The sequence below is a fragment of the Methanohalophilus halophilus genome (assembly GCF_001889405.1).
Classification (GTDB): Archaea; Halobacteriota; Methanosarcinia; order Methanosarcinales; family Methanosarcinaceae; genus Methanohalophilus; species Methanohalophilus halophilus.
On sequence record NZ_CP017921.1, the window covers coordinates 1 to 57,671 of the forward strand.

Annotated in this window: 57 protein-coding genes, 1 tRNA gene, 1 other RNA gene and 1 other annotated feature (1 of these 60 running past the window's edge); of the genes, 24 read left to right on the plus strand and 35 right to left on the minus strand. The window is 42.2% G+C overall.

The genetic code is table 11. The features are described 5' to 3' along the window. Positions 1 to 731: a sequence feature (16S ribosomal RNA rRNA prediction is too short), on the minus strand. Positions 732 to 921: 190 nt separating this feature from the next. Further along, a complete protein-coding gene (locus BHR79_RS00005) occupies positions 922 to 1,176 on the minus strand; it encodes a hypothetical protein (protein WP_072560108.1) in 255 nt (84 codons plus the stop codon). A gap of 231 nt (positions 1,177 to 1,407) precedes the next feature. Here BHR79_RS00005 and BHR79_RS00010 point away from each other — a divergent pair, with 231 nt between their 5' ends. From BHR79_RS00010 to BHR79_RS00040, 7 genes are all read left to right on the plus strand, one after another. Next, a complete protein-coding gene (locus BHR79_RS00010) occupies positions 1,408 to 2,199 on the plus strand; it encodes a serine protein kinase RIO (RefSeq protein WP_072560110.1) in 792 nt (263 codons plus the stop codon). A gap of 16 nt (positions 2,200 to 2,215) precedes the next feature. Next, on the plus strand, positions 2,216 to 2,752 hold the full coding sequence (locus BHR79_RS00015; RefSeq protein ID WP_072560111.1) for a KH domain-containing protein: 537 nt from the start codon (positions 2,216 to 2,218) through the stop codon (positions 2,750 to 2,752). A 28-nt stretch (positions 2,753 to 2,780) separates the two neighbouring features. Further along, a complete protein-coding gene (locus BHR79_RS00020) occupies positions 2,781 to 3,188 on the plus strand; it encodes a fasciclin domain-containing protein (RefSeq protein WP_072560113.1) in 408 nt (135 codons plus the stop codon). Between the two features lie 42 nt (positions 3,189 to 3,230). Then, a complete protein-coding gene (locus BHR79_RS00025; protein ID WP_072560115.1) occupies positions 3,231 to 3,647 on the plus strand; it encodes a DUF1284 domain-containing protein in 417 nt (138 codons plus the stop codon). Between the two features lie 100 nt (positions 3,648 to 3,747). After that, entirely contained in the window at positions 3,748 to 4,545 is a 798-nt protein-coding gene (locus BHR79_RS00030) for a mechanosensitive ion channel family protein (protein ID WP_072560117.1), read from the plus strand. Positions 4,546 to 4,617: 72 nt separating this feature from the next. Next, positions 4,618 to 4,929, plus strand: coding sequence for a YbjQ family protein (locus BHR79_RS00035; RefSeq protein WP_072560119.1), 312 nt, complete (start codon positions 4,618 to 4,620; stop codon positions 4,927 to 4,929). A gap of 18 nt (positions 4,930 to 4,947) precedes the next feature. Beyond that, positions 4,948 to 6,453, plus strand: a complete 1,506-nt coding sequence (locus BHR79_RS00040) for a cryptochrome/photolyase family protein (protein WP_072560120.1) — start codon at positions 4,948 to 4,950, stop codon at positions 6,451 to 6,453. 2 nt (positions 6,454 to 6,455) lie between these two features. Here BHR79_RS00040 and BHR79_RS00045 read toward each other — a convergent pair whose 3' ends face one another. Further along, positions 6,456 to 7,451: a YbgA family protein gene (locus tag BHR79_RS00045; protein ID WP_072560122.1), complete on the minus strand. Its 996-nt coding sequence runs from the start codon at positions 7,449 to 7,451 to the stop codon at positions 6,456 to 6,458. A 105-nt stretch (positions 7,452 to 7,556) separates the two neighbouring features. On the opposite strand from BHR79_RS00045, the gene BHR79_RS00050 reads away from it, so the two are divergent. The 3 genes from BHR79_RS00050 (at position 7,557) to putP (ending at position 12,056) form a co-directional block, all read left to right on the plus strand. After that, positions 7,557 to 8,237, plus strand: coding sequence for a hypothetical protein (locus BHR79_RS00050; protein ID WP_072560124.1), 681 nt, complete (start codon positions 7,557 to 7,559; stop codon positions 8,235 to 8,237). A 568-nt stretch (positions 8,238 to 8,805) separates the two neighbouring features. Continuing rightward, a complete protein-coding gene (locus tag BHR79_RS00055; protein WP_072560126.1) occupies positions 8,806 to 10,455 on the plus strand; it encodes a DUF2070 family protein in 1,650 nt (549 codons plus the stop codon). 110 nt (positions 10,456 to 10,565) lie between these two features. Next, a complete protein-coding gene (gene putP, locus BHR79_RS00060; protein ID WP_200796373.1) occupies positions 10,566 to 12,056 on the plus strand; it encodes a sodium/proline symporter PutP in 1,491 nt (496 codons plus the stop codon). 466 nt (positions 12,057 to 12,522) lie between these two features. Here putP and BHR79_RS00065 read toward each other — a convergent pair whose 3' ends face one another. From BHR79_RS00065 to BHR79_RS00080, 4 genes are all read right to left on the minus strand, one after another. After that, positions 12,523 to 12,897 carry a PH domain-containing protein gene (locus tag BHR79_RS00065; protein ID WP_072560128.1) on the minus strand — a complete coding sequence of 125 codons (375 nt, stop codon included), beginning with the start codon at positions 12,895 to 12,897 and terminating at the stop codon, positions 12,523 to 12,525. 93 nt (positions 12,898 to 12,990) lie between these two features. Then, positions 12,991 to 13,836 (minus strand): DMT family transporter, encoded by an 846-nt coding sequence (locus BHR79_RS00070; RefSeq protein ID WP_072560130.1) that lies wholly within the window; start codon positions 13,834 to 13,836, stop codon positions 12,991 to 12,993. Between the two features lie 101 nt (positions 13,837 to 13,937). Then, entirely contained in the window at positions 13,938 to 15,014 is a 1,077-nt protein-coding gene (locus BHR79_RS00075; RefSeq protein ID WP_072560132.1) for a uroporphyrinogen decarboxylase family protein, read from the minus strand. A 297-nt stretch (positions 15,015 to 15,311) separates the two neighbouring features. Continuing rightward, a complete protein-coding gene (locus BHR79_RS00080) occupies positions 15,312 to 16,121 on the minus strand; it encodes a ZIP family metal transporter (RefSeq protein WP_234970467.1) in 810 nt (269 codons plus the stop codon). A 351-nt stretch (positions 16,122 to 16,472) separates the two neighbouring features. On the opposite strand from BHR79_RS00080, the gene BHR79_RS10610 reads away from it, so the two are divergent. Both BHR79_RS10610 and BHR79_RS10435 read left to right on the plus strand, forming a co-directional pair. Then, positions 16,473 to 16,628, plus strand: a complete 156-nt coding sequence (locus BHR79_RS10610) for a hypothetical protein (RefSeq protein WP_169818149.1) — start codon at positions 16,473 to 16,475, stop codon at positions 16,626 to 16,628. 321 nt (positions 16,629 to 16,949) lie between these two features. Next, entirely contained in the window at positions 16,950 to 17,186 is a 237-nt protein-coding gene (locus BHR79_RS10435) for a hypothetical protein (RefSeq protein WP_148039501.1), read from the plus strand. A 569-nt stretch (positions 17,187 to 17,755) separates the two neighbouring features. On the opposite strand, the gene BHR79_RS00085 is transcribed toward BHR79_RS10435, so the two are convergent. The 6 genes from BHR79_RS00085 to BHR79_RS00110 all read right to left on the minus strand — a co-directional run bounded on the left by BHR79_RS00085 (position 17,756) and on the right by BHR79_RS00110 (position 22,097). After that, positions 17,756 to 18,901, minus strand: coding sequence for a site-specific integrase (locus BHR79_RS00085; RefSeq protein WP_083432968.1), 1,146 nt, complete (start codon positions 18,899 to 18,901; stop codon positions 17,756 to 17,758). Between the two features lie 75 nt (positions 18,902 to 18,976). Beyond that, a tRNA-Thr gene (locus tag BHR79_RS00090) sits at positions 18,977 to 19,048 on the minus strand. 65 nt (positions 19,049 to 19,113) lie between these two features. After that, positions 19,114 to 20,109 (minus strand): class I SAM-dependent methyltransferase, encoded by a 996-nt coding sequence (locus BHR79_RS00095; RefSeq protein WP_072560138.1) that lies wholly within the window; start codon positions 20,107 to 20,109, stop codon positions 19,114 to 19,116. Between the two features lie 4 nt (positions 20,110 to 20,113). Continuing rightward, complete coding sequence (locus BHR79_RS00100) at positions 20,114 to 20,725, minus strand: LysE family transporter (protein WP_072560140.1); 612 nt, start codon at positions 20,723 to 20,725, stop codon at positions 20,114 to 20,116. Positions 20,726 to 20,775: 50 nt separating this feature from the next. Then, positions 20,776 to 21,789: a transcription initiation factor IIB gene (locus BHR79_RS00105; protein WP_072359502.1), complete on the minus strand. Its 1,014-nt coding sequence runs from the start codon at positions 21,787 to 21,789 to the stop codon at positions 20,776 to 20,778. Between the two features lie 47 nt (positions 21,790 to 21,836). Beyond that, on the minus strand, positions 21,837 to 22,097 hold the full coding sequence (locus tag BHR79_RS00110; protein ID WP_072560141.1) for an H/ACA ribonucleoprotein complex subunit GAR1: 261 nt from the start codon (positions 22,095 to 22,097) through the stop codon (positions 21,837 to 21,839). A 274-nt stretch (positions 22,098 to 22,371) separates the two neighbouring features. Between BHR79_RS00110 and ppdK the strand changes: the two genes are divergently transcribed. Then, entirely contained in the window at positions 22,372 to 25,029 is a 2,658-nt protein-coding gene (gene ppdK, locus BHR79_RS00115) for a pyruvate, phosphate dikinase (RefSeq protein ID WP_200796372.1), read from the plus strand. A gap of 16 nt (positions 25,030 to 25,045) precedes the next feature. Here ppdK and BHR79_RS00120 read toward each other — a convergent pair whose 3' ends face one another. From BHR79_RS00120 to dph5, 5 genes are all read right to left on the minus strand, one after another. Further along, positions 25,046 to 25,939, minus strand: a complete 894-nt coding sequence (locus BHR79_RS00120) for a carbohydrate kinase family protein (protein WP_072560145.1) — start codon at positions 25,937 to 25,939, stop codon at positions 25,046 to 25,048. A 13-nt stretch (positions 25,940 to 25,952) separates the two neighbouring features. Beyond that, entirely contained in the window at positions 25,953 to 26,297 is a 345-nt protein-coding gene (locus tag BHR79_RS00125) for a DUF555 domain-containing protein (protein WP_072359494.1), read from the minus strand. A 161-nt stretch (positions 26,298 to 26,458) separates the two neighbouring features. Further along, a complete protein-coding gene (locus BHR79_RS00130) occupies positions 26,459 to 26,740 on the minus strand; it encodes a DUF357 domain-containing protein (RefSeq protein WP_072560147.1) in 282 nt (93 codons plus the stop codon). A 10-nt stretch (positions 26,741 to 26,750) separates the two neighbouring features. Continuing rightward, the gene (locus BHR79_RS00135; RefSeq protein WP_072560148.1) at positions 26,751 to 28,385 is read right to left on the minus strand and encodes an ATP-binding protein; all 1,635 of its coding nucleotides are present in this window, start codon (positions 28,383 to 28,385) and stop codon (positions 26,751 to 26,753) included. Between the two features lie 45 nt (positions 28,386 to 28,430). Beyond that, entirely contained in the window at positions 28,431 to 29,237 is an 807-nt protein-coding gene (dph5, locus tag BHR79_RS00140; RefSeq protein ID WP_072560150.1) for a diphthine synthase, read from the minus strand. A gap of 142 nt (positions 29,238 to 29,379) precedes the next feature. Here dph5 and thsA point away from each other — a divergent pair, with 142 nt between their 5' ends. Beyond that, positions 29,380 to 31,008: a thermosome subunit alpha gene (gene thsA, locus BHR79_RS00145; protein WP_072560152.1), complete on the plus strand. Its 1,629-nt coding sequence runs from the start codon at positions 29,380 to 29,382 to the stop codon at positions 31,006 to 31,008. A 24-nt stretch (positions 31,009 to 31,032) separates the two neighbouring features. On the opposite strand, the gene BHR79_RS00150 is transcribed toward thsA, so the two are convergent. From BHR79_RS00150 to BHR79_RS00175, 6 genes are all read right to left on the minus strand, one after another. Continuing rightward, a complete protein-coding gene (locus tag BHR79_RS00150) occupies positions 31,033 to 31,611 on the minus strand; it encodes a DUF2119 domain-containing protein (RefSeq protein ID WP_072560154.1) in 579 nt (192 codons plus the stop codon). A gap of 7 nt (positions 31,612 to 31,618) precedes the next feature. Beyond that, complete coding sequence (locus BHR79_RS00155) at positions 31,619 to 32,275, minus strand: S4 domain-containing protein (RefSeq protein ID WP_072560156.1); 657 nt, start codon at positions 32,273 to 32,275, stop codon at positions 31,619 to 31,621. A 112-nt stretch (positions 32,276 to 32,387) separates the two neighbouring features. Then, entirely contained in the window at positions 32,388 to 33,473 is a 1,086-nt protein-coding gene (locus BHR79_RS00160; protein WP_072560158.1) for an NADH:flavin oxidoreductase, read from the minus strand. A gap of 39 nt (positions 33,474 to 33,512) precedes the next feature. Beyond that, positions 33,513 to 34,166 (minus strand): cytochrome c biogenesis protein, encoded by a 654-nt coding sequence (locus BHR79_RS00165; protein WP_072562232.1) that lies wholly within the window; start codon positions 34,164 to 34,166, stop codon positions 33,513 to 33,515. A gap of 111 nt (positions 34,167 to 34,277) precedes the next feature. After that, the gene (locus BHR79_RS00170) at positions 34,278 to 34,952 is read right to left on the minus strand and encodes a heme exporter protein CcmB (RefSeq protein WP_072560160.1); all 675 of its coding nucleotides are present in this window, start codon (positions 34,950 to 34,952) and stop codon (positions 34,278 to 34,280) included. Beyond that, a complete protein-coding gene (locus tag BHR79_RS00175) occupies positions 34,946 to 35,665 on the minus strand; it encodes an ABC transporter ATP-binding protein (RefSeq protein ID WP_072562233.1) in 720 nt (239 codons plus the stop codon). The genes BHR79_RS00170 and BHR79_RS00175 overlap by 7 nt, the downstream gene beginning before the upstream one ends. A gap of 105 nt (positions 35,666 to 35,770) precedes the next feature. On the opposite strand from BHR79_RS00175, the gene BHR79_RS00180 reads away from it, so the two are divergent. The 3 genes from BHR79_RS00180 to rnpB all read left to right on the plus strand — a co-directional run bounded on the left by BHR79_RS00180 (position 35,771) and on the right by rnpB (position 37,143). Beyond that, entirely contained in the window at positions 35,771 to 36,208 is a 438-nt protein-coding gene (locus BHR79_RS00180; RefSeq protein WP_072560162.1) for a universal stress protein, read from the plus strand. Between the two features lie 128 nt (positions 36,209 to 36,336). Next, positions 36,337 to 36,735, plus strand: coding sequence for a peptide-methionine (R)-S-oxide reductase MsrB (gene msrB / locus BHR79_RS00185; protein ID WP_072560164.1), 399 nt, complete (start codon positions 36,337 to 36,339; stop codon positions 36,733 to 36,735). A 62-nt stretch (positions 36,736 to 36,797) separates the two neighbouring features. Next, positions 36,798 to 37,143, plus strand: an RNA gene (gene rnpB, locus BHR79_RS00190) — RNase P RNA component. Here rnpB and BHR79_RS00195 read toward each other — a convergent pair. From BHR79_RS00195 to BHR79_RS00220, 6 genes are all read right to left on the minus strand, one after another. Next, positions 37,142 to 37,777 carry a DUF116 domain-containing protein gene (locus BHR79_RS00195; protein WP_072560165.1) on the minus strand — a complete coding sequence of 212 codons (636 nt, stop codon included), beginning with the start codon at positions 37,775 to 37,777 and terminating at the stop codon, positions 37,142 to 37,144. The two genes, rnpB and BHR79_RS00195, sit on opposite strands and share 2 nt — an antisense overlap. Next, positions 37,758 to 38,405 carry a DUF116 domain-containing protein gene (locus BHR79_RS00200; protein WP_072560167.1) on the minus strand — a complete coding sequence of 216 codons (648 nt, stop codon included), beginning with the start codon at positions 38,403 to 38,405 and terminating at the stop codon, positions 37,758 to 37,760. Before BHR79_RS00200 ends, BHR79_RS00195 begins: the two co-directional genes overlap by 20 nt. 80 nt (positions 38,406 to 38,485) lie before the next feature. Then, a complete protein-coding gene (locus tag BHR79_RS00205; RefSeq protein ID WP_072560169.1) occupies positions 38,486 to 39,742 on the minus strand; it encodes a (Fe-S)-binding protein in 1,257 nt (418 codons plus the stop codon). 1 nt (position 39,743) lies between these two features. Beyond that, positions 39,744 to 40,520 (minus strand): disulfide reductase, encoded by a 777-nt coding sequence (locus BHR79_RS00210; RefSeq protein ID WP_083432969.1) that lies wholly within the window; start codon positions 40,518 to 40,520, stop codon positions 39,744 to 39,746. 177 nt (positions 40,521 to 40,697) lie between these two features. After that, the gene (locus BHR79_RS00215) at positions 40,698 to 41,357 is read right to left on the minus strand and encodes a nitrite/sulfite reductase domain-containing protein (RefSeq protein WP_091829062.1); all 660 of its coding nucleotides are present in this window, start codon (positions 41,355 to 41,357) and stop codon (positions 40,698 to 40,700) included. Between the two features lie 14 nt (positions 41,358 to 41,371). Continuing rightward, positions 41,372 to 41,755: a ferritin-like domain-containing protein gene (locus BHR79_RS00220; RefSeq protein WP_072560173.1), complete on the minus strand. Its 384-nt coding sequence runs from the start codon at positions 41,753 to 41,755 to the stop codon at positions 41,372 to 41,374. A gap of 154 nt (positions 41,756 to 41,909) precedes the next feature. On the opposite strand from BHR79_RS00220, the gene BHR79_RS00225 reads away from it, so the two are divergent. From BHR79_RS00225 to BHR79_RS00245, 5 genes are all read left to right on the plus strand, one after another. Continuing rightward, positions 41,910 to 42,605: an RNA methyltransferase gene (locus tag BHR79_RS00225; protein WP_072560175.1), complete on the plus strand. Its 696-nt coding sequence runs from the start codon at positions 41,910 to 41,912 to the stop codon at positions 42,603 to 42,605. A 71-nt stretch (positions 42,606 to 42,676) separates the two neighbouring features. Next, positions 42,677 to 44,767: a minichromosome maintenance protein MCM gene (locus tag BHR79_RS00230; RefSeq protein ID WP_072560177.1), complete on the plus strand. Its 2,091-nt coding sequence runs from the start codon at positions 42,677 to 42,679 to the stop codon at positions 44,765 to 44,767. 10 nt (positions 44,768 to 44,777) lie between these two features. Beyond that, positions 44,778 to 45,068 carry a DUF424 domain-containing protein gene (locus tag BHR79_RS00235; RefSeq protein WP_072560179.1) on the plus strand — a complete coding sequence of 97 codons (291 nt, stop codon included), beginning with the start codon at positions 44,778 to 44,780 and terminating at the stop codon, positions 45,066 to 45,068. A 20-nt stretch (positions 45,069 to 45,088) separates the two neighbouring features. Next, a complete protein-coding gene (locus tag BHR79_RS00240) occupies positions 45,089 to 45,733 on the plus strand; it encodes a hypothetical protein (protein ID WP_072560181.1) in 645 nt (214 codons plus the stop codon). Next, positions 45,730 to 46,647 carry a coiled-coil protein gene (locus tag BHR79_RS00245; RefSeq protein ID WP_072560183.1) on the plus strand — a complete coding sequence of 306 codons (918 nt, stop codon included), beginning with the start codon at positions 45,730 to 45,732 and terminating at the stop codon, positions 46,645 to 46,647. Before BHR79_RS00240 ends, BHR79_RS00245 begins: the two co-directional genes overlap by 4 nt. Positions 46,648 to 46,649: 2 nt before the next feature. Here BHR79_RS00245 and BHR79_RS00250 read toward each other — a convergent pair whose 3' ends face one another. The 5 genes from BHR79_RS00250 to BHR79_RS00270 all read right to left on the minus strand — a co-directional run bounded on the left by BHR79_RS00250 (position 46,650) and on the right by BHR79_RS00270 (position 52,094). Next, on the minus strand, positions 46,650 to 47,111 hold the full coding sequence (locus tag BHR79_RS00250; protein ID WP_169818150.1) for an S-layer protein domain-containing protein: 462 nt from the start codon (positions 47,109 to 47,111) through the stop codon (positions 46,650 to 46,652). 77 nt (positions 47,112 to 47,188) lie between these two features. Then, positions 47,189 to 48,157 carry a biotin--[acetyl-CoA-carboxylase] ligase gene (locus tag BHR79_RS00255; RefSeq protein WP_072560186.1) on the minus strand — a complete coding sequence of 323 codons (969 nt, stop codon included), beginning with the start codon at positions 48,155 to 48,157 and terminating at the stop codon, positions 47,189 to 47,191. A gap of 51 nt (positions 48,158 to 48,208) precedes the next feature. Next, positions 48,209 to 49,705, minus strand: a complete 1,497-nt coding sequence (locus tag BHR79_RS00260) for an acetyl-CoA carboxylase biotin carboxylase subunit (RefSeq protein ID WP_072560188.1) — start codon at positions 49,703 to 49,705, stop codon at positions 48,209 to 48,211. An 18-nt stretch (positions 49,706 to 49,723) separates the two neighbouring features. Beyond that, complete coding sequence (gene oadA / locus BHR79_RS00265; RefSeq protein ID WP_072560190.1) at positions 49,724 to 51,454, minus strand: sodium-extruding oxaloacetate decarboxylase subunit alpha; 1,731 nt, start codon at positions 51,452 to 51,454, stop codon at positions 49,724 to 49,726. Positions 51,455 to 51,635: 181 nt separating this feature from the next. Then, the gene (locus tag BHR79_RS00270; RefSeq protein ID WP_072560191.1) at positions 51,636 to 52,094 is read right to left on the minus strand and encodes a hypothetical protein; all 459 of its coding nucleotides are present in this window, start codon (positions 52,092 to 52,094) and stop codon (positions 51,636 to 51,638) included. Positions 52,095 to 52,259: 165 nt separating this feature from the next. Between BHR79_RS00270 and BHR79_RS00275 the strand changes: the two genes are divergently transcribed. Further along, on the plus strand, positions 52,260 to 53,681 hold the full coding sequence (locus BHR79_RS00275) for an ATP-binding protein (protein ID WP_072560193.1): 1,422 nt from the start codon (positions 52,260 to 52,262) through the stop codon (positions 53,679 to 53,681). A gap of 60 nt (positions 53,682 to 53,741) precedes the next feature. Beyond that, the gene (locus BHR79_RS00280; RefSeq protein WP_072560195.1) at positions 53,742 to 57,149 is read left to right on the plus strand and encodes a DNA polymerase II large subunit; all 3,408 of its coding nucleotides are present in this window, start codon (positions 53,742 to 53,744) and stop codon (positions 57,147 to 57,149) included. On the opposite strand, the gene mmp10 is transcribed toward BHR79_RS00280, so the two are convergent. Beyond that, on the minus strand, positions 57,150 to 57,671 hold the 3' end of the coding sequence (gene mmp10, locus BHR79_RS00285) for a methyl coenzyme M reductase-arginine methyltransferase Mmp10 (protein WP_072560197.1). It continues 711 nt past the right edge of the window; only the last 522 of its 1,233 coding nucleotides appear in the window; the start codon falls outside the window, past its right edge; its stop codon occupies positions 57,150 to 57,152.

Consider the following 57,671-nt stretch of genomic DNA (forward strand, 5'->3'; position numbering starts at 1 on the left):
ATCTAATCCGGTTCGTGCCCCCAGCTTTCGTCCCTCACCGTCGGACCCGTTCTGGTAAGACGCCTTCGCCACTGGTGGTCCCACAGGGATTACAAGATTTCACTCCTACCCCTGTAGTACCTCTTACCTCTCCCGGTCCCAAGTCTAACAGTATCCCCCGGAAGCCTAACAGTTGAGCTGTCAGATTTCCCGGAAGACTGATTAAACCGGCTACGGACCCTTTAGACCCAATAATAGTGATTACCACTCGGGCCGCCGGTGTTACCGCGGCGGCTGGCACCGGTCTTGCCCGGCCCTTGCTATCACATGCTATTTACACATGTGGACAGCCAGCATTGTATGCTGGCACTCGGTGTCCCCTTATCGCGGTTTCCCGCAGTGTAAAGGTTTCGCGCCTGCTGCGCCCCGTAGGGCCTGGATTAATGTCTCAGAATCCATCTCCGGGCTCTTGCTCTCACAACCCGTACCCGTCGTTGGCTAGTAGGTACTCTAGACCCACTACAACCTGATAGGCCGCAGACCCATCCTTGGGCGACGGATCTTTAAATCACAAAGCATTCCAGCATATGTGATCTATTCAGAATTATCCCCAGTTTCCCGGGGTTATGCTGAACCCAAGGGCAGATTGTCCACGTGTTACTGAGCAGTCCGCTATGTTCACGAAGAACATTTAACTAGCATGGCTTAGTCGAACACCGATAGCAGTAACCTCTGGCAGGATCAACCAGAATTATAATATATTTCTAGCACACCTTTTGAAGGTTAAAGGAAATTGTTGGCAGGGTACCTATTAAACAACATGGATGCTGATTAAAGGCCCTGCACAGTGAATTCTAAATACTAACGATCAGAATTCACCGAACTGCCATTGCGTGAGTCAGACAGAATTGTTATCTCCTGTCTCCATTAAAGTGAAGGTGATTATGTTTCCACACACGTTCTGTGCGGGAACACATGAATATTGCTTTTGGTATATAAACCTTCTGATCCGGCCAGGCCGAACCAATTCACACGACAAACAAGCGAGGTTCGCGCATGAAACAGGTCACCAATCCTGTGCCATTCACAGGACACATATATACGCATTGAACGTATATAAGCATTTGCATTATCGATTTCCACTGAACAAACAGGCATCAAGCAGCTGCAAGCATTGAATGCTACATCTGCACCCATTCATTGAGCGGGACTCCTACATATGTTCACTCATATTAATAGTTATCGTACAAACAAATATTGAAATGAAATTTTGAGAATGGCAAAAAACAAATCATCCATAAATGGAATGCATAAATAGCATGAAGATCCTATCAAGCTGGCATATTTCAAAACACAAAACCAAATCCTACAAAAATAAAAATTACAAGAGCAAATCCAGGGAAATAAGTATTGAGATGGTGTGGCAGCATGGTAAAAAAATCAAAAGATATACGGAAACTCGATACTGATGTTGATAAAATGCGCATCAGACGCAAAGACAGCGAACACCTTAAAGTAAAAGAAAATGTATTCGATGAAGCCACCCTCAAAGCTCTTTATGACCTGGCAAGAAAAGGCGTAATAGAAAGCCTCGGCGGATCCATTAGCACCGGCAAGGAAGCAAACGTATTCCTTGCAGAAGGCAAAGACAAAAATATTGCCCTCAAAATATACCGCATATCTTCAAGCACTTTTAATTCCATGGATGAATATATACGAGGAGACCCACGTTTTAGCAATATACGCCACAAGAAAAAAGATATCATATTTGCATGGACAAAAAAAGAGTACCGCAATCTTATGCGTGCCAGGGAATGTGGCATAGCTGCCCCCCGACCAATAGATACCCACAAAAACATACTTGCCATGGAATTTATCGGAGAAGGAGACAAACCCTACCCCCTTCTAAAGGAAGTAAAACTCAGCGAACAATCTGCACAAACAATTTTCGGCACCATTATACATTATCTCGAAATACTTTATAATGAAGCCAAATTAGTACATGGAGACCTTAGCGAATACAATATTTTGCTCGATCCATCTACCCTTGAACCATATCTCATAGACATGGGCCAATCGGTAACGCTTGAACATCCGTCGGCAAATGACTTTCTAAAACGAGATATCAGAAACCTCACCCGGCACTTCAAGAAATACGGCATACAACCCGACGAAGAAGAACTTTTAAGGATAATTACCGAAAAACAAAGAAACAAGTAAACACAGGTTGAAAATCATGACGCATTTAAAAATACCAAAAGATAGAATTGGTGCAATCATCGGGCCAAAAGGCCAGACTAAAAAATTCATAGAAGAAAAATCATCTTCACAACTCAACATCGACAGTGAAAATGGAAGTGTGGAAGTCATACAGGGAGATGACCCCGTAGGAACCCTCAGAGCCATCGAAACAATCAAAGCCATTGGAAGAGGATTCAATCCTGAAAAAACAATACCAATGCTTGACGATGACCTGCTGATGTTAGAGGTTATTGATCTTTCAAAATATGCATCCACAAATAAGGAAATGACTCGCCTAAAGGGCAGGATTATAGGCAAAGGAGGTAAAACTCGCGAAATTGCTGAAAACCTCATCGGAGTGAAAATCTCAATATATGGAAAAACAGTCAGTTTCATAGGATACCCGGAGCAAATCCAAATAATGAGAACTGCAGTTGAAATGCTCATAGAAGGAGCAAATCATGGCCCCGTGTACAGTTTCCTCGAGAAAAAACACAAAGAATTGATGCAAGCTCAACTGGATTCCTATTAAGAGACAAATTTATCCACAGGAGGCAAGAATGGAATCAAAGGACCTTATCCAAACCGCAAAGGAGATGGGAGAATTTCCCACCCTTTTAAAGGCAGCCAAAGCACTTGACCTTATGGAAAAGTATTCCACAGAAGGCCCTTACACCATTTTTGCACCAGTAGAAAGTGCTTTTGAACCCATTCCCGATTCAGTAATAGACGATGCCTTCGAAGATCTTGATTATCTTAGAGATATTATTAGTTACCATATAGTAGAAGGAAGATACAGCAGTGAAGACCTCCGCGAAAATACCACATTGACTACAACAGGAGGCAATAAATTGAGGTTGCGGGAAAAAGATGGGAAAATATTCGTGGAAAACACGCCAATCCTTAAACCTGATATCGAATGCAGCAATGGAATCATACATTCCATAGGAGACATTCTTGTACCCTGATAATTACTCTTTTTCCATTAACTTTCTTAGATGTGGATGAAAATGCAAATCCGGGCACACCATATATTTTGCATCCAGGGCTTTGTCGGGAAGGGTTATTCTGAACAATTCATAGAAAATATGGAAAACATTATTGAAAAACTAAACAGCTGCGATCTCCTTATAGAGGTCACAAATACCCCGGATTGTATTTGCACTGCTTGCCCCAGACTGAAAATCATTGATGCACAAAGTGGAAATGCTAAAATAGGTCTTATTGGTTGTGAAGTAGAAACAGAAGTCAAAATACTCGACAGAAAAGTAGCCAATTCTCTTGGAATTGATTTTGGAAAACATTACCTGTACAGCGAGCTTCTCAAAAAACTGAAATATATCGATGAAGAAAATTTTGACAATATTTGTTCTGAATGCCAATGGTACAGTCTCGGCTACTGCAAAAAAAGAATCATTGGCATATAATGCAAAACATACATTTAAATGCTAAATCCAAACATCTGTTTTATATACCTAATGTCCCCATTTTCTTTGTAGAGTTAAAACTTGATTCAAGGAGGATAGAATGGCAGAAATGTTTCAATTCAACAACCTTACAGTATGGGATATCGGGGCTGCCCTTATAGTACTGGTTGCAGGCTATATCATTGCCCGCATCCTGACAGGAATGTTTAAAGACAGTATATCCAGAACAAAATTACCTTCACTTGTAATTGACTTCCTGGCAAGATTTTTCAGCATTCTTCTCTATATTATTGTACTCCTTACCACATTGTCCACACTGAATTTTGATGTCGGACCTGTAGTCTTGGGATTATCAGCCGTGATTGGGTTGATCCTTGGATTCGGGATGCAGGATACACTCACAAACCTGGGTGCAGGAATATGGATTGCTGCACTTCGTCCCATAGATAAAAATGAATATGTAGAAATAAACGGAATCTCAGGAACTGTTTCGGTAGTTGGAATTATGGCTACTGAACTTCTTGCACCCGATAACAAATTCATCACCATCCCTAATAAGCTTGTATGGGGAAACCCGATCATCAATGCAACACGCCTGCCAACCAGAAGGGTTAGTGTTGATGTAGGAATCAGTTACAGTTCCAATATAGACAGGGCCATTGAAATTGCCATTGAGACAATGAAATCCCACAGCAAAGTACTGTCAGAACCTGCTCCCGCAGTAATGACAACCGAACTTGCAGATTCCTCTGTAAACCTGCAGCTTCGTGCCTGGACAAAAACAGAGGATTTCTGGAATGTAAAGAAAGAACTCACTGAAAATATCTTCAAGGCCTACAGAGAACTTGGAATAGAGATTCCATTCCCACAACTGGATGTCCACCTTGAGAAAGAGTGATGACATCCACTATTTTTTTATTATTCTTGCATAGAAAACCAGTGATAACAATATTGTCATGGAGGTCCGATCTTGATAATCACCACTACTGAAAACGTTGATGGAAAGCAACAAAAAATCCTTGGTATCGTGATGGGAAATACGGTACAATCAAGACATATCAGTAGCGATATAGGAGCAGCTCTGAAGAAGGTGGTCGGAGGAAAGCTTAAAGGTTACTCAAAGATGCTCAAAACATCCAGAGATGAAGCAATGCAACGCATGATTGAAGAAGCAGAAAAATTAGATGCCGATGCAATAGTTAACGTGCGTTTCACAACATCCCAGACAATGGCCTCTGCCGCCGAGATACTTGCATACGGAACTGCCATGAAATTCACCTGATCAAAAATGGGGTTCAAAATGAAGGGCATATGGATTGGAGGTGACCAGTTAATTGAGGACAATCCTTTGATTCTGGATTCCCCACATGTCCCCTTAATAATGACAGAATATACCGGATTTAGCCTTTCCAGAACCTACCACAAAAAAAAACTGATCCTTGTCTGGTCTTCAATGCGCCACTATGCAGAAAAACTTCGAAAAAGGGGTGCAGATTTAACCTACGTAAAAACCCCAGAAATGGAAAGAACATTAAACGAATGGATAAAAAATAAAGAAATAGATGAACTCCATATTTCAGAGCCCTCAAACATCCATCTCAAAAAATATATCGAAAAACTCAATCTCAATTGCAAAGTAATATTCCTGCCAGATAACCAATTTATGTGGCAAGCACAGGAATTCAGAGATTGGGCTAACTCACGTAAAAAACTTCTCATGGAAGATTTCTATAGGACAGGGCGCAAAAAATATAAAATCCTTCTTGAAAAAGATCTTAAACCCTCTGGAGGAAAATGGAACCTGGATCGAGAAAACCGCAAACCTCCACCCAAATATGGATTTCAGGAAGACCCACCCCAACATATAAAATTTCCACCCGATAAGATCACCAAAGAAATTATAGCAGAAGTTGAAAGAAGCGAATATCCTACATACGGAAAAGGAAATGATTTCAATTTAGCTGTAACACATGAAGATGCGGAAAAAGCACTCGACTTCTTTATAGAAGAAAAACTTGCAAATTTCGGACCCTATCAGGACATAATGCTTACAGGTGACAATGTACTCTGGCATTCAATTTTATCCCCCTACCTAAACCTCGGTCTTCTACACCCCCTAAATGTAGTCAAAAAGGCCGAGCTGGCTTATTACCAAAAAAATCTCCCCCTTAACAGCATCGAGGGATTCATCCGGCAAATACTTGGATGGCGCGAATACATGCATTGTATTTACAACTACAAAGGGGACAAATACCTAAAAAATAACTGGTTTGATCATGAAAGGGAATTGCCCACCATGTACTGGTACCCCGAAAAAACAGCTATGAACTGTATGACCAGTGTCATTGAAGAGGTACGTAATACAGGCTATGCACACCATATACAGAGACTTATGATACTGAGTAACTTTGCACTGCTTGCAGAAGTTAATCCCTCAGAGGTTAAAAACTGGTTTCATACAGCTTTCATAGATGCATATGACTGGGTGATGCAACCCAATGTTATAGGAATGGGGCAGTTTGCAGATGGAGGAATCCTTGCTACAAAACCCTATATCTCTTCTGCAAACTATATCAACAAAATGAGTGATTACTGTCAGGATTGCACCTATAACCACAATCATCGAACCGGCGTAGATGCCTGCCCCTTTAATTACCTATATTGGGCCTTTCTTCACAAGAATAATGAAAAGCTTAGAAATATAGGCCGTATGAAACTTATTCTAAAAAACCTGGACCGGATAAATAAAAAGAAACTTAAGCAAATACTTACACAGGCAGATGATTTCCTTAAATCCCTTAAATAATATTAGAAATGGAAATGCTCCCAATAATCCTTATCCCTACCAGGGTCCACTTCCATTTTCAGCTCTTCAGGATAGGGTTCGAAAAACCTGGAATAAGCTGATGCATCTGAATCAAATTTACCGACAAAGAATTTCAGAATTTCAAGAACTGCCTCCACTCCTATCAGATTGCGGGAATAGAGATCAAGAACATCGTTAAAGAGAAAATCGTCTTCAGCAGTTGCCTGTTCCCTGTAACCCGAGTATATATTCTGTGCGGCATTAATATAGGAATTCGAAAACGGGTGATTGGAGAAAACTTCCTTAAGCAGTGAAAAATATTCCCTTGAAACATCATTGAAAGCAGCCCCTTTCGCCCCTTCAAGGAGATGACTCATTTTGTTTGCTAGAGGTTGACTGTAAAGCATGAAAAGATGATGATAACGACGGTTGTATTCTACCAATTGCTCCATATTTCCAGAACCCAGGGTTTCCCTGAAATCTGCAAAAGCAAAAAGACGAGTAAGAAAATCGTGCCTGATACGTACATTACGCAACCTGTCATCTTCTTCAATGGGATAACCGCCATAGCGCTTCAGAATCTTGTCTGCAAAGAAGCCACTACCCCTTTCAATTACCCCGGCATTACTTAATCCACTATAAACCTTGATATCACGAATACCAATTGTCGGAGACTTGGACTTGAAAATAAAACCATCCACTTCCGTAAGTTCCTCCAGGAAAGAATCCGTGAATCCATCCATCTTTTCAGTTACATCATTTCCTGTTTTGGGTTGTACAAGGCGGTATTCCCCTTTGGTCTTTACAATCCTCAGGGTATCCCTCGGAACCCCTAGACCAATGTCCACTTCCGGACATACTTTAATGAAATCCACGAAAGGTTCAAGGTCACGCACTGCCTGGCAGTGAATCACTTGCCCATCATAACGTACTTTTTCAAATTCAAGGCACCTGCTTACAAGCACAACTGGCCGGGAAAAAGGTATTTGCGGTATCATAGTATAATATTGGAGATGTAAACATAAATCACTTTTGATCTGTATTCAATCGACCACTGAATTTTTATCAAAGGAACTATATGCCCGAAAGATAGATTTTATTCTATGAAACTTATTCCAATAATACTCCTCGCAGTCTTCCTGCTGACTCCTGTAGTTGGTTCTGCCCACCTGCCAAGACTTGTTGAAAGCAATATAACCAATGTTGAAAATCCTGAAGTTTCCCAGGCATTCTATGGGGAACTTAAAGGTGTGCCTGACATATACGTGATAGAGTCAGATATATCTTTCAAGTTATATGCCAGTCTGCTTGTACCCGCAACCGAAGGTATCGAAAAGGATCTATCAGTAAAAATATGCCGTAAAGAAAGTGATGATGATGATGATGTAAATTGTACTGTACTCGATGGAATGTCCCATGAATGGACCCTGTATTATGAGGAATTCGGAGGAGATTACTATTACAATGGACCCGAACTAGTAGCAAACCAGGATGGAAAAACAGTAAAAGGAATAAATGCAGAACCTGGAATATATACATTGAAAGTATTCAGCCCGGATAATAAGGGAAAATATGTACTGGTAGTCGGAGAAAAAGAAAAGTGGACTGCCACCGAGTTACTGAATACTGTCTACCTTATGCCTCAATTGAAATCGGATTTTTTTGAAAGACCCGCACATGAAGCCTACTTCAATATATTCGGCGTATTCATTATATTAATAGTCATATCTGGCACAGGAGCCATATGGGTACTTGTTCGGAAATACAGAAGAAAAGGCAAATGAAAAAAGAAAATTGGTTTTGCCTAAAAGGCTTAAAGATTAGTTTTCGGGATAACGCTAAAACCAGTCCGGCGGGACCATAGGAGAGTAGGGGGTTTCATGGAGAAGCAGGAAAGAGGGATTATGGACAGGGAAAACGGGACGACGGGCAATTCCGGAGATCTGTAGGGAGCAACTTATTATCGTGTGTTTCACACTCCGAGTAGTTTGCATCTTATTCTAAGAATCAGTGTTCTACGACTGTACCTCTGGAAAATATATCAGGTGATTTTAGCAATGCCGGAATCTGCTGCCTCACCTCCCGAATATCCATCTGACATCATATACCTATAAAAACCATACAAATATAAATGTTTTTGTTATATAATATATATTTTATTTATATACATGTAATTTGGTAGTTCAGACTTAAGGAAAGAATTACTACAACATTCATACTATAAACAAAAAATCAAATTGAAAATTATTCAGGAAACATGAAATGCAGAAACAAAATAAACTTATGTTATAACTAAATAGAATGAAATCAAAATATATATAAAGGGCATGCAATATTAACTAACTGAAATCAATGGCTGACAATATCGATGTATTCAAGAAAGTGATATTCAGCATCCCACCGATGAAAACGGTGATTGCCGCTGTAATAGTATCAGGTTGCCTGTATGGAATACTTGTTAATTTTTTCCTATCATCAGTATCCCCGTTGGAATTGAGTGTTCGTTATATTGTAGAGACAATATTGATGGTTTTCGTAATCCCGACACTTATTGCGGGTGAGATTTACCATTTGTCATTTGAGGAGTACCCCCGTAAATGGAGTTATTTCATAGCTCTATTTAGTGAATGCATCCTGTTTATATACGGTATGATCCTGAGTGCCGCCGAGCCAACAGGAATTGCAAGCAGCTGGAACATATTCTGGCTTGCGGTTATTACGGTGTTCCTGATCAGCATGATAGTATTAATATCAACGCTGGGATACGAAAATATCAAAAGAATTACTATAGTAAGCCTGGCACATCCACTTATGATAATTGCCACCTATCACATTTTCCTGGGCCGGGAACAAGATATAACTTATGTGACTTACGTGGAAAAATTAGGCGTTTTCTTCCTGGCAGGTATAACAATCCTGCTGGCTTTTTTACTTGCAGAGTACCTGATAAGTACCAACGTGAATGTTTCAGCTATTAAATTGTTCTCCGGAATGATGCATAAAAAACAGGAGATTCTGGACCTGGGATATTTTGTAAAACCAGATGTACAGACCCTGCTGTTGAAAAATGAAAGCGGAGAATCCACTATTGCAATCCCCTGGATACACCCCGGTCCACTCGAGGGATTTGGAGGAGGCAGGGCATCCACAGACATCATAAACCACCTTAACAATAACAGCGAGGGTTTTTTCCTGCATGTCCCATCCACTCATAAATCAGATCCTGCAAATCCCGGGGACATTAATAAAATAATAGGGGCATTCGAAGAGCCCGAAACAACCGGTTATGCATCAAAAATGCTAAAAAAGGATTACGGGAAACTGGTATTTTTCGGCAGGAAATGGGGAGATCAGAAGATAGTATACATGGAAGCTGAAGAATATGGAGATTACGAGATACCTGTATTTACAGAAATCCTGGATCTCAATAAAGTGGTGATAATAGATCTTCATAACCATGAACGCAATAAGGAACCTAAAGAGCAGCTCATGTATGGCACGGTGGAAGCCGAGCATTTCAGAAATTGCCTGAAGGATTTTCTCGGCGAACTTGAAAAGTGCGAACTCCATGATTACCGGGCAGGTTTTGCCACCGAGGTTGCATGTACACCTAAATTTGCTCTTGTAGAAGAGATAGATGGCCAGAGAATACTTGTCTTTGGCACCGAAGGCAATGGGATATCCCCTGAAATGATGGATGTAGCCCGCGAATATGAAAACGACTTTGATGACATCATAATGTTTACAACCGATACACACAGCAGCATACATAGCATGATTGCGGATAGGCATGTAGATCCTAAAAGCCTGGAAAATATCATTGAAAGTGCCCGGCAACATGTATCAAAAGCAAGTGCAGGATTTATGAGCAAAAAAGCTGAACCCATGAAATTACTAAAGGATGATTATCTGGGATTGGCTTACAGTATCAACATACTTGCACGATTGATTCCCCTCACCCTTTTTTTACTCTATATAGCATTGATATTGTGGATATTGTGAGACAAAATAACTACTTTCCATGAATTGATTATATAAAATCAGAACATTGATAACTGAAAACCTGTATCTGAGAGGCAATTCAATTACGGTATCCACAGGAGATACAGTTCATGGAAATGACATCAGGAAACCAGAGTGTTGCAATTATAATTGTATTATATTTACTTTTCATGTTGACAATCGGTTTTTATTACTACAAGAAAACCGAAAACCTGTCCGATTATATTCTGGGTGGCAGGCGATTGAACAAATGGGTAACCGCCTTAAGTTCCCAGGCATCGGATATGAGTGGCTGGTTGCTTTTGGGGCTGCCGGGTTATGCATATCTCTCAGGAATGGAAGCAGGATGGATTGCTCTTGGTCTGGGGGTTGGAACATATCTTAACTGGAAATTTGTTGCCAAGAGGCTGCGCAGATATACAAAAGAAGCAGGAGACGCCCTGACTCTCCCGGTATATTTTGAAAACCGTTTCAGGGATAAGAGCAAACTTTTGAGGACTATTTCTGCCCTGTTTATCCTTATATTCTTTCTGTTCTATACTTCCTCAGGTTTTGTTGCAGGAGGTAAGCTTTTCAGCACAGTTTTTGGAGTTGAGTACTTTACTGCCCTCACAATAGGCGTACTTGTAATTATTTCCTATACTTTCCTGGGAGGATTCATGGCAGTCTGCTGGACTGATTTCTTTCAGGGTTTGCTCATGGTACTGGCTATCACAATCGTACCCTTTGCAGCAATGAACGGCCTGGGTGGCATCTCCTCAACTGTCGATATAATCAGAACCATTGACCCGAGCCTGCTGACCCCTTTCACAGGTTCTGATGGCAACCTGATTTCCCTGATAAGTGTAGTATCTTTGCTAGCCTGGGGTTTTGGATATTTTGGCCAGCCCCATATCCTCGTACGTTTCATGGCCATCAATGACCCGGAGGAAATCAAACAGTCCCGGGAAATAGCCATAACCTGGGTCACCATCTCTCTGGCTTTCGCAGTGATTGTCGGTCTTGTGGGAAGGGCTTATGTACCGGAATTCCTGGCAGGCGCATCAAGTGAAACCGTTTTCATGGTAATGGTAAACAGCCTGTTCCACCCGATAATTGCCGGAATTATGCTGGCAGCCATCCTTGCGGCTATAATGAGTACCGCTGACTCCCAGTTACTGGTGGCAGCATCCGCATTTACAGAGGACATCTACAGGCTGGTCTTCAAGTCAAATGCCACCCAGAGAGAACTCGTATGGATGGGACGTGCCACAGTAATCGGAATATCCCTTCTTGCCTATTATTTCGCCCTGGACCCGGCAAGCTCAGTCCTGGACCTGGTGGCTTATGCCTGGGCAGGGTTCGGTGCGGCATTTGGGCCAGCCATCATTTTCTCCCTGTTCTCCAGGAAGGTGACAAGAAATGCAGTCCTCGGAGGGATGATCTCAGGCGGTGTCATGGTAATCCTGTGGAAACAGCTATCCGGAGGGATTTTTGACCTATACGAGATAGTTCCGGGATTTATCCTTTCCAGCATTGTGATCCTGTTGATCACAAAAATGGACCGTGAACCTGCCCCGGAGATACAGGAAGAGTTCGATAGAGTTCAGCAATCGGCCTGAACTCTTTTTTTGATGCTTTAGTTGCAATTTAGTTGACAGACATGGCCGCATTTTGTCTGCACGTTTTTACGCAAGGTCCAGTCAGTGGTACCATTCTGGCGAAATACTACCAATTCGGTAGAAATTGGTAGTATTTGGTAATTCAAACAGTTTACAGGTTTTTTACAATAAAAAATGAACAATTCAGCTAAGGAAAACCATGAACCTAAATTCAAGGATATTGTATTTATTGCCAAAATTTTTATAATTATTAAGCAAAATAAATGTAATGAGACGTTCTAGTATTTGGCTATATTATCTTAAGACTCGTAAAGCTGGAAATGGTTGGCAGTTCTAGCACTGGCAACATCAATCTTTGTAGTTCCATACTTACTAATCGGTGTTTCTGCCATATTTAGCTTGATTATACTGATTTGACGGCATCGAAAGGTATTGGCTATTCAGTTATATTTAATTTTCAATAAAATCAACCAAGCACATGGGTGGACAATATTTTCTGCAACTCGTAGATGTCCACCTTCTTGTTAAAGGATTTTTCAATCGGCTGCGGATCACTGACAACCCATATCTTAAGTTCTGCATCCAGATCGAAATGACCGGATGTCTCAATACTGTATTTTGTGATTTTGCCATAGGGAATGGACAGATAACTTCTTTTCTTGCCCGTCATGCCCTGAACATCCACAATAATTAACCGCTTATTTGTGAAAATAAATGTATCCCGGATAACAACAAAGCCAATCTCTATTGTTTCCCCGTCACACATAAGTTGTCCGTAATCCGATTCCAGTTTCTCAGGTTCAACAACACCTGCATTACCAAAAATACCCGAAAAGCCCATACGATCGCTACTCCATCCTTTATTATTAAACAGTACTAACAAATATACTAATACAGATATAAACTTATCTAATAATTTCACAGGGCTTGGCCCTCAAATCGAAATCAACACAATGGCCACCAGGGCAGCCGCCACTCCCATCCATTGTTTCTGAGAAAGTTTTTCTTTCAGTATGAACCAGGCAAGCAATACAGTTCCTGCAGGATAAAGTGATGAGGTGACCGAAGCAATATCCAGCCTGCCGGCCTGGGATGCAAGGGCATAGAAGGTATTTCCTCCGGTATCGAAAACCCCTGCCACAAGAATCACGGGCAACACACTGCGCCCGGGCATCTCTACGGGACCGGACAGGGCGATGAACACAAGCAAGACACCTACAGCAGCAATCCTGGCAGCAGTAAGGGGCCACAGGACTGCGGTTTCACTTACGAGATCTATTGTAATAAAGAAAAGGCCAAATCCCATTCCTGCTGTAAGGGGTAGGTAAAGGTCCTTTTTCTGCACTTTTATTCCTTCACTATCTGATGCTATTAACCATACCGCCATCAACGCAATTATGAAACCTAGCAATTTGTGAATTTCAGGCAAGCCTTCATAAAAGGCAGCATATATGACCGGCACACCCGCAGCCACAACCGCTGACACAGGTGCTACAAAGCCCATTTTACCGAGTGAAAGGCCCTTGTAAAGGGACAGCAGGGCAATGCTAATGAAAATACCTGCAAGTACCCCCCATATAATACCATCAAACGGCGGAAATGTCTCTCCGATTATGTATGCAGAACCTGCAAGGAGAAACACCCCAACTGCCTGGGTAATCAGGACCACAGCATAAACATTTGCTTTCTTTGAAGCAAAGCCTCCGCTAAAGTCACCGGCTCCCCAGGAAGCGGCAGAAATAAGCCCAAAAAATACGACGAGGAATTCAGCAGGAATCATTTGTTTGCTCCATAGTTAATAGTGGCTTCTAAACAATAAACCCGACAAGTATAAAGGTTTTATTAAGAGTACTACAAAATCAAATAAGAAAAAGAAGGAAATTAACTGTAACTTCCATACATCTCCGCAGCATCCATCATTGCCATAACCTTTATCGGCGAAGCATCCAGCGGAAATTCACAGCCCGGAGCCAATATATAGCCACCCGGCGAATCAATGCCTTCTTCAATATTTTCCCTGCAGAGTTCCATAACTTCCTCGTAAGTACTGTTCAGGAACAATGGTGGATTGATATTACCGCATATAACATCATAGTCACCAAATGCATCAATCTGTTTATTGACAGGAGTCTCCGGGCCAAAAAGCCATACATATTTGCCTGCCCAGTCATTTTCCTCCCTCATTTTGGTATAGTATGGAACATTGGCATTCTGGTTTGCACAGGGATGCATAAGTACAGCATGTATACCGAGTTCCTTGACGTGGTTATGAATCTTTTGCATATATGGATAAGCAAATTCCTCAAACATCTGTGGAGATATCATGGTATTTGATTCAGAAGGGCCACCATCAAAGGGAAGAAGGGCTTGTGGACCGTATTTATCTGCAAAGTAGTCGAGTGCATTTATGAACATGTCACTTACTTTTTCCAGTAACTGGTGCACCTTATCCGGATCAGTCAGAATCCATGAAAAAAATTCAGATGTCTCAGCAACCACCGATGCGGCAGTGAATGTACTTCCAATCTGCACAGTGATCGGCATCCCATGTTCTGCACATCTTGAAGCTACGGTATCAGCCTGTTTGTACCCACCGGGAAGTTCTTTCCTAAAGTCAGGAACTTTTATATTCTCAATATCATCAATTGTATTTACAGGATGTTCTATGACATACGGTGCACCCTGACCTTTTCCATATGGAAAACCTATTTTACCTCCGAATTCCCAGGGGCCCAATGATGCATATCCATACATTGGTGTTTGCTCATAACCGTGAAGACGCATTGATGCAAACTGTGCATCAAAGCATTTGTCCCCATCTGCATAGAAATCACCCAGAGATATTCCAGTGATTTTTGATGCATACCCGAGAATAAAAGGTACCACTGGTATGCGATCCGGTTTTTGTCCGGACATGACAGATGTCATGCGTTCAGGTGGTGTCATTCTTGAAGTCATTTCTAATTCCTCCTAAAAACTATATTTAATATTTTAAATCATAAACTTAAAAACCTATGCTATATTTTTAAAATGTATGAATTAGTGAAAGCAAATAACCAACTTACTTATAAATTTAGTATCAGATAGGCTACAAAAAATAAAAATAGTAACATACATACTCGTTAATTTACAGACAATCTTAAATATATATTAAGTAAGTAACAAATCTCAAGTTTAAAACGTAAATTAAGCAGATTTAGTGATTGAAATTTTCTAAATTTATTTTACTTGTATATTATACAAAACAACTTCTTATTAGCCAAAAGACACATCCAGAATCATCATTACAACAAAACCTATCATTGCACCCATAGTTGCTAAAGATGCATTGCCACCTCGTTGTGACTCAGGAATGATTTCTTCAATCACAACGAAAATCATAGCACCCGCTGCAAAAGCTAAAGCATATGGCAATATTGATTCGACTAAAATAACAGACCCAGCTCCAACCACAGCGGCTATTGGTTCTACGATTGCAGATGCCTGTCCATAAAAGAAACTTTTCGAACAAGCCATACCTTCACGCCTTAAAGGTAGAGAAATCACAAGTCCTTCCGGGAAATTTTGAATACCAATTCCTATAGTAAGAGCCAAAGCACCTGCCAGGTTAGCAGATGCAGAACCAACTGCAACTGCTCCAAATGCAACACCAATAGCAAGTCCTTCAGGGATATTGTGTAATGTCACTGCAAGAACAAGCAACGTACTTCGCTGCCAAGACGTTTTGATACCTTCTGCATCTTTTGATAGGCGGCCATATTGAAGATGAGGGAATAATTCATCTATTCCTCTTAAGAAAAGCCCGCCAAGAAGAAAGCCAACCGTCGCTGGAAACCAAACAGGAACTTCTTTTAGTGATGACATTTCAATAGCAGGAGAAAGGAGTGACCAATGACTTGCAGCTATCATCACACCTGCTGCGAAACCAAGCATAGTGTCAAGAAACTTTCTATTAATTTCTTTGGTCAAAAATACACTTGCAGCTCCAAGTGCAGTAAAACTCCATGTAAAAATTCCTGCAAGTAGAGCTTGTACTACCGGACTTAAATCTTGTAAAAAATCCACCACACTTCCAGATCCTCTATCCCTTGATACTTATTTCAAGTTTGTCTTGAATTGGTTATTAATTTTTCCAATATATCTAATCAATGTATCTCTTACAGGCAAATTTAGTAATTTAGCTCATTGTTTTAAATTTTAGATATTTTTTATTTTTATATAAATACCTATAAAGTTTTGAATTAATTATGTTGACAAAAAGGCCAAAAACAATCAAAAACCCACATACTTGACAGGATGATTCTGCATACCAGCAATTTCACTTCGATTAATTATTCTATATTTACTATTGCTCTTTAATGATCATGAAAAAAGAAGATATAAAATGAATTCCCATATTTGTTGGGGGACTTATAAATGGGAATTGAAAACTATAATATTGAAAAATATATTCCAGACGACTTTTTGTCAACAGCATGGGCGGTGAAACACGTAAATATAAAACTCGCAGCGGGGATTATTCTACTTGTTCTCTATGCTATTCTTCTAACAAGATGGCTAGGGGGCTTATAATAAGTTTATAGGAATTGCTTTTTATTTTCAAATAAAAAGCATAACATCAATAGTTATTTTTGAATTTTCTGATAACAGAATTATTACTCCGAAATAGGATAAGTTAACCCAGTGTTTGTGAATTTTGCATATCAGGCTTCAACATTATCAACACCTAATATTTCTACAATGGAGGACTTGGAAGCAGTCAAAAACGGTACTGTTCTTCTGGATGAAGCCTAGTACACTTTCGATTCCCGGTCTTTTGGAACAAAAGAAAACAAAGGCGGCTCCTACATCCTCTCTAAACTCTCAAAACGAAACTGCGACCTCTACCTTAACATGCAGTTTAGGGACCTGATCGATAACAGATTTCGGGATAGGTTACAGGCTATCCTGATCCCTCAAAAACTCCTTCACCCCTCCACAAACAACCCATTTGCTCTTGAAGTATCCATAATGAAAAAAGACAAATGGGGTGTATATACAATCTTGCCTTCTAAACTCTACTTTGATGTATCAGAGATATTATCGCTATACGATACCTCGGAAGAATTGGATCTTCTTAAATATACGTAAACTGAGCCGGCCCAAAAAAGACAATCGATTTAAGCCGCCGTCTTTTTGGCGGCGGCCCGCTAAATTCTCAAAATATTCACTCAATTCTATTATACTGTAATTTACTTAGTAACTGTATATACAATTGTTGAATATAACAACACTCTATACAATGTGTGCTAACTAATACATATAAAATTTTATTAATTATTTTATAATTCTTCCGGGGGTTTTTATAGTATCGCTATAAATTGTGAAGTGTAACGCCGTTAAGGCACAAGCAAGTAAGACTTCTCAAAAACACTGAGGTGGTATAATAGGGTGGTATGAGAAAATCGGGCTGAGAAGTCTTACTTGGCCTTTAATACCAGATGGCAAGACATCGTAAAAAAGCAGTTTGGGGTATGGTGGTGGTACGATAGGAAGGCTGCTTTTAGTCTTGCCCATCAATCTCATTATTATTTTGCTTACTCTATTAAACTAATTCGTTATGTAATTTGATGAGTAACAGTGTATACAATTGTTGAATAGTACTCCTTATTCAGATTTTATGGAAATAATTCACCTATCTAAAATAACATTTAAATACATTATTTAAAGTTCCTGAATAACTTCATGATACGTGGATCCTGCTCGACAAGGTCCATGACATATTCTGCTAGTTCTTCCCTTTTTTCATCTGCATTGATTGCAGTTTCTATATTGAGTGCAGCACCGCATTGACTGCAATACTCATAAGTAGGTCCGTTGTTGAATTTACATCGAGGGCAGGTAATAGTTTTTAAATCTGGTTCTTTCTTTTCTTCTTTAATTCCATACATATTCAAAATGGCGTTATCTACATCTCCCCCGGAAAGATGAATGTATGTTGCAGGCATGTTCGATCCATTTACCCATCCCAGATGCTTTTCCATTTGTGCCTGAGTTAAGTGTTTGGCCAATTCTGTACTTCTGGCATGTCTTAACATGTGTAAATAGATTCTTTTCTCAATTCCTGCTCTTTTTGCTGCTCGTTTCAAAACAGCAGAAAGTGCTGCATGCTTCATTGGTTTATTAACATCTTTACCCGCTAAGGTAATCCATAATGGTGCATGGCTATTTTTTCTGAATGGATGAATGGAAATCCATTCCATCAGGTAAGGTACACAAAAAGTTACTCTAATTCTTCTCCTTCCGGTTTTACCATCCACTTGCAGGACTGCACCATATTTATCAGGTTCAACATGGCCGATTAATAGTTCTCCTATTTCAGCAGCCCTTCCCCCGGCATCATAAAAAGTTGCTATAATTGCTCGGTCTCTGACATTTTTTCTATTTTCAATCATTCGCATTATTTCAGATTCAGTAGGAAGTTCATAAGGCATGTTTCTTTTAGGCCTCTTAATGCGAATCCATTTCACATATTCTGGATCTTCATTATTTCCTTCATACCATCTGAAATAACGTCTGATAGCAATTTTATAATCGTGTTTGGTCCATTCGCTCAAGTCACTTCTTTCAATGTTAGTTACAACCTTCTCCAGGTTTGAAGTGGAAGGATTCTCTAATTTCAATTCCCATCGAGTAGTAAGAGTATAAAGTTGACTCAGATATTTCATTACTCTAACTGTTTTTAACCCCTCTGCAAACATTCGATTCTCAAATTTAAAAAGTAATTTTTTGTATGATTCGTTAATATCACTTCTTCGAATCTTTTGTTCGACATTCGTTAATGTCTTTTCATGGTTGTGTATCATGATCACCACTCCACTTTACAAAAAATAGTCTAACCCTAGCAGAGTGAAAGTAACGGATTTGAACAAAAGTCCGATAGCCGTCGGGGGGATTCGAACCCCCGGCCTGCTGATTACGAATCAGCCGCTATACCACTAAGCCACGACGGCACAAAGAAGCGTATCCAGATACGGATATTAGGATTTAACCATTTCGCTATTTTGGCTGCAGAATATCAATTAATCCGCATATCAATACATATATTATACTGATGGGGAGCATACGAGCGGACCGAGCGAGTAGCCAGCACTTCAAAGCTCCTGCCTGCTTTTTTTGCAGCTTCTTCGATCAGGCAAAGAGAGGGACCAAAAAGATCATCTTCGTGTGCCATTGCGTAATAATGAATAACACCTCTGGGTTTTGTCAGGGCCACGGCCTCATTAACAAAATCAAAGGCATTGTGAGGCAGGTTCATGATAACATGATCTGCCACCTGCCCCAGCCTATGTGGAAGGCCTCGGGCGTCTGCCACGAAGGCTTCAACATTATCCAGGCGGTTGATTTCGATGTTTTTTTGCAGATACCCAACTGCTTGCGGGTTTTTATCAATTGCATACACATAACCACATTTTTTGGCCGCCGGGATACTGTAGGGACCCACACCTGCAAACATATCCACAACTACATCTCCCGGTTTCAACTGCAAAACCACCCGTTGTCTTTCTGTGGAAAGTCGGGGTGTGAAATAAACCTTCGCGATATCCACCAGATACCTGCATCCATGGTCCCGGTGCACCGTCTCTGTCCTGTCTTCTCCGGCAACCAGCCTGAAACTGCGTACCCGGAATTCCCCTGTGATTCCTGACTCCTCCTGTAAAACCACACGCAGGCTCTTTCTAAATTCCAGTAGGGCCCGGGCAACCTTTTCAGGTTCCTCTTCATCAGCATCAATAATTGCAATATCCCCCACTATTTCAAAAGAGGGAGAAAAACCAAGCAAACTTTCGGGGGTGACCTGTTTCTTATTGGGTTGCAGGTCATGTGTGACCAATTCTGCCACATGGGGAAGATTTAAACAGACATCTACCGGACAATCGTCCATAACAGGTACATACAGACAGTCATCATCCGCAGATAGCCTGTATGAATTATCCAGTAAGTCCATTTCTGCCAGTGCCTGCCTGACAGGCTCTCCAAACCGTTTTTTCACTTTCACACACAAACGTTCCATTAAATCACCCCAGGGCAAACCAGATACCAAATCCCATCAGGAAAACCCCGCAACATGCAAGGACACTTCTATATACAGTTCCCGAAAAGAAACTTCTCGTCTTGCTAAGAGATGTGGAAACAAAGGTAAACCAGCCAAGGTCAGCCATCCAGTGTCCGACTACAAACATCACAGCAGCAAATATACCTATCTCCATTCCCCGGAGCACAAGTGCACTCCCCGCAGCCAGCCACCATATCCAGAAATAAGGATTAGAAGCCGAAGTTAGTATACCTGCAGAAACAGGGTTTGCAAGAACTCCACCGGATAAACCTGAATCAATAAACGTGTTCCGGGACTGTATTATCGTAAGTAAACCAAATACAACAAGTACCAGACCCCCTACAAAAGATATAACGGACATTTCCCTGTCCCCGATAATCGATGTAAAACCCAGCACAATAAAAATACAAATTAAAAATTCAATCAAAGCATGGCCAAGGACAACTTCAGGTCCTGCCCTCCACCCTTTTTTCAAAGAACCTTCAATGGTGGCAAAAAGCATCGGTCCTGGAACAAGTGCTCCTGTAAGACCTACTGCGAATCCCACAAACAGCATGTCCAGTATTGCAAGCATGGATAGGAAAGAAAAGAAGTTGGAGGATATTAAAATTATCCTTCCAAACTTTAGAGGATTATCTCAATATCGAGTTCCTCTGCAAGTTCCTTATACCGGTTACGTATAGTAACTTCTGTCACACCTGCCACGTCTGCAACCTCACGCTGTGTGCGGCGTTCCCCGCACAGGATAGAGGCAATGTAGATAGCCGCAGCAGCAACACCTGTAGGCCCACGTCCGCTTGTTAATTCTTTCTCCGATGCCTGCCTCAGGATTTCTACACCGCGGGATTGTACCTCGCCTTTCAGGCTTAGGCCCGAACAGAACCTGGGCACGTAATCTATCGGAGAAGTAGGCATTAGTTTGAGGGACAATTCCCTTGAAATGAAACGGTATGTCCTACCAATTTCTTTCCTGCTGACCCTGGATACTTCTCCAATCTCATCCAGTGTCCTTGGAACACTGCACTGCCTGCATGCCGCATACAGAGCAGCTGCGGCAACACCTTCAATACTGCGGCCACGAATCAGGTTCTTGTCAACCGCTTTCCTGTAAACAACAGCTGCTGTTTCACGAACCGTCCTGGGAAGACCAAGGGCTGAGGCCATCCTGTCAAGTTCTGAAAGAGCAAATGCCAGGTTTCGTTCCGTTGCATTGCTTACACGGATACGTCTCTGCCATTTCCTCAAACGATACAGTTGGGCACGATTTTTGGATGATATAGACTTTCCATAAGAATCACGGTTTCTCCAATCTATCATTGTGGAGAGACCCTTATCATGTATCGTGTAGGTCATCGGCGCACCCACACGGGAGCGCTTCATCCTCTGGTCATGGTCAAAAGCCCGCCATTCAGGTCCTTCATCTACAAAATCAGCATCGACTACTAAACCACAATCCGCACATACAAGTTCTGCACGTTCGTAATCCTGTTCAAGATTGCGGCTACCACACTCAGGGCACTCAAGTGCCTTATTCTCTACATCAGTATTCTTTTCCTTCTCACGACGTGCTTTTATCATAGCACGCATTTTTTCTCGTTCGGAAGTGTCTGAATACCTTACCCTTTCAACTTCTACCATGTATTGGACCTCTGATTAAAATCACGGAATAAAAATGTAAACATTAATTATTTGACATACACCTTTTCTCGAATCCAGTTTTTTATCTTCGAATCTGGTACGTCACTAAAAATTTTGACTACAACATAAGGCCGGGCAGCCGGGCCTATTACATCGGAAACTTTGCCAATTCTTGCAACCTTCTTGTCCAGAACTGCCGACCCTTTCCTGGGCAAATCTTTTATATTACAGGAAGACATGCTTTCGGAGCCTTTAACTATAAGTTTCCTGCCACCTATCAGGTGGGACACTACTCCAAGCCTTTTCATATGCATTTTTCCATTATATAAGGTAATTTGGAAGTATAAATAGATTAAATTGATTATATATAAATGTATCGCAACACCTTTAATAGAAACATATGCTATTCCCGGGCACAAAATAAAGATTAAAACAAAATTAATTCCCCTGAAATTATTTCATTCTTGCTTCAAAATATGATGCATCGTTAAACCTTAATATAAAATGAACTATTGTGTCATCTACTAACAAACAGGACCCTACATATAATCAGGAATCTACATTTCCATGGGAGGAAAGTTAGTGGCAGATAAAAAATTCGTTTATCTTTTTGGAAATAATAAAACCGAAGGAAAAAACAGCATGAAAGATTTGCTGGGTGGTAAAGGCGCAAACCTTGCCGAAATGGCAAACCTGGGTATACCGGTACCTCCAGGCTTTACAATTACCACCGAAGTGTGTGTGCTCTATACAAAAGACAATCAATATCCATCCGGAATGCTTGAAGAGGTGGATCGGGCTTTACAAAAACTCGAAAAAGCAAATAATAAACAATTTGGTGATCCGGACAATCCCCTTCTCCTTTCTGTTCGCTCCGGAGCACGGGTTTCAATGCCTGGAATGATGGATACTGTTCTCAATCTCGGCCTAAACGACAAAACTGTCACAGGACTTGCGAAAAAGACATCTAACGAGCGTTTTGCTTATGATAGTTACAGAAGATTCCTGACAATGTTCGCAGATGTTGTACTTGGAATACCTACTGAAAATTTTGAAAAGGTAATGGAGTCCCGAAAAAAGGATCTGGATGTAGAACTGGATACCGAACTGGACACGGATTCTCTCAAATACCTAGTCGAAAAATTCAAAGCAATAATAAAGGACAATACAGGGAAAGAGTTTCCACAGGATCCCAGAAAACAACTCCAGATGGCAATCGATGCTGTATTCAATTCATGGAATAACCAGAGAGCAATAAAATACCGCCGTCTGAATAATATACCTGATAATTGGGGTACTGCTGTAAACGTACAGAGCATGGTCTATGGAAACATGGGCGAAAAATCCGGAACCGGCGTGGCATTCACACGTGACCCTGCTACCGGTGAAAAATGCTTCTTCGGCGAGTTCCTCACAAATGCCCAGGGAGAAGACGTAGTTGCAGGAATACGCACCCCACAACCCATCGAAGCACTCCAGGACAGCATGCCTGAGGTCTACGATAAACTGGTGGAGATCTACAGGAAACTGGAGAATCACTTCCGGGACATGCAGGACATAGAATTTACCATCCAGGAAGGTAACCTTTACATGCTCCAGACAAGAACCGGTAAGCGGACTGCAAAAGCAGCTATCAGAATAGCCGTGGAAATGGAAAAAGAAGGCCTCATTGATAAAGAAATCGCAGTATCACGTATCGAAGCTTCACAGATAGATAAAGTCCTCCATCCAATGATAGATCCTGATGCAAATCTCGATGTAATTGCTACAGGATTACCGGCATCCCCAGGTGCAGCAGTCGGAAAGGTTGTATTCACAGCAGAGGAAGCCGAAGAGAAATCCAAGGAAGGAAAACAGACCATTCTTGTGCGTACCGAAACCTCACCGGAGGATATCGGAGGAATGGCAGCTTCTGAAGGTGTACTCACTGTTCGCGGTGGAATGACATCCCACGCAGCAGTTGTTGCCAGAGGAATGGGTAAACCATGTGTTGCCGGTTGTGGCGAAATTACAATCGATATGGACAAAAAAGAATTCACCAATGGGAAGGTTACTGTAAAAGAAGGAGACGATATAACTATCGACGGCAGCACAGGAGAAGTCATACTTGGAGAAGTCAAACTAATTTCCCCCGAACTGAGTGGTGAACTTGATACCATCCTGGGATGGGCTGACAATATCAGATCCATAAATGTCAGATCCAATGCCGATACTCCTCATGATGCAACGGTAGCAAGGGAATTCGGAGCTGAAGGGATTGGCCTTTGCCGTACAGAGCACATGTTTTTTGGAGAGGAAAGAATTCCTGTTGTTCGTGAAATGATAATGGCAGAAAGCAGTCAGGAAAGGAAAAAGGCACTTGAAAAATTGCTTCCAATGCAAAAGGAAGACTTTACCGGAATATTCCGTGCAATGGAAGGCTATCCTGTTACAATCAGATTGCTTGATCCTCCACTTCACGAATTCCTTCCCAACCATGAGGAACTCACGGAAAAACTACGCGAACTGAAAACTAAGGGCGCCAAACAATCAGAGATAGCTGAAGTAAACCGACTGATAGGCGGAGTAGAATCACTCAAAGAAGTCAATCCGATGCTTGGCCACCGTGGATGCCGCCTTGGCATTACTTATCCGGAAGTGTACGAGATGCAGGTCAAAGCTATTATTGAAGCAGCATGTGACCTGAAAAAGGAAGGACTTGAAATTGTACCTGAAATAATGATCCCACTGGTCAGCCATGTCAATGAACTCAAGGTAATCAAGGAAACAGTGAAATCGGCTGCACAGGAAGTAATGGATTGTGACGGTTCAACCATCGATTATCTAGTGGGAACAATGATAGAATTGCCAAGAGCAGCCCTTACTGCAGACCGTATAGCTGAAGAGGCCGAATTTTTCTCCTTTGGCACCAATGATCTTACCCAGACAACCTTCGGTTTCAGCAGGGATGATGCAGGTAAGTTCCTCCCATCCTATATAGAGAACAATATACTGGAGCAGGATCCTTTCGCAGTACTTGATCAGGACGGAGTAGGTGAACTTGTCAAGATCGGTATTGAGAAAGGCAGAAACACAAATAGTAAACTCAAGATTGGTATTTGTGGAGAACACGGCGGAGAACCGGCTTCTGTAAAATATGGCCATAACGTGGGACTTAATTATGTAAGTTGTTCACCATTCCGTGTTCCAATTGCAAGACTGGCAGCAGCCCAGGCCGTGATCGAAAACAAAAATAAATAAAACAAAAAAGAAGAGATCAGAGGGGCAATGCTCCAAAGTTCTCTTCATATCTTTTTTTCATAGCACCCCATGTTGGCAGATTGGTCTGGCATCCAACACATTCCACTTCAAATGAAGCAACTGTTGCACCTATTTTGCCACATACCTCAAAGGGTAGGCCTTTGCTGAAAGCCAAAAGGAATCCCGCTCTGTAACCATCTCCCGCCCCGGTGGGGTCCACAGCTTTTACAGATACGATGGGGATATCGATTTTTTTATCTTTACAATATATCTTACTTCCACTGGAATCACAGGTGACTACAATAGTTGAAATGGATTTCTTCAGGTCATTAAAAGACCTTCCAGTCATCTCTTTTACACGCTTGACCTCATGGATATTGGCAAAGAGAATATCCGTATTATCCAGTATGGTAACCAGATGCTCTTTCGAGTAAGTAACCAGATCCTGGCCAGGATCAAAAGAAACAAACTCTGATTTCTGAGCCACCCGGGCATTGAAACTTGCCTCAGAGGTTGCCAGATGGACAAAATCCAGCGCTGGAGCTTCCACATCCGGCAACTTTGAAGATGAACCCCAGTAAAAGTAGGATGATTGGTTATGATTTGGGTCAGTATAGACAAAAGCTTTGGTACTTTCCTCACCTTCTATATGATACAGGAGAGAAAGATCAACACCCAGATTATTCAGATGTTGCTCATAGCCGCTTGTGGAAAAATCATCTCCCACAGCAGCAACCAGACGGGAGTTACCGCCCAACTGCGCCATTGCTGCGGCAATATTGGCAGCACCCCCTCCGAAAAGTACTTCATAGCTTGTTATCGGATAGGATTCATTGGGTGAAGCGATATGTTCTACTTCAAAAAGATAATCCAATGCCGCATGTCCTACAACATCTATGGGGGCCGACATTAGACCTCCTACTTCATCTGACAAATTCTTCAACATCTATTACAGTAAGAGGTACATCCCTCAAGGTCCTTCCAATGACCGATTTGGCAATACGGGAAGCATGTTCGTCACTTTCAGCATCAAAAACTTTCATTTCCAGGATAAGGCCGACGATACCGGTATTTGCTGCTATGAAAACACTACTAAAAGGTTCATTACAGGCAGGACAGAAAGTAGAGCCCACATCAACTTCAACAAAATCAAGTTGGGGATTGAGCCTCTTTCCGGCTTCAGCAATTGCTACACCAATGGCATCATCTGCGCTTTTCACATCCCTTACCAACCAGGCGGCTTCAAGGGTTACATGATAACTCGGCATACTTTTCGTCTCCAGGTTTAAAACTTCTACATTCTCTCAAATTAAAACATCGCCATCAAAACTAATAAGCACAAATAGTATATTAAGCAATAAACTCAGTCATATTCGTTTCACTTATATTAATTCTCTGCTTAAATCGAATTTGAATAAGTAATGACAGATCATATTGTAAATAACACATTATCATCTACATCAAAAATCCCAAGCCTTGCACCGGCATCCAGCCAGGCATGTCCATAACTGAAGCATACAAGGGCATTTACGGGATCCTCAATCTTAATGAAATGAAGACCGTCATTATAATAGGATTGAGCCATATTTAGGTAATCATCTGCTACTTTCATCAAATGGGAACTGGATCTTGGAGCAGGTTGTGCAAGCTCCAGGGCTTTTTTAAGCAATTTTTCATATCGTCCAACTTTCTCATTCAAATCCGCTGCCATTTATAACACCTTATTTACTTTCAGAGCCAAACAGTTTATTGAAAAGACCGCCACTATCTTTCTTGGGATTGCGGCTTGGTTGTCTTTTAGGTGGCGGGGATTGGGATTTTTTTTCTTCTACAGGTTTAGTTACAGGTTCTGTTTTGGACTCTTTTTTGGTACCAGGAGATACTTTAGGAGAGGATTTATTGAGAATTTTCACGGATTCCCCACCATGTTTGGATTTCCTGACACGGATATCCACAAGAATCGGGCGTTCAATATCATTGCTCACCAGCATTGCAATGCCGGGTGGCAGGCGTAACAGTTCTTCTTCTACATAGGAATTTACACCCTCCAGACCTTTACTGATAGATTTAAGATCATTTGGGTTGGTAACCTTCAATATAATCTGGCTTCCACACTGTGAAAGTACATTTTTATCAACCCTTGCAGGCCTCTGGGAGATGACCAGCATCCCCAAACCAAACTTTCGCCCTTCTGAGGCTATTGTACGGAGAATTTCTGAACTGGAACTCTTGCTATACCCTCTTTCAGGAGCAAAATTATGGGCTTCTTCCACAACCAGCATTCCCGGAGGAATCGTGCCGAGTTTGCGAGCTTCAAAAAGAGTGTCACAGAGCTGGGCCACAATCATTGTCTGTATATGTGGAGGGACCCCTTTCAGGTCAATAATCGAAGCCTTTCCATCCTGCATTAATTCTTCAACCGGAGTGGGTTGAGGGGAAAGTATATCCAGCTGGTTAATATCTTCAAGTAAATTAATTACATTCCAGCGGGCTTTGCTTTCATTATTGCTGACCTCCCTGATTATATCATCAAGGAAATAGGTTTCCACATCAGCACGTAACCTGTGTACAGCTTCATAAAGAATACCGGAATGGGTACTATTAAAATTATCAGGAAATAAGGTCATCAGTTCACTGGGAGTAAGATTAACTCCGTTTAACCTGAAAAGATGATCTGCGTTTGGATTAATTGATTTATCGGCAGGAGTATAAACCTGTATTCTGGAGCCGTATCCTTTGGATTTTACACCGTATTTTTTCAGGTCACCGTCATTTCCACTGTCTGATTCTTTAAGGGAAGAATACTCACTATGAGGATCAATGATCAACATGGGTACATTATGATCAAGTAATTCTTCAAGAATTACTCCGGCAGTGTAAGACTTACCACTACCGGTTTTTGCAAGGATGCTACAATGTTTCTGCACAAGACTGTTCACATTAAGATGTACAGGAATACCGGTACCTTCAAGCAATCCGATATACATGTCATCTCCTACAAGACCCAGTGTATCCCTAATAAGTGTATCATCTGCCAGATAGACCTGATCCCCGGGACTGAAAGGACTCATAGGTGCCCTTAAAAGGCCACGGTCATCCCGGCTTCCTATTATTGTGCCAGAGGCCACTATACGGTCATCATTTCTATCTTTCCTCTGCCCCTTTTTGGCTTCTTCCAGAGAATATTTTTCACTGGAGCGCACAATTGACATTACCTGTGCAAGTATCCATCCATCTGTCTCATGCCATATTTTGACATAATGCCCTCTCAGAACTGCCGTACTGTCCGATATCAGGAACTTGAAATTAAGAGTTCCTGTTTCACCGAATATGACTCCTACTGAACCGCGTACCATATTATACTCTCACCAGTAAACAATTTTTACTCAAAATACTTCAAATTAATTTTCGTCTCCTTCTTCAAGGATAGATTCAGGTGCATCCGCAAGTTTAACAAGGGATTCTGCCTCGACAAAATGCAGATCTGCCGGAATAGCTACAATATGCAGGGGAGAGCCAAAGTCGTAACTTTCAAGATTTTCAGCAAAATCTGCCTTTACAATAGGTTTTTCAGAACCTGCGTTTGCAATACCTACAGCTATTGAGCCTTTTATGAGATTATCCCCTCTTTTTTCATCTATCTTAAGCAAAAGTTCAAGTCCCTGATTAACCGTCATATAACCCTTATTCATATCAATATCAAGAAATACAGCCGTATGCAGACCCATCTGCCTGTTGCGTAGAATAGTATCATAGGGAGTTTCAGAAATAATGGTATTTCCCCGGGTGCTCGTGTATGGATGAGGAATGGTTGCCGCTTTGCCAAACCTGTAATTCTGAAGGCCAGTCAGACCGCAGATAGCGGAAACTATGGAAGAGCCGTGGATTAAACGGGTTTCGATTCCCATCTCCATTGCCCTGAGCCGGATATCTACATGAGTAGTGGATACCATCGTGTCCCCCCCTGTTAGAAAAACTATATTGGTATCTTTTGCTTCTTCCAGCCACCAGGGGTCTTGCTCTACTTCCTGCCTGTCAAGAACGTGTATTTCCCTGCCATACAGGTTTTCCATCTTTTCTTTATCCGCACCCATCAATCGGGAAGTATAAAATTCCACATACACCTTATCGGCATTTTTTATAACTTCAAGACCCTTTACAGAAACATCCTTTTCATCAAATAAACCAAGTCCGACAAAATAAAGCATAGGCTTTATAAAAGCCCTCTCTATATATTAAAGGTTTTGAAAAGGCTAGCAATAGCAAAGAGTTACTGCGAAACGTATTTATAGAACCATAGACAGTTAGATTTCTTTATATACAGATTATTCATCAGGAGGTTCAACATCAATGCCAGGACATTACGGCGGACAACCCGCCTACATCGTGAATCCCCGCACCGAACACAAGCAGGGAAGAGATGCTTTATCCGTAAACATCGCCGCGGCAAAGGCAGTAGCAAACATTGTTAAGACTACCCTTGGACCCAAGGGTATGGATAAAATGATGGTAAACTCCATTGGAGACATAGTCCTCACCAACGACGGGGCCATGATCCTCAAGGGAATGGATATCGAGCATCCAACTGCCAAAATGATCGTAGAGGTTGCCCGTACCCAGGAAGAGATTGCAGGTGACGGTACAACCAGTGCAGTTGTAACTGCAGGTACATTACTTGACAAAGCATCCGATCTTATAGAAGAAGGTGTGCACGCACGCGTTCTTGTAAGAGGATTTGAAAATGCATCTGAAAAAGCTCTGGAAATTCTCAATGAATTTGCCATAGATGTATCCGAAGGAAACAGGGAAGCTCTTGAAAAGATAGCCAGCACTTCTATGTCAGGAAAGGCTTCCGAAACCAACAAGGAAATACTTGCAGCACTTTGTGTGGATGCAATCCTGCAGATTAGCAAAAAGGGAAATATCAATGTCGACAACGACATAATCCTCAGACAGGAACCTGGAAAAAGTGTCAGTGAAACAGAGATCCTCGATGGCATAATGCTCAACAAGTACAGGGTACACCCTGGTATGCCAAAAACTGTAAAGGATGCAAAGATCGCTCTTATAGACACACCTCTTGAAACCCAGAAAACATCAAACACATCCAAATTACAAATTAGCAATGCTGACCAAATGCAAGAGTTCCTTGCCCGTGAAGAGGATGATTTCAAGCAGATGGCTGACCATGTCATCCAGAGCGGGGCAAACGTCGTAATTTGTTCCAAGAATATCGGTGATAAGGTAGCACATTACTTGCAAAAGAGCGGTGTTATGGGAATCCGCAGAGTCAGTGATGATGATATCAGGAACCTGTCCTATGCAACCGGTGCAAAAATCGTGAAAAAGGTCTTTGATCTCAGTGAAGAGGACCTGGGATATGCAGGTGAAGTTGGAGAAGAAGGAGAGTCCACCGTTGCCAAGATCTTCATAAAGAAATGTGAAAATACAAAGGTACTTACCATTCTGCTTCGTGGAAGTACCGAGCATGTCACGGACAATCTGGAAAGAGCCTTTGATGACGCACTCCATGTTATCAACTCAGTCTTCGAGGATGGTAAGATCGTGGCAGGTGGCGGTGCAGCAGAAGTGGAAATTGCCCAGAGACTGCGCAACTATGCTTCGACCATAGGCGGCAGGGAACAACTTGCAATCATTGCATTTGCCGATGCCGTAGAATCCATACCCATGGCTATTGCTGAAAACGGTGGGATGGACGCGACATCCGTAATCCTGAAACTGCGTAATGCACATGTCGAAAATCCCAATATTGGATTGGACATCTACAGCGGTGATTACCTTGACATGGTTGAAAAAGGAATCGTGGATCCCCTTCGTGTTAAAACCCAAACTATAAGGTCTGCTTCAGAAGTTGCAACCATGATTCTCAGGATCGACGACATGATGAGGGCACAGAAAAAAGATATGATGGATGTCAATCCCGAACATAACATCCATAACTATAACAGGCCGTTCTAAATGGCCATCTGGCCTGTGACATATTCACAGGCCATAAAATTTTTTGTAATCCTCAATTGCCTTAAGAGCTGCAGATGGATACTTTTTTTTCAAAAAGGCAATAAAATCATCCCGACCCTTACACTCTTTCATCCTATCAAGCATATAAAGTGCAAGTTCATATGATGCAGGATTTTCCCTTTGAACCTCCAGGGATAAGCAAAGGGCCTCTTTGGGGAAATGTAGCCTGATGTGAGGAGACACCGAGCCAAGCAGCAGGCCTTCTTCCAGCACACTGTAAGGAGGAACCCCTTTTTTGGAGATACGATCCCTTCCGGCAAGTTTATGAAAATTCTGCTTTGAATAGGAATGGATCTCAATATATATCTCAGGCTCACAATTGTTCACAAAAACAGGAATTTTAGAACCGGGGCCCTTGTAGTAGCTTTCCTGAAGAGTTGAAAGGTAGCTACCCCGGTCAACTAGAGGCAAGAGAAAAAGAGAACCTGATAACGGAGGCTGCAACTTCAGCAGGAGGCTGGAAGTGTCTTTCCACTCACCACCATGCATCCCTGCAGCTAAAAGCCTGTAAGGCCTGCCCTTACCATAAACCTTGAGCAACATAAGTTCCTCATGTCTTTTTTGCCACTACGTAAAATTCCCTCTGGGCAGAATCCAGGACTTCCAGGACTTCGATTCCCAGCGATTTAATATTTTCAACCAGGTGTTTTTTATTTCTTCCCCTGCCCAATTTAATTACCTGAAAAATCATTCCACCTTCCTTGAGAAGGGGAAGTACCTTACCGAGAGCCTCTATCGAAGCCTCTGGCTCAAGAGTCATATCAGTTAGCAATACGTCAAAGGGACTTCCCGGTATTTTCGAAGTCTGCATCGTAAATATATCATCAAGGATTATGGTAATATTTGGGTTTTCATAAGCCAGCCTTCCAAGTTCTGAACGAAAATGGCGGCTGTATTCAATCCCTACGGCATTCGCACCGAGTTCACAAGCAAACATCAGGAAACCTCCCGCACTGGAGCCCAGGTCCAATACGCTGTCTCCTTCTTTGATTAAATCGAATTTTTCCTGTATGTTACGAAGTTTAAAATATCCCCGGGGTTTATCGAGCCCTTCATCGACTTCTATTTCATTGAACTCGGACACTTCACGGGAAGATTTCGTTATAACGTTCCCATCAACCTTCACATGACCTTCACTAATTGCCTTCTTGGCCCTTCCCCGGGAACTGAAAAAACCGGTTTCTATAAGATATACATCAAGTCGCATGAGATACAAGATGTACAACGCCCTATATATAGGGTAAGTTGACCCACACAGGAATTAATAATGTTTATGCCCGCAGATATTTCTTGCTTACTTTTTAAAAATGATCCTGGCCTTAGAGGTCAAAATCATAATTGCACCTGATACCACCCTTATCAAAGCAGCGGTTACATGAAACACAGCGTGCCCCTTCTGCCCCTCGTTCCAGTTTTTTCACAAGGTCTGGTTCGCAGATGAAAGGGCGGCTCATGGAGACCATATCCGCATAAACCCTGAGGACTTCATCCATAACGGCTCTTGTGCGGATACCCCCGACAAGCATAACAGGTATACTTACAGTATCTTTTATCATCTTGGCATAACGTCTGAAGTAAGCTTCCTTTTCCTCTGTATCAACTCCGGGCTGGGACATCACAGAACCAGCCTCAACAATTCCACCACTTACCTCTATGGCGCATACCCCCGCTTTTTCAAGAAGGGCAGCAATTTCCACGCATTCAGGTGCATCCAGGCTGATATGGCCAGAATATATATCGAAACCATCGGTTGCATTCAGTTTGACCATCACAGGAAAATCGGGGGAGACATCCTCCCGGATACGGCGCATTATCTCGGTGATAATAAGTGTACGGTTTTCCACAGAACCTCCCCATTTATCCTCCCGCCTGTTTGTATAGGGTGAAATAAAACTGCTCAGCAAAAAGCCATGGGCACAGTGCAGTTGTACTCCATCAAAACCTGCCTCCATTGCCCTGCGTGTAGCATTAACAAAATCATCAATGGTTTCCAGGATTTCTTCTTCTGTCATTGCCCTTGGAAGTTTACCTGTGGAACTGTCTTCAACCGCTGAAGGAGCAAGCAGAGGATAACCGTGCTGTGCCATTGATTGGCGGCCTCCATGTACAATCTGGAGAACGATTTTACTACCATACGAATGAACCCTCTCAGCAATCTTCCTGTAAGGTCCTATGAAGCGGTCATCATAGATACCCTGCTGCAGTCCATCGCTTTTTCCGGCAGGATTTACATAAGAATATCCCGTTACAATAAGCCCAACTTCGTTTTTGGCCAGCTCTTCATAGATATCCCCTATGGCTACTGTGGGTGTGCCGTCTTCCTCTGCCAGCCATTCATGTGTTGCTGAGCGTACAAATCTGTTCGGGATGGATAAACCTTCAATATTAATCGGATCGAATAGCATATTTCAATATTCATGCCCGCAGAGGCATATATGCTTTACTCAACGACCTTTATACATATCCAGTTCTCTTTCAAACTTTTCATTTTTGAATTTAAAAGAAGTGAGGCTTACAAATAACATCAAAAATGCCAGCATATTGAGAATCAACACAAGAAGCAGGGAAGTGCCTTCAAGACCGCCTCCACCCTGACCATAAAGAGAACCTCCAAACATTAGTGGATGGGCACTTCTCCAGATACGAATGGAAAGAAAACTCAAGGGGACTGATACAAAGGCCAAAATACCGAAAACAGCAGATAACCGGGCTCTTTTAAGAGGATCATCCAGAGCTGTCCTGAGCATGAGATAGCCCACATATACAAGAAATAGCACAAGAGAGGTAGTTAACCGAGGCTCCCACACCCAGTACCAGCCCCATATAGCTTTTGCCCAGATGGAACCGGTGGCAAGCACAAGGAATGCGAATATGACACCTACTTCTGCAGCAGAAAGAGACACCTCATCCCATTTCTGATCATTTTCACGCAGGTAAAGGATACTCGAAATAAAGACTACAAAAAAGGCCAGATAGGCAACAATTGCAATCGGCATGTGGAAATAGAATATATTGAAACTGGAATCCAGTGCATTACCCGCCGAATCTTTCATGACCGGCAGATAGAAAAAAATGGCCCCAAATGCTACAACAAGCATCAGGGCTGTGAACAGGTAAAATGGTTTGGAATATTTTTCCCACTGCAACTAGCATCACCGGTTTGTAAGGGTTATTTCAGATGTCTGCATGACTATGGAACTCACTGTATATTAATCCTCTACGACATACTCAAAAACCAGCATTGAAACTGCAAAGAAGACAAAGTCATAGACCACCAGCAGTCGGATAGATGACATTAAAGAAAATATATCCTCACCCCTCAACAGACCCGATGTAGCCGATACCGCCGGGATGATGACCGGCAGGGACAGAGGTAAAAGCAGGACGGGAAGCAGCATTTCCCCGGCACGGGCTTTTATAACAAGAGCAGATATCAGGCATCCCACCACAACAAAGCCAAAAGATCCCAATAATATGACAATACCAACCCAGATAATCGCGGTAAACTGGTAATTAAAGAGGACAGAAAACATTGGGATAGTAATTATTTCTACCAGCAACATCAGCAAGAACACAAAGATGACCTTGGAGAGGTAAATTGAATTGCGTGGTATGGGACACATTTTCAACCCGTCCATACAACCGTTCTGGACCTCTGTAGCAAAGGTGCGGTTTAAGCCCAGCGTCCCTGCAAATATGAAACATATCCAGAGCACACCTGAAGCCACCGTTGCAGTCTTGCTGGCAGAAGATAACAGGTCAGAAAAAGCAATACTAAAGATAATAAGGATCAATAACGAAAAAACAACCATAGAAATAAATATCTCCCTGGCCCTGCTTTCAATTTTCAAATCCTTAAAGGCTATATTCAGACCCTTTAGCATTTAAATTGCCCTCCAGCAGAAAAACAGACGGCTTCGGCAAATTTACGTGCATTTGGGTCGTTGGTCACCACATCATGAACAATATTCCCGGCCTCCATAATTAACAGGCGACTGCACAGACGAAATGCCTTGTCCAGGTCATGAGTTACCATTATCTTCGTCATACCCGGTTTTTCCATAAGGAGGTTTTCCATAAGTGATGATGCATTCATATCAAGGCCAGTATAAGGTTCATCAAGTAATAAAAGGGAAGGATCATGGATAATCGCCCTTGCAAAGGACAAACGTTGTTTCATTCCTCGTGAGAAGTTTTTAACAGGATCTTCAGCCCTTTTCCACAGACCTATTTTTCTGATAAGATGATCACATCTCTGCTCAAGAACAGCAGGTTCCATGCCATACAGTTTCCCAAAAAATAAAAGATTTTCACGAGCTGTCAGGTTGTCATACAGGAAAGTTTCGTGGGAAAGCATTCCTATTCTGTCCCTTACATCTTCTCTGTCATGATCTTTTGTTCCAAAGATTTGCAATGTACCTTCGGTAGGAGAAATCAGATAGGCAAAAATTTTCAAAAGGGTAGATTTGCCTGCTCCATTGGGACCGATAATTGCAATAAATTCACCTTCTTCCACACGCAGGTTAATTCCATTCAAAGCATGTAGGCAACCGTAATCCCGGAAAATATCCTCTGCAATAAGAATCGTTTCGCCCATCGTGGTATAAATGATATTAGCCATAAATTAAGATTGTGATATATTGCCAAATACAACCAAAAGAAATATAGCATTGTAATCACAATATATAAGGGGGGTATATTGATGAGTACGAAAATTGAAAAGATAATGATCGCCACCGATGGGTCTGAGAATGTAAAGAATGCAGTTAGCTGGGGTATTGAACTTGCAGAAGCAACCGGTGCAAAGGTCAAGGCAGTCTACGTTTTACCACCTGTAAGTGTATCTATCGCAACCCGCGGAGAAAGGTGGGCCGATTCATTGCGCAATCACCTTAAGGATGAAGGAAAAAGTGCAACTGAATACGTTGTTGAAACCGGGAAGAAAGCAGATGTCGAGGTGGAACCCCTAATAATTGAGGGCAATCCTGCAGATGGCATTGTCAAATTTGCCACGGAAAATGGGATAGATCTCATCGTGATGGGAACACTTGGTAGAACCGGTATCAGTCATCTTTTGCTTGGCAGTGTGGCAGAAAATGTGGTAAGACATTCAAAAACACAGGTCTTGGTCGTACCCTGAGGCTTGTAGTGCACCAGGCAAACGATTATATAACCCAAATACAATGTTAGTATAGTTGCGAACGGTCTTATCCATCCTACCAAACATTCTCCATCCGACCGTTTGCAATATCTTTATTGAGGATTAATATGTCTGAAAACTGGAAACAAATTTCAGAAGAGGAATGGAAAAAACGATTGTCTGCACAACAGTTTCGTATCCTCAGGAAAAAAGGAACAGAAGCACCTTTCAGCGGCAAATACAATGATTTTTACGAAAATGGTATATACTCCTGTGCCGGATGTGGCCAGAATTTATTTTCTTCCTCCACAAAGTACGATGCAGGCACCGGCTGGCCAAGCTTCTGGGAAGCAATATCTGAAGACAACATTGAAAGAGTACCGGACTGTTCCCTGGGAATGAAACGCATCGAAGTAATATGCAGCCGTTGTGGAGGGCATCTGGGCCATGTTTTTGATGATGGACCTCCCCCTACCGGAGAGCACTTTTGTATAGACTCAATTTCCCTGAATTTTAATCCTGAATAAGAAAATAAATAAAAACCATTGCGTTAAGTATTTCTATATATCCGATTAATTAGGGGCTTTGTGAGAGAGGGAGGGCAGTTTCCGGGCCTTCTGGTCTGAGGAAAGTCTCCCCACCTTCCGGACACGCGAATACCTGTAAAGGGTATCGGGCGAGAGCCCGGGCAGCCGGGAAACCGGCTCTTGCGGTTTTACCGCATGATGGCACAGAAACGATACCGACCTGCGTCAAAGCAATGATATGAATAATTGAGGTCGCGCAGGGTACGGATGGAACGGCGAATCCTCGCGGGTGCAAGTCGAAATGGGATCGAAGTTGTTGTTCGGACAACCCCCGTTTTGGTGTGACGCTTAGCCGAATACTGCCAATGCATCTTTGCATCAACAGAAGGGAGCTTACTCCCCTCACTCACAAACTATTATCAGCCGGGCCGAATTCTTCAAGAATACCTGCAATTTTTTCGTAACTTATAGAGGTATTATAACAACCATCACTTTCAAGAGGTACACCATAAGCAATGACACCTTTACCTCGTAGAAAACGCATACCCTTGTTAATCTCATAATTACAACCAACAACCAGAATTCCATCTGCAGGCTTTTCTTTCAATACATGCTTCACAAATGAGGAACCGGTTATAATATAGAAACGATAACCATACTTTTGTGCATCCCTTTTTAGCTGCCCAACTATACACCTGCCACATTCCTTGCATTGTATACCATACCGTGAGGAGTAAGCAGGGCAATCCAGAAAACGCATGCAATGTGGCAAAAGCATTATCCTGTTACGAGTTCTTCCGAAAGCATGGTAATGAGCAATGTTCTTCAGGGAAACCATCCAGCTGTCCAGAATACGGGGATCGGACAACTTGCAAAAAAAATATTTAATAGGTAAGTAGAATAAATCAAGTATCCATGCAAACATACCTGCAAGACGTACATGCCGATTAAGGCTGATGCGGCTGACAAAAAGAGCAAGGCTACTCAATAAGACAGATATTGCCACGAATCCTATCAGCAATTTACCTATCAGATCGTACATTACATGCCTCCATTTTCTCAATTATAGCCTCAACGTCCACTTCTGTTTCAAAACAACCATCTTTTAAGAGGCAGATTCCCTGTACAGGCATAAATGAAACTTCCTCCATAGCCTCTGCAAGTTCAGTATAACAGGCCACTCCGATACATGAAGTAGGATGATAGTTTTTTATGATTTTCTTTATGAAACTTCCTCCGGGAATTACAAAAGCTCGGAAGCCACGTTTTTCAGCTTCCTCACTGATATAACCAATGGAACAAAGGCCGCATCGCCGACACTCATAACCATGGATCGGATCACAACGTGCAGGACACCGGGCATGCCTTAGACATTGTGGCAGGAATACAACACGTAAACCGCAACTGTCACTAAATTCCTCCAGCATTACAGCATTACGCACTTCGATAAGAATCTCATCAACCAGGGTATCCCTGATATGGAACACCCTGCATATCCATTTGGCCGGAGTATAGAACATATAGAGGATGAAAAGGACAAAATTTGGGAAAATAATGTGTCTTTTCCTGAAACTGTAAGCACCTACTATAAGTGCCAACAATATCCCTGCCAAAGCCAGAATCATCAGGTATATGAATATCCTGCCTAAAAACTCGTAGGGAATTTGCATAGCAGCAACAAGACGTAACTGATAATTTATGTAGGTTTCTAAAAAGAGAAAATAAAAGGGGTATAACCCCCTTGAATTGATTATCTTGCCTGATCTTCACAATCAGAAAGATCGATACCAAGAGCCTCAGCGGTCAAAACAATGACATCTTCGACTTCCAGATCTTCTGCTTTGACAGAGTCTCTTCCATCACAAAGATTTCTCTTACAGAATGGACAGGCACTGGAGAGAATATCCGGGGTTTTGGCAAGAGCATCTTCAACCCTTGTCTCGGCAACACCAAGTGCAAGATCCGGAATACCTGCTTTGACACCACCACCTGCTCCACAGCAGCGCTGGTTGTCCTTTATACGATCCATTTCAACAAAGTTCAGGCCGGGGATACTGCGCAATACCTTACGTGGTGGTTCGAAGACCCCTACGTGACGTCCGAGGTGACATGGATCATGGTAAGTAACAGTTTTGTTATCAAAGGGCTGTTTCCAGTTGATCTTACCTTCATCGATGAGTTTGTCAAGGAACTCGGTTATGTGGATGACCTCGAATGGAAGTTCTTCATCAAGCAACCTTGGCCAGTCCACAAGGGCAGTCCTGTAGCAACCCGCGCAAGCGAAAAGTACCTTGGTGGCACCCTTTGCCTTTATAGCATCAACATTTTTACGGGCAGACTTTCTGGAAATATCTTCGATTTCGTACTGACCGGTTCTTACAAGAGCGGAATTACAGCACTGTTCATCCTCACCGAGCATGGTGAATGGAATATCCAGATGGTTCAGTACACGTGCGGTTGCAAAAGCAAGTTTTTTCTGCCTCAGTTCAGCGGTACAACCACCGAAATAAAGAATATCTGCTTTATCTTCTATTTTCACATCATCTGGGACCCAGCTGAGACGTTCCTTTGGATCTGCCATATATGGGTTGCCATATTCTCCTATAAGCTTGACAAACATGGGCTGTTTCCCAACAGGACCATTGCCACGTTTTACGAGATTGGCACGCATTGCTTCCCAGAGTTCAACGGTATTGATGCCGGATTCACAAACTGTAGCACACATTGCACAGGTGGTACATCCGTAGACATCTTCCTTGAATTGTTCAATTTCTTCCTCTGGAACCTGTTTGGGTCCAAAGAGCCTGGCACGCAGACCATAGGATTTCTTCATATATTCCTGCCAGCGCAGAATCTTGTCCCTGGGCGCAAGACCGGGTTTTTTACCTGATGCATCATAGGTCGGGCACCACTGTACACATTCACCACAACGTGTGCAGGAATCGATTTCCATAAGCTGGACAGCTGTAAGGTTTTCCGTTGTAATAGACGGATTATCACGTACCATTTTATTCGCCTCCCTTGTTGGCCAAAATAGTAAGAGGTGTTGCAATCATGTGGATGTATTTGCTGTACGGGATGTAAGCAATACAGAAGAGCAGGGAAATTATCACGTGGAACAGTGCAGCTGGTGGAGCATAGGGATACTCGATACCAAAGCCCCAGAAAGTGCCGTTCCTGATACCATCAGCAATAAACCCTGTAACAGTAATGAGGGTCAGTCCACCAAGCAGTATGGAGTCATATGCAATGGTAGCTTCACGCATTCTTGGAATAAAGAGCCTTCTTGCGATTGCAATTATTATACCTGTAAGCAGTATATAGCTGAACAGGTCATTAATTGGACCAAGGAATTCTCTGAATACTGCAGGTTCGGGCCCAATACCCAGGTGTGCCATATGGAGTAATTCCACAAGGAACATGAGAAGGGATAATAGGAAGAGGGTCATCCAACCTACAAAAATAGTTATGTGCATGAACCATCGGAGGGGACTGCGGCGCATTATACGACGCTGCAATATAATATCAAGCACAAGAGTCACAATGATATTCTGCCCATGACCATGCCCATCCTCACTCATCTGATAGGCCAGTGTTTTCGGGAAAGTAAAGATGCTGCCTTTGGAAGGCTTTTGCCCGTAACCTTCAGCACCTAATCCCCATTTTTTCAGATTTATATACATTCCATAGAGGAATATCACAATTGCTATCGTGGCCAATATCATGACCTGCACGAATGTGATCCTCATAGCATCGGATATGCCAGAATAATATTCCATAGCCATAAATTCTATCTCCTGATACCATTTTAAAAGATATTTTACAAAAATTATTAGCAGTAGTAATATAAGATGGTTTATTGGTGGTAACAATTGTATTTAAATATTTTCATTATGCAAAAAACAAAACAGGAGAGGAGAAATAGAAAAAGGAAAGGAAAAGAAAGAATAGAATCCTTTAGCTTACATGCCTATTTCCCTTTTGAAATTTTCAATACCCATATCGTCGATCATGCGGCCAATCCTGTGCTTTTTTGTGTGGGTCTTGTAAAAGCTGACAATTTTATCAACGAGTTCTTTGACTTCATCATCATTCAGTTCATCAGCTATCACATCACCAAGTCTCGGACGAATACCTGCATTACCCCCGACCATCAAGGTATAGCCTTTGGGGGTACCCATGATACCTATATCCCTGACAGCAGGTTCGGAACATGAATTCATGCAGCCTGAAACCGCTATTTTGAATTTGGAAGGAAGTTGCATTCCGTGATATTTCTCATCCAGTTCAAGACCGAGGGTTACAGCATCCTGCTGACCACGTTTACAGAAAGTGGTACCCGGACATATCTTAATACTTCTCACACATGGACCGATTGCAGCAGCTGGTTTCATACCCAGGTCATCCCAGGCATTGTCTATATCGTCTTCCTTGAGACCTACAATACAGACACGTTGAGCCGATGTCAGTTTAATGGCAGCTGCATCATATTTATCTGCAGTGTCCGCAATCTTACGCAACATATCAGCTGACACAAGGCCTCCCGGTGTTTGGGGGGCAATAGCGAATGTTTCACGATCCCTCTGGAGAATGGCACCCTTTTCAAGAATATCTTTTGACATTAATAATCCCCCCATTAGCACTCTTTTTCCAGTCTTTTCAGCAGACCTTTGAGACCTTCTTTATGCCTTGCCTCATCCAAGGAAGCTTTCTCAAAGAAAAGAGCTGCCTGTACATTACCTTCATCCCTGGCAATTTTAGCAGCATCACCCTTTTCGCCTTCTGCCATGGTTTCGCCTTCAAGCATCATCTTGATGTTCTCAATTGTGGTATCTTTGATCAATCCAAGAATCTCCGCAGTCTCTGCGGCATGCCAGGCCTCATCCATTGCAATCTGGCGCAAGTAAACTGCAACTTCAGGATAGCCTTCCCTCTCTGCCAATTTTGACATGGCAAAGTACCATCCAACTTCTGTCGTTTCCCCTTTGAAAGTATCTTTCAATATTTTTTCAAGACTCATGAAATCACTCCATTAATGCTGTTAAAGCAGTAGAAAGTAGATTGTTCGTATATTATATAACATTTTTTGGCACGAAATATTGCATCAAACCCAACTACAAACAAACAACCATTCGCAAGATATTATAGTAAAGAGCGTATTCAAAAAGCAAGACATGTCACCGCAGATTAGAATCGTACTTGTAGAACCTCTATACCAGGGAAATGTAGGTTCGGTTACACGTTCAATGGAAAACTTCGGATTTGATGATCTGGTTCTTGTAAATCCCTGTAAGCTCGAAGGACAGGCAAGAGCAATGTCATGCCATGCACGTGATTTACTGGAAAGTTCCCAAAAAGTAGCCACATTAGAAGAGGCTATTGAAGGTACAGATATAGTAATTGCCACATCGGGAATTGCAGGTATAAAAACCGACCAGCACATACGCATGCCGGCATACACCCCCTCGGAGATCAGAAATAAATTCAGGGAAAGTAAGGGAAAGATTGCCTTCCTTTTCGGAAGAGAGGATAATGGATTTACCCGGGAAGAACTCAAAAGATGCGATATGATAATGACGATTCCGACATCAGAAAAATATCCCATAATGAACATCTCTCATGCAGCAACAGTTACAATGTATGAGATGAGCAATATGGAAATCGGCGAGAGACCGATTGCTGATGGTTTTGATCTTCAATTGTTATATGATCATTTTGAACAGGTGCTTGCAGATATAAAACACCCAACACATAAGATGGAAAAAACGTCAATTATGCTGAAAAGGATATTTGGACGTGCAGAACTGACACCCCGGGAAGTACAGACACTAAGAGGTGTACTCAGGGATATACAACGACAAAAGAAATGATACACACGAAAGATAGATAAAGCTTGTAAGTTTTTATAATCCGAAGTCAAATCTGGTATGCACTGATATTAATGACGGAAGAAAAATGGGAAAATAAATTCCGGGATTTTCTTAAACGATATTGCTGGCATGATATACTTAAACTTGCCAACGAATACCCGGAATTACGTAGTATAGAAGTAAATTTTACAGATCTGGAACAATTCGACAGGGAACTTTCCGAAGAATTATTACAAACGCCGGATGAGGTTATCCCCTCGGCTGAAGAAGCTCTTAAACAAATTGAGCTCCCTGTTGAAAAACAACTGCATGATGCACACATCCAGTTTACCAGTATTCCAAACAAGGTCACGATACGTGACCTCAGGAGCAATCATCTTCTCAAGTTCATTGCAGTTGAAGGAATGATCCGTAAGGCAACCGAAGTACGTCCAAAGATTACCAATGCGGCATTTTACTGTATGCGTTGTGAAACAGTAAATTATGTACCCCAGAGCGGGCCAAAATTCGTGGAACCCGGCGAATGTGAAGAAGAGAGTTGCGGCAAAAGAGGGCCATTCAAACTTCTCATTGATAAATCCAATTTCATCGATGCCCAGAAGCTCCAGGTACAGGAATCTCCCGAAAGTCTCAAGGGAGGAAGTCAGCCCCAGAGTATTGATGTCGATGCCGAAGATGAGCTGGCCGGCATTGTGAAACCAGGTGACCGTGTAGTAGTAAACGGCATCCTCAGATCCCACCAACGAACCACACGCGAAGGTAAATCCACATTCTACGATCTTGTCTTACACTGCAATTCCATAGAATATCTGGATCAGGAATTTGATGAGCTGGACATATCTCCGGAAGAAGAAGACGAAATAATAGAACTTAGCAATGATCCACAGATATATAATAAAATTATAAAATCAATAGCCCCTTCAATTTATGGTTATGAGAATATCAAAGAAGCACTAACTTTGCAATTATTCTCAGGAGTCCCAAAATCCCTGCCTGACGGAGGACGTGTCAGAGGAGATATCCACCTGTTGCTTGTAGGAGATCCCGGTATTGCGAAAAGCCAGTTACTCAGATACATGGTGAAATTATCCCCAAGAGGCGTGTTTGCTTCAGGGAAGAGTGCCTCATCAAGTGGGCTGACCGCAGCAGCGGTAAAGGATGATCTGGGAGACGGGCGCTGGACACTGGAAGCCGGTGCCCTGGTCATGGCAGACATGGGAGTTGCGGCAGTGGACGAAATGGACAAGATGAGCAGGGAGGACAAAAGTGCACTCCACGAGGCAATGGAACAACAGACGATCTCTGTAGCAAAAGCTGGAATTCTGGCAACACTTAAATCCCGTTGTGCCCTTCTGGGAGCGGCAAACCCTAAATACGGAAGGTTTGACAGATACGAAGGACTTGCAGAACAGATCAATATGCCCCCCGCCCTCATATCCAGATTTGATCTGATTTTCATCCTGCTTGATGTACCTGATTCAAAAATGGATGCTAATATCGCAAACCATATTCTGAAATCCCATTATGCGGGAGAACTTTATGAACAATGGGACAAATTATCCACCTCCACAATAACACAGGAAAAAGTTGCCTCTCACCAGAAAGTAATCCTACCTGAAATCGAGACGGAATTATTACGCAAATACGTCGCCTATGCACGCAGGATGGTCTACCCCATTATGGAAGAAGAAGCCAGACAACACCTGGTCAATTTCTATCTAGATCTACGTAAGATGGGAGAAAACAAAGATTCACCGGTACCTGTCACTGCAAGGCAGCTGGAAGCACTGGTCAGGCTTGCTGAATCCAGTGCTCGGATAAGGCTTAGCAACACTGTGACTCTTGAAGATGCAAAACGTACCACTAAAATTTCTCTTGCGTGTATGAAACAAGTTGGTGTTGATCCTGACACCGGAGCTCTTGATGTGGATGTCATAGCATCAGGGACGAGTAAAAGCCAGCGTGACAAAATACACATACTCCAGGATATTATAAAGCATGTAAGTCAGAAACATGCCGGTGGTAAAGCACCTTTAGATGAAGTCTATGAAGAAGCCTCATCTGAAAATATAGATAGGGAACATGCAGAGGACCTTATTCAGAAAATGAAACGAACAGGTGATTTGCTGGCACCTGATAAAAAACATATAAGACTGGTATGAGAAAATATATATGTACCTCAAAGAACATCGGGCCGGAGACAGACTGATTGTTGCTGCTTGCGACCAGGAGTTAATCGGGCAGAAATTAAAACACGGGAATGTTGTTGTCGAAATGACGGAAAGTTTCTATAAGGGGGACATAGTAACTGAAAAACAAGTGCAATCCGCTCTTGGAAGGGCAACCAGTGCTAATCTGTTTGGGAAGAAAACAATTGAATGTGCCCTGGAATGCGGGATGATCGATCCTGAATCAATAATTACTATTAATGGCGTGCCACATGCGCAATTATACAGGTTATAAGACTACGAAAGGTTTTTAAGATGAATGAGAGTGCAGTTGAAGAAAATTCACCCTTCCCTGGCAAAGAAGGATTGGTGAAAGGTGTGATTGAAAAACACCAGAAGTTTCTGAATGAGTACAATGCAGAATACAGTAAACTTGAGTATGAAGTGAAAAAACTCGAGGATACAATAAGCAACTCTAAAAGGAAAAAAGAAGAAGAGAAAAATCGCTTAGAAGTACTCAAGGAAAAAAAACAGCAATTGTATCATCAGGCAAATAATCTGCTGGGAGAAATGTTCACCGCCTGTCCCGAAAAACTTGATAATCGAATTATGCACTCCACAAATGATGACATAGAGGAGTTGAAAAGGACAAGGCAGCTGGAAAATGAAGAAAAAACTATTCAAGATGTTCTGGGAAAAATAGCCGAACTTGAAAACGAGAGCACACTCGAATACACCAGCCAGATAAAAGCCCGCATACAAGAAGCATCAAAAGCTTCCTCCGAAATAGCATCCCTGATAAAATCTATGGAAAACGAAGAAAACCTGGACCAAATTCATAAAGAACTTGGTGAAAAAAAACCCAGGCATAACTGGCTGGAAAGAAGGATCAAAAGCCACAAAGAAGCACTTGAGTACTGGAAAAACCAAAAAGAAGTGATTGCGGGGGATGTTGCATGAAAGATGTATCTTCAATGACAGAACGCGAACTCAAAGATACTGTAAATAATTACAGGAAAGAGATATCCCAGCATGAAAAGAGCTTAAAAGGAGTTTTCGAAGAACTCAAACTTCACAAAACTAATATTGATGAACTCAAAGAGAAAAGGAATGAGCTCAATGCAAAAGTCAGGGAACTTGCAAAAGAGGCACGGGAAGAAAAAACGCAACGTGATGAAATCAACAAGAAGATAGCTGATTTGAAATCCCGAAGGAATGAAGTTGCTGGTGAAAGAAACAAGGTCGTAAAAGACATAAATGATCTCAAGAAAAAGCGTGATCAATATAACGAACAATCAAAGGGGAGTTTGGAAACCCTTTCTAAAGCCTATGCCGAAGACCTTGATAAATTCCTTAACGCTGACATCCCCTTGAAGCACGAGCAGGATCTTTTTGAAAAACTCAACGAACTGGAAAAGCGCCTTGAAGCAGCAAAAGCTGCCAATCATTTCCACAACCAGGTCATCAATATTTATGAAAATACCAGGGACATTGGTGACGAGGAAAGAGATGTTTCAAAGGAAATAAAGCAACTTGCAGAAAAATCCCAGCAACATCATTTGAATATGATAGAGCTATATAAGCAGGTCGATGAGATCCGCAAGGAAGCGGATAAATTCCATTCACAGATTAAAGAAACCTACCAGGTAATTGCTCCTACTCGTGAAAAGATAGATCCTCTCAAAACAAAAATATCTAATTTGAGGGATGAACTGAGCATCTATCTTGATAAATTGAATGATATACAAACTCATAAGGAAGAACAAAAAAAGAGTAATCAGCATGTCGCCGCAAAAGAAAAGTTTGAAAAGACCGGCAAACTCAGTCTTGAGGAACTGAGAGTCCTTATGGATAAAGGAGATATCAAACTCTAAAATTACCTGTGTTCATAAACATAGGGTAACAGAAGTGCAAATATAACCAGGAGTGTCGGGTTTAAAAAAGGCACTCCCTGTCTTTGAGATTCATTTTCAGATGTATTTGGCACTTTATTCTGCAGCGTTTCATCATCCGGATTATAAGGATACCTTTGGTCTACATATTGATAAACCGGCTCAAAGGTTACCAGCTCACCACTGGAACCATAATATATCCTATCCATTGTAATATTGAATATCGGTGATGAATTACTGGAGTAGGTAAATACCTCATCCCTACCCAGAATGGAATCCGCCACACTTTCACCATTCAGTGAAAGGGACACCCATACCCTTTCACTTTCAGGATTGACATACTTGACATGCAGAGAATAATCCTGCTCAAAATCGAAAGTATCCCCAGCTTTGACATACACGGAAGTCCCATTGAGGATTACTTCCGAATCCCCGGCAGTTCCCACACCACATAAAAGAATACTACATAGTATAATATAATAAAAAATTTTAGAATATGAAATGTCCTTCATCACAATCCCTGTCAGATGTAGATGCAGCGGCCAGACATAATTTCTTCGGTTGAACCATCATGTTTCTGCAAAAGCAAACCCCCGGAGAGGGTTATCCCAATTGCCCTGCCATCAACCATTTTAGAAGGAGTGACAATGCGTACGTTTCTACCAATAGTATCTGAAGAATCTATCCATCTTTCCATTAATTCCTCAAAGGGTTGTGTCTTGAAATGTATATAATACTGTTCCAGATTATAAAGTAAAGAGCGGACAAAATCAAGCCTATCCACATAGGTACCAAGCTCATCACTTATGGTTGTGGAGCCATCCCGGATTTCCTCCGGCAACGTATCAGTATTAAAATTTAAGTTAATTCCCAGTCCCAGGACAATATATTCAACCCGATCTATTTCAGCTTCCATTTCGGTAAGAATTCCACAGATTTTTTTGCCGTTGACAAGCACATCGTTTGGCCATTTCAGAGACGGATTAAGGCCAATTGATTTCAGAGAATCAACTACAGCAAGTCCGCCCACAAGAGTCAGTCTTGAAGCATTAGCAGGAACTATGGATGGTTTAAGAATTATAGATATCCATACCCCCCCTTGAGGAGATACCCAATCAAACCCTTTTCTCCCACGTCCCTTTTTCTGGGCTTCTGCAACCACAACGGTACCTTCGTGTGCATCTCTTGCAATTGTTTTTGCATAATCGTTTGTGGACTCAAGTTCCATAAAATGCCGGATGTCCGTACCTAAAATATCTGTTGTAAGACCTGCTTGCACAAGTTCTGGCAAAAGAGAATCGGGAACCGAGTTTAAAATATAGCCTTTACCAGGGGATGAGATGATTGAATAACCCTGGCTTTGAAGCGACTGAATGTATTTCCAGACCATTGTCCTGGAAATTTCCAGTTTCCTGCCAATCTGTTCCCCGGAAATAGGCTTGCCCTCTGTCTGAGAAAGAAGACGTATCAATTCAATCTTTTTATTCTCCACAAAACTCCCCGTAATAAAGAAAGAACGACAGATAAAAAAAGTTATCTGTCGTTACTCATCTGAGCCTTTCATATCATGCCTTTTTGCAGCATTAATATACGAACCAACTGCAGTACTGATCGCAGCAATCTTCTTATTGCGGTCCTCAAGAGCAGAAGAAAGGGTTGCACATCTCTCACTATCAGATACAGCAACCTTCTCTAAAGCTGAAAGCACATTGTGGTCATCAATAAAGTGTGTTGTTAGATCCCCTTTTACAAATGCATCAATGGACAAAACCGTTCTGTGGAAGGGAATGTTGGTTTTAACTCCTACAACCACATACTCATAGAGGGCTCTTTTCATACGCGCAATGGCTTCCTCACGATCACTTCCCCATACACAGAGTTTGGAGATCATTGAATCATAAAAGGGAGGAATTACATAACCCATATGGACACCACTGTCCACCCTCACACCAGGGCCACCTGCCGAACGATACCTGCGTATCTTACCGGGTGATGGGGCGAAATCATTCAAAGGATCTTCGGCATTGATACGGCATTCAATAGCCGAGCCTCTGATCTCAATATCATCCTGTGTAAAGGGTAATTTTTTATCACAGGCAACACGCAATTGCTGCTTCACGATATCGATGCCAGTAACAAGTTCCGTAACTCCATGTTCTACCTGCAACCGTGTGTTTACTTCAAGGAAATAATAATCACCCTTTGAATACAGGAATTCAACAGTACCGGCATTTACATATCCAATTGTTTTGGCGGCTTTGACAGCAGCCTCACCCATATCCTTGAGAAGTTCAGGAGTCATTATAGGAGAGGGAGCCTCTTCAATCAGTTTCTGGTGTCTTCTCTGAATGGAACATTCACGGTCACCGAGATAGAGACAATTGCCATGAGAGTCAGCCAATATCTGTATCTCTATGTGGCGTGGTTCTTCAAGATATTTTTCAATGAAGACGGTTGAATCACCAAATGTAGAAGCTGCAACATTACGTATGGAGGAAAGTGCCCGGGTCAGCTCTTCTGGAGTATAAACAACTTTCATGCCTATACCACCACCACCGGCAGAAGCTTTTACCATCAAAGGATACCCGATGGATTCACCTATTTCAATTGCCGTGGCATCATCCTCAACAGCCCTACCATCGCCTGGAACCACCGGTACACCGGCCTCTATCATTGCCGAACGGGCAGTAATCTTACTACCCATCTTTTCTATAACTTCACTCGAGGGACCTATAAACTTAATGCCTGCTTTTTCACAGGCACTGGCAAATTTCGCATTCTCCGAAAGGAAACCATATCCCGGATGAATTGCTTCTGCACCGGCTTTTTTGGCCACATCGATAATTGCATCTATATTCAGATAACTTTTGGAAGAAGGAGGTGGACCTATACAGTACGCCTCGTCCGCATATTTGGCAAAAAGGGCATTGCTGTCGGCTTCGGAATACACCGCAACCGTGGACACATCAAGCTCTTTGCAGGCCCTCATTACCCTGATCGCGATCTCACCTCGGTTTGCAATCAGTATTTTCTTAAACATCGAAAACCTCCGGCTAAATCACTCAATGATCATAATCACATCATCCGTTGCTACTGCATCACCTACAGCAACAAGGATTTCCTTGACCACACCGCCATGCGGTGAATTGATGGCATTTTCCATTTTCATTGCTTCAATGACACCAATCTTATCCCCCTCTTCAACATTATCTCCAACGTTGACGTCAACTGAGAGAACCATACCCTGCATATGACAGGTTACAGCACCAGGAGAAGATGCTGAAGCAGAAGGAGTCTTTGGGCTGCTTTCCTCGACTGCAACAACACTACCATCCATTGGTTCTACCTGTACATCAAAGACTTCATTATCCACTTCCACCTTGAATCTGGTAGGTATGGAAACCTGAGACAGAGGTGGTGATGCAGTTTGTTTGGCAGGTGCAAGTTTTTCTTCCTTGGCCTCCCCAAGCAAGAATTTCGGAGCGATTGAAGGATACAGGATATAAGTCAATATGTCTTCTTCCTTTTTGACAATACCCATTTCTTCAGCTTCTTTTTTCCTTTTATCATACTCAGGTTCAAGCAGATCGGCCGGCCTTACATCGATTGGATCTTCTTCACCAATGATCATGGTAATAATATCATCGCTGATAGGTGATGGTGAACGGCCATAAAGACCTCTTACGTAATCTTTGACTTCCCTGGGAATAACTTTGTACCGTTCACCCATGAGAACATTAAGTACAGCCTGTGAGCCCACAATCTGGCTTGTAGGTGTTACAAGAGGCGGATATCCAAGTTCGGCCCTGACTTTTGGCATCTCTTCCAGTACATCATCATACCTGTCAAGGGCGTTCTGCTCCTTTAACTGGGATACAAGGTTGGAAAGCATACCCCCCGGAATCTGATACAAAAGTACATTGGTATCAATCTGCTCAGATATCGGATTGATTACCCCACTGTATTTGGATTTGATTTCCTTGAAATAACGGCTTACTTCAGCAAGTTGCCCAAGATCCAGACCTGTATCATAAGGTGTTCCTTTCAGTGCAGCTACCACGGATTCAGTGGGAGGCTGGGAAGTACCCCAGGCAAAGGGAGACAGTGCAGTATCCAATATATCTACACCTGCATCACATGCCGCCATATAAGTCATAGGAGCCATACCAGAAGTACAGTGACAGTGGAGATCTACAGGCAGTCCAACTTCCTTTTTTAGAGAAGTTACCAGTTCTTTGGCCTCATTTGGTGCCAGAAGCCCTGCCATGTCTTTGATACAAATAGAATCACAATCCATAGCAGCCAGCTCATTAGCAAAATCCACATATTTTTCAACGGTGTGAACCGGGCTTGTGGTGTAACAGATTGTACCCTGTACATGGGCCCCCAACCCTTTTGCAACGGTAATTGACTTTTCCATATTACGTATATCATTGACAGCATCGAATATACGGAAGATATCAATACCGTTTTCATAGGCCTTGGTAACAAACTTTTCGACCACATCATCGGAATAATGCCTGTATCCGACAAGATTCTGTCCTCTCAGAAGCATCTGGGCATATGTGTTATTCATATGGTTTTTAATTTCACGCAGCCTTTCCCAGGGGTCTTCATTGAGGTACCTGATGCAGGAATCAAAGGTTGCCCCTCCCCACATCTCGAGAGAGTAATATCCAACCTCGTCCAGTTCTTCAATAATAGGCAACATACTCCTCGTGCGCATCCTCGTCGCAAGAAGCGACTGGTGCGCATCCCTCAGAATTGTTTCCGTTATTTTAACTTTCATAGAATACCTCTTCATGTCCTCTTATTGATAAGTCTGATTGGCCACACCGGGCAAAAATATGCCAGTAATAGCATACATGCAATAAGTAGAATTGTAACTAATTATGCATGAACTTTTATGTAGTTTCTGGTAGAAAGGCCAGACAGTAATAATAAAAAAAGAAAACAGACAGGAAATTATATCAGTAAAAGCCCAGCCACTGGGACACTTTCAATACAAATTTCCCTACTGTGAGAGAGACTTGTTTTGTAAAGCTTGGAGAAGTTATCTCAATATCCCCTCTGTCATAAGCATCCAGAAAAACCTGTGCAGGAGAAGGAGAATCCATTATAGACCTTGCAGTATTTTCATTCGTGTTAACAATAAGAGTCGGCCCAAATTCTTCACCATCTTCCAATTCACCAAACTCAACTATAATGGCATCGCTTGTCACTACTTTGAGATCCAGGGTGGAACCATTGTTCATATCTACTATGACATGGATACGTTCACCCCCCAGCATGTCTTTCAGGGAAGAGGGGATGTTATCTGAATTGGCATTGTATTCATCCACCTCACTTTTCATGTCATCAACAATCGTGGCACCTGCAGACATGGAAAAGATAAATAGGGCCATTAGAATAGTTATAAATTTCTTCATAGTAGTCACCTCTCAATAAACATCAATATAAATTTGATTTTAATATTAGTTATATTTTTCCTGCAAAATAGGCCAAAGGACTGCTTTTTATTCATAAAACATCATCATAAAAACACTATTTAAATGCCGCAACCTTTTTAAAAGACGGAGATCAAATTTTGAAATATGCCTTTTAAGATAAACAGTGATGTCCTGAATATGAAGGATTACAATAACATATTCTTCTCAATCAACGAAGAAAGTGTTGTTTCATTACTTTCTCCCCTGCATACAAGGGATGAGATTTACGAAATTTCAGCTGTCCTTGTGTCTCCAAATTCCTTCAACGATGAGCTTTATGATATATATGGAAGAGTTGTGCTCGGGGAGCAAGCAAGTGCTGAAAAAACCATCGAATTATTAAAAAGAGAACTGCCGGGAGATAAATATTCAATCGAAGGCACAAAAAAAAGTTTACGCATATTCAGCACGGAAAACAAAAATCTCTACATACTCAGTTATACCAAAAATACATTCAAAATATCCTCAACCTCAATTCTTGATCCTGCCGAATTAAAAGAAAACATCCCCGCATTCCTGGAAATACTCGAGATACTTGTAAACTGTGGATATGAAGCAGGCGAGGGAGAAGGTGATCTATCCCTTGTGCCAATGCCCCAAAGAGAACCCGAATATAAACCCCATTCTTTTGAAGAAAAGGAAGGAGAAAAAACAGGAGAAGGTGGAAAATTCGAAGTCATACCACGCGAATTTCTGGACATTGATTTTGAAGATGTAGGAGGATGCAGGGAAGCAAAAGAGCAACTCATGCTAATCGACCTGGGAATACGTTTTCCTAAAATATATGAAGTTTACAAGGCAGAATTACCTCGTGGAATTCTGTTATATGGCCCGCCGGGTACCGGAAAGACCATGCTTTCAAAGGCTGCTGCAAAAGAACTCGATGCAAACTTCTATTCCATAAATGGTTCAGACATACTTTCCAAATGGTACGGAGAATCAGAGAAAAACTTAAACTCCCTTTTCGAAAAAGCAAAGGATAACAGCCCTTCAGTAATTTTTATTGATGAAATTGATGCATTAATGCCCCAGAGAGACACTTCCCATGAGGTTACAGTAAGGATAGTATCCCTTCTTTTGCAGGAAATGGATGGGATCGAAAGTACAAAAGGAGTGATCATAATGGGTGCTACAAACCGTCCCAACCATATAGATCCGGCATTCCTGCGCCCGGGAAGATTTGATTTGAAAATGGAGGTACCCCTCCCCGATGAAAAGGCCCTGCAGGATATCTACCATATACACTTAAATGGACGCAACCTTGAGGAAGGAATGGATTATGAAAAACTGGCAAAAGCCAGCAAAGGACTAACGGGTGCTGACGTTAAAGGGATAGTTAATGCCTGTGTATTTAATAAAATCGTCAAATTGCGCAAACAGATGCCTGATGTCATAACCCGCTCGGACTTAAAAGATATAGAAACCGAAACCCTGACCACCGATGATGTCCTCAAAAGCATTGAAAAATACAAAAAAGAGATCAATACACTTGTCATGTCTCCTGAGTCGGCAGGTATGTATGCCTGAATTTTCCTATGGCAGACTTTTTTTACTATACCACATATTGATTGTGAAAGGCAGATCATAATGGGAGACATTGTAGTAAGCGAAACCATGCAGAAATACTTCGACCTGATGGAAGGAGTGCTGCAGAATGAAATTGAAATAGCAAACAGGGCACGTTCCCAGGGAAAGGATCCAAAACCCGAAACAGAAATTCCCTTCGCCAAAGACCTTGCAGACCGGGTAGAAAATCTCATAGGGGTTGAAGGTGTAGCCGGGCGTATCCGGGAACTTGAAACCGATCTTTCGAGGGAAGAAGCAGCCCTGGCACTTGGAAAAGATATCGCTGCTGGCAATGTGGGAAATTTTGATACAAAACGTGAGGCAATAGAGAGCGCCATCCGGGTGGCGATTGCAATGCTTACAGAAGGTGTAGTTGCCGCACCAATAGAGGGGATCGACAGGGTAGACCTGGGCAAAAATGATGATGGTACGGAATACATCAAGATATACTACGCGGGACCTATACGCAGTGCCGGTGGTACGGCACAGGCCCTTTCTGTACTTGTTGGAGATTATGTAAGAAGAGGAATCGGTGTTGACAGATACAAGCCACGCAAGGAGGAAGTGGAAAGATATGTCGAAGAAATATTGCTATACAGACGAATTGCCACTCTCCAGTACATGCCCTCTGAAGATGAGATACGCCTGATCGTTGAAAATTGTCCTATCTGCATAGATGGAGAGCCCACTGAGCAGGAAGAAGTTGAAGGTTACAGAAACCTTGACAGGATCGAAACAAACAGGGTTCGCGGGGGGATGGCACTCGTACTTGCCGAGGGGTTGGCCCTAAAAGCTCCAAAGGTACAAAAACATGTGAACAAACTCAAAATAGACGAATGGGAATGGCTGGATACGTTCATTTCAGGAGGGAGTTCAGATGAGGAAGATAAAGATGAGAAAACCAAGGTCAAGCCCAAGGATAAATATATGCGGGACCTCATTGCAGGCAGACCTGTATTTTCCCACCCATCCAGGCCTGGTGGATTCAGGCTCCGCTATGGCAGGTCACGCAACACATCATTTGCAGCATCCGGCATAAATCCCGCCGGCATGGTCATAATGGATAATTTCATCGTTGCCGGCACCCAGCTAAAAATAGAAAGACCCGGAAAAGCTGCCGGAATGGCACCTGTGGACTCTATCGAAGGACCAACCGTGCGTCTCTACAACGGAGATGTGCTTCGGATAGATGATGAAAAAACTGCAATCGAGTTACATTCACAGGTGGAAGCCATTATCGATATTGGTGAAATACTTATCAATTATGGGGATTTCCTGGAAAATAATCATCCACTTATACCTGCATCTTACTGTGTGGAATGGTGGGTACAGGAATACGTAAAAAAAACTGGCTTAAATGCCCCTGAAAATCCAAACCAGCATGAAGTAATGGATATTTGTAACCGTTATAATCTCCCCCTGCACCCTGATTACACCTGTATATGGAACGACATTGACAGAGACGAATTCGTAAAAATTGCAGAATTCATTGCTGAAAATGGCATAAAAGAAGACCAGGGAAATCAACTGTTGCTACCTGAAGGAAAAGCAAAGGAGCAGGGAATAAAAACCATTCTGGAAAAACTTCTCTTATTACATCGGATTTATGATAGTAAAATTACAATAAACAATCCTTTGCCTTTTATACATTGCCTGGGGCTGGGAGAGGATCTGAAAAAGCAGTGGGAAGAATTACCTTGTGAAGATATACTTGAATGCGTCAATAAACTCTCAGGATGGACCGTCAGAGAGAAAGCACCAATGCGCATCGGGGCAAGGATGGGAAGGCCGGAAAAAGCTAATCGGCGTAAAATGTCCCCCGCCCCCCATGTATTGTTTCCGATAGGTGAAAGCGGAGGAAATACCCGCATGCTCTCAAGTGCCGCATCCTATAAAGCCAACAACAACAGCAAAGTGGGCGAAATAAAAATAGAGATAGGAAACCGGATTTGCCCCAACTGTGGAATGGAAACCCATGAATTCAGATGTGAGTGTGGCACCCATACAATTCCAAAACTTTTCTGCCCCCGTTGTGGCAGGGCTGTCAATAAGGACATATGTCCAAAATGTAAAGCCTCCACATCCTGTGTAACCGCCCACAATATAAATTTTAAAACTGTATACGACAGGGCATTTGAGAGGTTAGGGGAGAGAAATAAACTGGAATCCTTTAAAGGGGTAAAAAGGATGATGTCAAAACACATGACCCCTGAACCTCTCGAAAAAGGAATACTTCGAGCAAAACATGACCTTTTCACATTCAAGGATGGAACTGTCAGGTACGACATGTCGGACCTTCCCCTGACACACATCCGGGCCGATGAACTGGGAATCACGGCTGAAAAACTTCTTGAACTGGGATATGAGACAGATATTAATGGCGATAAACTGGAAAGGGATGATCAGGTTGTAACCCTTAAAGTACAGGACCTGGTGGTGTCCCGGGGTGCGGCAGAGTACATACTTCAAACTACAAAATACATTGATGACCTGCTTGTGAAGTATTACGGGCTTGAACCCCATTACAAAGCAGAATCTATAGAGGACATTATCGGGGTGATGCTAATCGGTCTGGCTCCACATACATCAGCGGGAGTTCTGGGCAGATTGGTAGGATTCACAAAATCATCCGTAGGATATGCACATCCTTTCTTCCATGCAGCAAAAAGACGTAATTGTGATGGTGATGAGGATTGCGTCATGTTGCTTATGGACGGTCTGATTAACTTTTCACATGAATACCTGCCTGATAAAAGGGGAGGAAAGATGGATGCCCCTCTTGTGCTTACAACCAGGATTGATCCCAGTGAAGTTGATAAGGAAGCACACAACATTGACGTTTGTTCCTCTTATCCACTGGAATTTTATGAAACCACCTTGAATTATATAAATCCCAAGGAACTGGAAGAAACAATGGACCTGGTCAGCAGCAGGTTAGGGACCCCGGCACAGTTTGACGGATTCATGTTTACACACGATACTTCGGATATTGCCGGCGGACCAATCAAAAGTGCATACAAGACACTGGGTTCTATGGTGGAAAAAATGGATGCCCAACTCTCTCTGGCGGAAAAAATACGTGCAGTTGATGTGGCAGATGTGGCTGAAAGAGTCCTCATATCACACTTCCTCCCCGATCTTTTCGGCAACCTCAGGGCATTTTCCAGACAGGGCACCAGATGTGTCAAATGTGGCGGGAAATTCAGAAGGGCACCCCTTACAGGTACATGCCCGCATTGTGGCGGGAGAGTCATACTAACTGTTCATGAGGGAGCGGTCAAGAAATATCTTGAAGTATCACTGAAGGTTGCAAAAAAGTATAATGTATCAAGTTATACGCAGCAGCGCATCGAACTTATCGGATACGATATCGAATCGTTGTTTAAGAACGATAAATCAAAGCAGATGGGACTTGCTGATTATATGTAATTATTCCACAGGAAGTCCAACTACATTTATGTGCTGGATAAGCTCGGTGAGATTCTCTATCTCAAAAGCAAGTACTTCATCCCTATCCAGACCAATGGACATTTCACCGTCATAGGTGAGCTGGTCCGGACCTCGTCTGATAAGTCTCTCCACACCGTCATTTGAAAGGATTGATTTTATCTCCGGATCATGAGCAAGCGTGCGTCCCGGAATCATTACAGTTTCCTTTATCTGTGAAAGGTCAAGTACCTGGAAATCCTCAATTGTAATCAGACATCCAATATCCTTGCCTGCCGCCACAACATTGACAGGTGCATCCAGCGCCTCGAAAACTTCCTGTAATCTCGGATGGGCAGCTTTACTGGTAACAATAGTTGCGGTCTTTGTAACTTTCGGGAGTTTGGACAGTGCTGCTTTGTCCTTTCTTATGGCAAAAGGACAGCCTATAAGGGGATCTTCAAGAGGTGTGCCGGTGATACGCAGATCAAATTTGTTTGCCGCATTTCTTACTATGGTCTCAAA

Coding starts and splice junctions, on each gene's coding strand:
- BHR79_RS00215 (WP_091829062.1), bottom strand. CDS start 41,357: ATGTCAAAAGATATTCTTGAAAAGGGTGCCATTCTCCAGAGGGATCGT.
- BHR79_RS00275 (WP_072560193.1), top strand. CDS start 52,260: ATGCCTTTTAAGATAAACAGTGATGTCCTGAATATGAAGGATTACAAT.
- BHR79_RS00125 (WP_072359494.1), bottom strand. CDS start 26,297: ATGCCGAGTTATCATGTAACCCTTGAAGCCGCCTGGTTGGTAAGGGAT.
- BHR79_RS00110 (WP_072560141.1), bottom strand. CDS start 22,097: ATGAAAAGGCTTGGAGTAGTGTCCCACCTGATAGGTGGCAGGAAACTT.
- BHR79_RS00045 (WP_072560122.1), bottom strand. CDS start 7,451: ATGATACCGCAAATACCTTTTTCCCGGCCAGTTGTGCTTGTAAGCAGG.
- BHR79_RS00095 (WP_072560138.1), bottom strand. CDS start 20,109: ATGGAACGTTTGTGTGTGAAAGTGAAAAAACGGTTTGGAGAGCCTGTC.
- BHR79_RS00270 (WP_072560191.1), bottom strand. CDS start 52,094: ATGAAGAAATTTATAACTATTCTAATGGCCCTATTTATCTTTTCCATG.
- BHR79_RS00220 (WP_072560173.1), bottom strand. CDS start 41,755: ATGAGTCTTGAAAAAATATTGAAAGATACTTTCAAAGGGGAAACGACA.
- BHR79_RS00030 (WP_072560117.1), top strand. CDS start 3,748: ATGGCAGAAATGTTTCAATTCAACAACCTTACAGTATGGGATATCGGG.
- BHR79_RS00100 (WP_072560140.1), bottom strand. CDS start 20,725: ATGCTTGCAATACTGGACATGCTGTTTGTGGGATTCGCAGTAGGTCTT.
- BHR79_RS00085 (WP_083432968.1), bottom strand. CDS start 18,901: ATGATACACAACCATGAAAAGACATTAACGAATGTCGAACAAAAGATT.
- BHR79_RS00170 (WP_072560160.1), bottom strand. CDS start 34,952: ATGCTAAAGGGTCTGAATATAGCCTTTAAGGATTTGAAAATTGAAAGC.
- thsA (WP_072560152.1), top strand. CDS start 29,380: ATGCCAGGACATTACGGCGGACAACCCGCCTACATCGTGAATCCCCGC.
- BHR79_RS00245 (WP_072560183.1), top strand. CDS start 45,730: ATGAAAGATGTATCTTCAATGACAGAACGCGAACTCAAAGATACTGTA.
- BHR79_RS00010 (WP_072560110.1), top strand. CDS start 1,408: ATGGTAAAAAAATCAAAAGATATACGGAAACTCGATACTGATGTTGAT.
- BHR79_RS00040 (WP_072560120.1), top strand. CDS start 4,948: ATGAAGGGCATATGGATTGGAGGTGACCAGTTAATTGAGGACAATCCT.
- BHR79_RS00180 (WP_072560162.1), top strand. CDS start 35,771: ATGAGTACGAAAATTGAAAAGATAATGATCGCCACCGATGGGTCTGAG.
- putP (WP_200796373.1), top strand. CDS start 10,566: ATGGAAATGACATCAGGAAACCAGAGTGTTGCAATTATAATTGTATTA.
- BHR79_RS00135 (WP_072560148.1), bottom strand. CDS start 28,385: ATGGTACGCGGTTCAGTAGGAGTCATATTCGGTGAAACAGGAACTCTT.
- BHR79_RS00225 (WP_072560175.1), top strand. CDS start 41,910: ATGTCACCGCAGATTAGAATCGTACTTGTAGAACCTCTATACCAGGGA.
- BHR79_RS00130 (WP_072560147.1), bottom strand. CDS start 26,740: ATGGCAGCGGATTTGAATGAGAAAGTTGGACGATATGAAAAATTGCTT.
- BHR79_RS00155 (WP_072560156.1), bottom strand. CDS start 32,275: ATGCGACTTGATGTATATCTTATAGAAACCGGTTTTTTCAGTTCCCGG.
- BHR79_RS00070 (WP_072560130.1), bottom strand. CDS start 13,836: ATGATTCCTGCTGAATTCCTCGTCGTATTTTTTGGGCTTATTTCTGCC.
- BHR79_RS00055 (WP_072560126.1), top strand. CDS start 8,806: ATGGCTGACAATATCGATGTATTCAAGAAAGTGATATTCAGCATCCCA.
- BHR79_RS00020 (WP_072560113.1), top strand. CDS start 2,781: ATGGAATCAAAGGACCTTATCCAAACCGCAAAGGAGATGGGAGAATTT.
- BHR79_RS00105 (WP_072359502.1), bottom strand. CDS start 21,789: ATGGTAGAAGTTGAAAGGGTAAGGTATTCAGACACTTCCGAACGAGAA.
- BHR79_RS00260 (WP_072560188.1), bottom strand. CDS start 49,705: ATGTTTAAGAAAATACTGATTGCAAACCGAGGTGAGATCGCGATCAGG.
- BHR79_RS10610 (WP_169818149.1), top strand. CDS start 16,473: ATGGGAATTGAAAACTATAATATTGAAAAATATATTCCAGACGACTTT.
- BHR79_RS00075 (WP_072560132.1), bottom strand. CDS start 15,014: ATGACTTCAAGAATGACACCACCTGAACGCATGACATCTGTCATGTCC.
- BHR79_RS00120 (WP_072560145.1), bottom strand. CDS start 25,939: ATGTCGGCCCCCATAGATGTTGTAGGACATGCGGCATTGGATTATCTT.
- BHR79_RS00240 (WP_072560181.1), top strand. CDS start 45,089: ATGAATGAGAGTGCAGTTGAAGAAAATTCACCCTTCCCTGGCAAAGAA.
- oadA (WP_072560190.1), bottom strand. CDS start 51,454: ATGAAAGTTAAAATAACGGAAACAATTCTGAGGGATGCGCACCAGTCG.
- BHR79_RS00230 (WP_072560177.1), top strand. CDS start 42,677: ATGACGGAAGAAAAATGGGAAAATAAATTCCGGGATTTTCTTAAACGA.
- BHR79_RS00025 (WP_072560115.1), top strand. CDS start 3,231: ATGCAAATCCGGGCACACCATATATTTTGCATCCAGGGCTTTGTCGGG.
- BHR79_RS00165 (WP_072562232.1), bottom strand. CDS start 34,166: ATGCTTGTTGTAGCATTTGGGGCCATTTTTTTCTATCTGCCGGTCATG.
- dph5 (WP_072560150.1), bottom strand. CDS start 29,237: ATGCTTTATTTTGTCGGACTTGGTTTATTTGATGAAAAGGATGTTTCT.
- BHR79_RS00005 (WP_072560108.1), bottom strand. CDS start 1,176: ATGGGTGCAGATGTAGCATTCAATGCTTGCAGCTGCTTGATGCCTGTT.
- BHR79_RS00280 (WP_072560195.1), top strand. CDS start 53,742: ATGGGAGACATTGTAGTAAGCGAAACCATGCAGAAATACTTCGACCTG.
- BHR79_RS10435 (WP_148039501.1), top strand. CDS start 16,950: ATGCAGTTTAGGGACCTGATCGATAACAGATTTCGGGATAGGTTACAG.
- msrB (WP_072560164.1), top strand. CDS start 36,337: ATGTCTGAAAACTGGAAACAAATTTCAGAAGAGGAATGGAAAAAACGA.
- BHR79_RS00065 (WP_072560128.1), bottom strand. CDS start 12,897: ATGGGCTTTTCGGGTATTTTTGGTAATGCAGGTGTTGTTGAACCTGAG.
- BHR79_RS00015 (WP_072560111.1), top strand. CDS start 2,216: ATGACGCATTTAAAAATACCAAAAGATAGAATTGGTGCAATCATCGGG.
- BHR79_RS00150 (WP_072560154.1), bottom strand. CDS start 31,611: ATGTTGCTCAAGGTTTATGGTAAGGGCAGGCCTTACAGGCTTTTAGCT.
- BHR79_RS00195 (WP_072560165.1), bottom strand. CDS start 37,777: ATGTACGATCTGATAGGTAAATTGCTGATAGGATTCGTGGCAATATCT.
- BHR79_RS00205 (WP_072560169.1), bottom strand. CDS start 39,742: ATGGTACGTGATAATCCGTCTATTACAACGGAAAACCTTACAGCTGTC.
- BHR79_RS00235 (WP_072560179.1), top strand. CDS start 44,778: ATGTACCTCAAAGAACATCGGGCCGGAGACAGACTGATTGTTGCTGCT.
- BHR79_RS00210 (WP_083432969.1), bottom strand. CDS start 40,520: ATGGCTATGGAATATTATTCTGGCATATCCGATGCTATGAGGATCACA.
- BHR79_RS00050 (WP_072560124.1), top strand. CDS start 7,557: ATGAAACTTATTCCAATAATACTCCTCGCAGTCTTCCTGCTGACTCCT.
- BHR79_RS00160 (WP_072560158.1), bottom strand. CDS start 33,473: ATGCTATTCGATCCGATTAATATTGAAGGTTTATCCATCCCGAACAGA.
- BHR79_RS00200 (WP_072560167.1), bottom strand. CDS start 38,405: ATGCAAATTCCCTACGAGTTTTTAGGCAGGATATTCATATACCTGATG.
- BHR79_RS00175 (WP_072562233.1), bottom strand. CDS start 35,665: ATGGGCGAAACGATTCTTATTGCAGAGGATATTTTCCGGGATTACGGT.